We start from the raw sequence: 56,262 nt of genomic DNA on the forward strand, positions 1-56,262 counted from the left end.
GAGTCAACCAAGAACTCGTCTCCGGGGAGATCACGGCATAAGCCGTAAAGCCATTGCGCAGGGAAGGCCGGGTGTTCACCGCTGCCCTGTATGCTCGTGTGCAGCCTACTTAGTGCAAACCGCACACGAGACCGCGGGTGCAGCGCGCACCCGGTCTTCCCTGCGCCCTCTCAACGAGAGGGCGGCAAGTTTCTGGCAAAGCTCGGGTTATCAGGCCGCGAGAACGCGAAGCCGCATCATCCCGGCTCAAACGCGCCATTGCACATAGCGAGCCGGTACCTGATAGCCGCTGATGCGCAAGTTATATCGGGCGATGCCGAGGTTGGATCAGGCTGGAGCCGCAATCCCCTTCACAATCAAAATGGGTGGTTATGGGGTGCCGTTCACAATTGCGCCCCAGGCCGGGACGACAAGGCTGAAACGACGTCGTTGACGCCTGATTGCCTTGCCAGGACGAACGCTTGGCCTGGCTGGAACCGCCCTACACAAGTTTGCAACGCGGCATCTAGATCGCGCCGTTTGGTTGCGCTATCACTGATCCAACCGGGTTGGAAAACCCGGCATATCCAGGGAGAACAATGTGAGATTCAAGGGAATTGGTGCAGTTTCACTCGCGGTCGCGGCTGTCGGGCTGTTTTACGCCACAGCGCCTGCGATGGCCCAACAAAAAACCATTACCGTCTGGTTCGGCAAGGGCTTCTACAAGTCCGAGGACGACGCGCTGCTCGAGGCGATCAAGAAGTTCGAGGCCAAGACCGGCATCAAGGTCGAACTGTCGCAATACGCCATTCAGGACATGATTCCGAAGACGGTGGCGGCGATGGATTCGGGCACCGTGCCTGACGTCGCCTATTCCGACAGCTACGACGTGCAGGCGCAGGGCAAATGGGCCTATGAAGGCAAGCTCGAGGACCTCGGCGACATCCTGCTGCCGATGAAGTCGGCGTTCGCGCCGAACACGCTGGAGACCGCGCTGCTCTACAACGATGTCGCCAAGAAGAAGGCCTATTACGGCTATCCGCTGAAGCAGCAGAGCATGCACGTCCAGATCTGGAGCGACATGCTGGGGCAGGCCGGCTTCAAGCAAAGCGACATTCCAACCAAGTGGGAAGATTACTGGTCGTTCTGGTGCGACAAGGTGCAGCCCGCCATTCGCAAGGCCACCGGCCAGCGCATCTATGCCGTCGGCCAGCCGATGGGCGTGGAATCGACCGACTCGTTCCAGTCGTTCTACACCTTCATGGACGCCTACAACGTCAAGCTCGTCGATGACGACGGCAAGCTGCTGGTCGACGACCCGAAGGTGCGCGAAAACCTGATCAAGGCGCTGAAGGACTACACAGACACCTACACCAGGGGCTGCGCGCCGCCCTCCTCCACCACCTGGAAGGATCCGGACAACAACGTCGCGTTCCACAACAAGACCATCGTGATGACGCACAACTTCACGATCTCGATCGCCGCGAAATGGCTCGACGACGCCAACAACCCGGCGCTGACGCCGGAACAGCGCGCGCTCGGCAAGAAGAACTACGACGAGACCATCATCACGGCCTCGTTCCCCAACAAGCCGGACGGCACGCCGATCAAGTACCGCTCCGACGTCAAGACCGGGCTGATGTTCACCGCGGCCAAGAACAAGGCCGAAGGCAAGGAGTTCATCAAGTTCCTGCTGCAGGAAGAAAACCTGCGGCCCTATATCGAAGGCGCGCTCGGCCGCTGGTTCCCGGTGACGACGGCCAGTCAGCAGAGCCCGTTCTGGCAGGCTGACCGGCATCGCAAGGCCGTCTACACCCAGTTCACCGGCGGCACCACGCCTTTCGACTTCACCAAGAACTGGAAGTTCACGATCCTGAACAACGAGAACGTCTGGGCCAAGGCGATGAACCGGGTGGTGAGCGAGAAGGTTCCGGTCGATAAAGCCGTCGACGAACTGATCGCCCGCCTCAAGCAGATCGCGGGTTGATCTTGCTTCTCCCTCACCCCGCTCTTGCGGGGAGAGGGTCGGGGTGAGGGGCTCTCTCCGCGAGTAATGCTCGTTGAGAGTCCTGTACCCCCTCACCCGAAGCCTTCGGCTTCGACCTCTCCCCGCAAGCGGGGAGAGGTGTACCAACCAACACCGGCCGCGCATTGCGGCCGGCATGGCTGACAAGAGTAACTGAATATGGCGATTACGATCTCGGGCGATCAGGCGATGCCAGGCCCGCCGCTGTCTGCCCGGCTGACTACCCCGCAGGTCTGGGGCATCGTGCTGGTCGCGCCCTACCTCTTGGTGTTTCTGGCCTTCGTGGTCTACCCGGTCTGCTACGGGCTGTGGCTGGCGCGTCATCCGGCGAGCTATGTCGCGCTCTGGCATGATCCGATCTTCGCGCGCGCCGCGGTCAATACGCTGATCTTCCTCCTGGTCGGCATCAACCTCAAAATGATGATCGCGCTGTTCCTGTCCGGCTTCTTCGCCCAGCAGCGCCCGTGGATCAAATGGCTCTCGGTGCTGTTCATCCTGCCCTGGGCGGTGCCGTCGATCCCGACCATTCTCTCCGTGCGTTTCATGTTCAACCCCGAATGGGGCATGGTCAACACGCTGATCTTCAAACTCACCGGCGATGACGGCCCGAACTGGCTCAATGACCCGACCGTAGCGCTCGGCATGGCGATCGGCGTGCACATCTGGAAATCGCTGCCGTTCTGGACGCTGATCCTGATGACCGGGCGGCTTGCGATCTCGCACGATCTTTACGAAGCGGCCGAAGTCGACGGCGCGAGCTGGACGCAGAAGTTCCGCTTCATCACCTGGCCGTCGATGCAGGCGCTGTATCTGACCTGCACCCTGCTCTCGATGATCTGGACGCTGGGTGACTTCAACAGCGTCTATCTGTTGACCGGCGGCGGCCCCGCCGATCTCACCCATGTGCTCGCGACCCTCGGGATTCGCTATCTGCGGCTCGATCAGCTCAGCCTGGCGATGGCGTCCATCGTCTGCGCGCTGCCGTTCGTGCTGCCGCTGATCTATTTCATGATGAAACGGTTGTCGCGATGAAACTGCCCACGCTACGCGAAGTCGGCGTCGAAGCCCGCCTTCTCTTGATCGGGATTCCCGTGTTCCTCTGGACCATGATCCCGATCTACCACATGTTCCTGTTCGCGATTTCGCCGAAGGAAGATGCGTTCTCCGGAAAGCTCTGGCCGGCGCATCCGACGCTGAACAATTTCCGCATCGTGTTCCATCAGGAGCATTACTTCCTGCGGGATTTCTGGATCCAGTTCTGGAATTCGATCGTGATCGCGCTGGCCGCCGGCGCGCTGACGCTGCTGATCGCGACCGCGGCGGCGTTTGCGATCTCGCGGCTCAAGGTGCCCGGCGGGCGGTGGGTGATGAATCTCGCGCTGTTCACCTATTTCATCCCGGCGGCGTTCCTCGCCGTGCCGATGTACCGGACCATGGGTAATTACGGCCTGCTCAACAATCACTGGTCGCTGATCCTGGCGATGGTGACGATCGCCTCGCCCTACGCGATCTGGGTGCTGAAGCAGGCCTCCGACAAGCTGCCGGTCGAACTCGACGAAGCCGCCATCATGGACGGCGCGACCATTCCGCAGCTGTTCAGGCTGGTCTATGTGCCGCTGATGATGCCCTCGCTGGTGGCGATCGGCACCTACGCTATCCTGCTCGCCTGGAACGAATATCTCTACGCGTTCCTGCTGCTCTCCAAGGACACCGAAATCACGCTGCCCGTGGCGCTCGGCAACTTCCTTGCCGCGGATGATTCGCCCTGGGAATTGCTGATGACCACCGGCTTCATCTACGCCCTGCCGCCGGCCGCGATCTATTACGCGTTCAAGCGGTATATGGTGGGCGGGCTGACGGCGGGCGCGGTGAAGTCATAATGGCGCCGCGCTCTCGCCTTGCGAGCTCGACAGCTTCGAGGCGAAGGACGCAATCACGATCACGACCGCAATCAGCGCGATCACCATCGTGCAGATCGCGTTGATCTGCGGCTTCACTCCTAACCGCACCTCGGAATAGATCCGGATCGGCAAGGTCGCCGAGCCCGGGCCCGTCGTAAAACTCGCGATCACGACGTCGTCGAGCGACAGCGTGAAGGCCAGCATCCAGCCGGCAACGATCGCCGGGACGATCAGCGGCAGCGTCACGGACAGAAACGCCCGCACCGGATCGCAGCCGAGATCCATCGCGGCTTCCTCGAGGCTGCGGTCGATGGAGGCGAGGCGCGACTGCACGACGACGGTGACGAAGCACATCGTCAGCGTCGTATGCGCAAGCGTCACGGTCCAGAAGCCGCGCTCGGCGCTCAGCGCCACGAACAGCAAAAGCAGCGACAGGCCCGAAATCACCTCCGGCATCACCAGCGGCGCATAGAGCATGCCCGAGAACAGCGAGCGGCCCTTGAAGCGCTCGCCGCGCGCCAGACCAATCGCCGCGAGCGTGCCGAGCAGGGTTGCGACCGTCGCCGACACCGCGGCGACGCGCAGGCTCATCCAGGCTGCGTCCAGCATGGCGCGGTCGTTGAAGAACTCGGTGTACCAGCGCAGCGACCAGCCGCCCCACACCGTCACCAGCCGCGAGGCGTTGAACGAGTAGATGACGAGAATGACGATCGGCAGATAGAGAAACGCCAGCCCCAGCGCCAGCGAGGTGATGTTGAACGGCGAAATCCGGTTCACCCGGCGCGTCATCAGCCCCCTCCCCGCAGCGTGCGGCGCTGCAGCCGGTCATAGAGCAGCAGCGGCGGTATCAGCAAAAGCAGCAGCGCGACCGCGGCTGCGGAAGCAACCGGCCAGTCCTTGTTGGTGAAGAATTCGAGCCATAGCGTCTGCCCGATCATCATCGAACCGGAACCCGCCAAGAGATCGGGGATCACGAACTCGCCGACGATCGGAATGAAGCACAGCAGCGCGCCGGCACCGACGCCCGGCAGCGACAGCGGAAACGTCACCAGCCAGAACGCGCGTCCCGGCGAGGCGCCGAGATCGGAGGCTGCTTCGATCAGCGCGCCGTCCATTTTCGCGAGCGTGGCGTACAGCGGCAGAATCATAAACGGCAGATAGGAATAGACGATGCCGATGTACATCGCGGTGTCGGTCGACAGCCACACCACAGGCGTTGACACGATATGCAGCGCCAGCAGCATTTTGTTGAGCAGACCGTCATGCTGCAGGATGTTGATCCAGGCATAGATCCGGATCAGGAACGAGGTCCAGAACGGCACAATGACCAGCATCATCGCGATTGGTTGCCAGCGCTGCGGCAGCCGCGCCATGCCATAGGCGATCGGGTAGCCGATCAGCAGCAGGATCGCCGTCGAGGTCACCGCGACGAAGATGCTGCGCAAGTACGAGGAGATGTAGAGACTGTCCGAGACCAGCAGTTTGAAATTGTCCAGCGACAGTTCCGACAACGCCGCCTTGATCGCAGCCCAGCCCGCGGTGAGGTCGAACAGCGGCACGTAGGGCGGCTGCGCGATCGCGGTCTGCGACAGGCTTATTTTGAGCACGAAACCGAACGGCACCAGGAAGAACAGCACCATCCACAGATAGGGCGCGATCGCAGCCAGCCGCGCCGGACGGGCGAAGATGCTGCGCGCGCTCATTGTTCCAGCACCATGCAGTCGTCAGGCGCGAACCAGGCCATCACGCGCTGGCCCGCGAGATAGGCATCGATGTCGAGCCGCGCGGTATTGGCCACCGATGCGCGCACCACGGCGCCGGATTCCAGCTTGACCTTGTACGCGGTGAGCCCGCCGAGATAGCTGACATCTGTCACCACGCCCTCGAGCCGGTTGATCGCATGCGTATTGGCCGCATCCGACACCGGGGCGCGGCGCGACAGCTTGACCTTCTCGGGGCGGATCGCGACACAGACCGTGGCCTTGGTAACCCGCTGGCGCGGCTCGGTGACCGCAAGCGTGACGCCCTCCCTGGTCGTGACCAGCAGCCGGTTATTTTCGCGCCAGCCAACTTCGCCATCGAACAGGTTGACGTCGCCGATGAATTCCGCGACCCAGCGCGAATGCGGTGCCTCGTAGAGCTCGCGCGGGGTGGCGACCTGTTCGAGGCGGCCGGCATCCATCACCCCGATCCGGCTCGCCATCGTCATCGCCTCTTCCTGGTCGTGGGTGACGATGATGAAGGTCATGCCGAGCCGGCGCTGCAGGTCCATCAATTCGAGCTGCGTGCTCTCGCGCAGCTTTTTGTCCAGCGCAGCCAGCGGCTCGTCGAGCAACAGCACCTGCGGGCGGCGGGCCAGCGAGCGCGCCAGCGCCACGCGCTGCTTCTGGCCGCCGGAGAGCTGATCGGGCTTGCGCTTCTCCATGCCTTCGAGCTTGACCAGCGCGACCATCTCGGCGACGCGGGTGGCGATCTCGTCGCGCGCCATGCCGGCGCGCTTGAGGCCGAACGCGATGTTGTCCCGCACCGACAGATGCGGAAACAGCGCGTAGTTCTGAAACATCATGTTGACCGGGCGCAGATGCGGCGGCACCTGCGCGATGTCCTTGGCGCCGAGCAGGATGCGACCCTCGTCCGGCGTCTCGAAACCGGCGAGCATGCGCAGCAGCGTGGTCTTGCCGCAGCCGCTCGGACCCAGCAGCGCAAAAAACTCCCCGGCGCGGATATCGAGCGACAGCCGGTCCACCGCGCGGAAACTGCCGAACGTCTTGCCGACCCCCTCGATGCGCAGCAGCGGCATGTCGGCAGCCAATTCGAACTGCGGCGCCGGGCTTACGGGCGCTTGAGGTGGCGGCTCCGGCTTTGCGGGGTCGGCGATCCCATCGGCCTTCGGCGTAATTTCCGGCGATTCCTCGGTCATGTCCCCTGCCAGCCCTCGCTGCCGCACGCTAGCGGCGGATCGGCATCGGCTCAACCGCTTCGCGGCGCACAGTCACAATATTATCGCTGTCAGCGGTCATGTCTCTGCTAGGCTTGGCACTCACCGCGCACATCACGGAACAAGAAAATGAACCGGGACCGATATGATCTGCCACTGACGACGACCTCCGACCGCGCCGCCGCGCATTATCGCGACGGCATGGACTGCATGTTGTCAGCCTGGCACGGCGCCGAGGACGCCTTTGACCGCGCGATCCGGGAAGATAGTGATTTCGCGCTGGCACATATCGCGCGGGCCCGCCTGCATCAGCTCAATATGAAGGGCAATGAAGCGCGCAGCATGGCCGCGCGAGCACGGCAACTGGCCGCCGGCGCCGACGCCCGTGAGCGCCAGCATATCGAGGTGATGGCTGCCGTGATCGAAGGCAAGCCGAAAGTGGCCGTCGGCGGCGCCGAAGCGCATCTCGAGGAATATCCCCGCGATGCGCTGGTGCTGTCGATGCTGCTCGGCGCCTTCGGGCTCTACGCGTTTTCGGGCCGTGCCGACCACGACGCCGCCAAGCTTGCGGTATGCGAGCGTGTCGCCAGGCATTACGGCGAGGATTGGTGGCTGTTGAGTTATCTCGGCTGGTCGCATACCGAAGCCGGCAACCTCGCCACCGGCCGCACTTTAAGCGAACGCGCGATGGGGTTGCGGGCTGAAAACGCCAATGCCGCACACGGCCTGTCGCACGCGATGTTCGAGCAAGGCGACCTGGCGGCGGGCCGCCAGTTCCTTTCCGCGTGGCTGCCCGCGCACGACCGCAAGAGCTTCCTGCACGGGCATTTGTGGTGGCACATCTCGCTGACCGCGCTCGACGAAGGCGATCTCGAAGGCGCGCTTGCGATCTACGAACAGCAAATCAAGCCGGCCGACCGCCCCTACCCGCCGCTGAATATTTTCACCGACGGCGCTTCGCTGCTGTGGCGGCTGTCGCTCGCCGGCAAATCCGGGCTGGAGCCGCATTGGCGCGACGTCGCCGCCTATGGCGAAAAATATTTCCCGCAAGCCGGGGCGCATTTCGCCGACGTCCACCACGCGCTATCAGGGGCGGCCATCGGCGGCGAGGCGCTGGACACGCGACTGGCGCAACTGGAGGCCCGTGCCGCCGACGGTAAACTGGCGCCGGGGCGCGCGGCGATCGACCTCTGCCGCGGCATGCGCGCCTTCGTCGACGGAGATAATGACGGTGCGATCCGCCTGCTTGAACCCGCGATGGCCGATTTGGTGAAGATCGGCGGCAGCCACGCCCAGCGCGAATTGTGGGAGGACACGCTGATCGTGGCGTATTTGCGCGGAGGACACCGCGAGAAGGCCGCCGGGCTGATCTCCACCCGGCTCGAGCGCAGGCCATCCGCACGTGACGCGGCCTGGTCGCGCGAAGTTCAGGCGCGGCGCTGAACTGCGAACACGTCGATCGCCGCCGCGCCGTGGCAATGACAATCGTCGGATTTATTGAGCGCCGCATGCCAGCTCCGAGGACACCGCCGCCATGAACGCGGCCAGCGCCTCGCGATCCGCCGGCGGCATGGTCAGGCCAAGCTTCGAGCGTCGCCACAAAATGTCGTCCGGGAAGCGTGCCCATTCGTGCTTCATGAGATAGCGCACTTCCGCGCCCGTCAGCTCAGGCCCAAACGCCGGGCCGAGATCGCCGCGATCCCTGGCCTCGCCAAGGATCGCCTTGACGTTCGACCCATAGGCGCCGACCAGGCGGCGGGCATGATCCTCGCTGAGAAACCGCCAGCGCGCGCGCACCTCATCGACCTCGTTCTCGAAGCGGTTCCAGGTAAAATCGCCGCCGGGCAGCGGCGCCGTCGCAGTCCAGCGCGGCGACATCGGATAAAACGGCGTCAGCCTGGAGACGGCCCTTTCGGCACGCAGCCGCGAGGTGGTGACGTCGCCGCCGAAGATCGTGATCAGCGGCGCCTTGCGGCGAGCGTGGTCGAAGCTCATCGCGCCATCCCACGCTGCCCGGTTGTTCGCGGGGTTCATCACCAGGTTGGCGCCGGAAACCGTCCGCACCACGTCGAACGGCTCGATCCGTTCGCGAAAATACCGGTTGGCAGCATCGCAAAGATAAGCCACGTCACTGGCCGCCATCGCGACAATGGCGGGATCGCCCTTGAACGCATGGCCAACGGTGCCGATCAGGGTGAAATCGCGCTCATAGGGGCTGGCGAAAATCAGCCGGCGGTCGCTGTTCTGGAATACGTAGACGTTGTCGGTGTCGAACAGGCGGCGGACGACGATCTGGCTCATCTGGATCGTGGCAAGCCTTGGCGGCGGCTGGCGCAGCACCGTCTCGGCGACGGTCGCGGTCCAGGCTCCGGTGGCGTTGACCAGCGCCCGCGCGCTCACGACCTGACGATGGCCGCGATCGATCGTCACCAGCCGCCAGGTCTCGCCCCGCTCGGCGCGGGTGCAGCGGGCGCCGGTGCGGATCGCAGCCCCCCGCGCCGCGGCATCGACGGCGGTGAGCACAACCAGGCGGGAATCGTCGACGACGCAGTCGGAATATTCGAAGGCCGTTCCGAACGGCCGCTTCAGCGGATTGCCGACCGGATGGTGGGTGACGTCGACGGTGGCAGAGCGCGGCAACGGCGCGCGCGAGGCCAGCCGGTCATACAGCAACAGCCATGACCGCAGCTGCCAGGCTGGGCGTTCGTCAGTGTGGGCCGGGATGGCAAAGCGCATCGGGCGCACCAGATGTGGCGCGATCCGGAGCCAAATGTCGCGCTCGGCCAATGCCGCACGGACGCGAAGGAAGCGGCGCCGCTCCAGCCCCGCCAGATCGCCATGAACGAGCCGGGGCGAGGCCGAGGAGGCGCCCGCAGCGAGATCGCCCTGCTCCAGCAGGATCACGCGCAGGCCGCGGCCGGCGGCATCGCGCGCGATGCCAACGCCGTTCAATCCGCCGCCGATGATCGCAAGATCGTAATCCGCCATGCAACGCTTACAGTCGAGAACCGAGTTGCACGACAACATAGCGTTTTCGCGCGAAGTGGATACCGGTTCGCATCGCAATCAAGTAGATCGCGTAGACTTATCTGCGGCAAAAACGCGTCAAACAAACGGGTAGAGCCTGCGCAGGCTCTAGCCGGTCTTGCGCGTGGACTCGATACTGTTGATGACGTTGCGCCCGACCAGCGCGGCGTATTGGCCGATCGGCAGGGGTTTGCCGATGAAATAGCCCTGCACCGCGTCGCAGCCCTCTTCCGACAGGAAACCGAGCTGTTCCTGGGTTTCGACACCCTCGGCGACGATCGACATTTCGAGGCCGTGGCCGAGGTCGATGACGGCGCGCACGATCGCGGCCGATTGCGGATTGCGCCCGAGATGCATGACGAAGGCGCGGTCGATCTTGATCTTGTCGAACGGGAACGCCTGCAGGTAGCTCAGCGAGGAGTAGCCGCTGCCGAAATCGTCCATCGAGATGCGCACGCCGAGCGCCTTGAGCCGCCGCAGCAGCGCCAGGCCGCGATCGAAATCCTCGATCAGCACGCCTTCGGTGATTTCGAGCTCGAGCCGATCCGGCGCCAGCCCGGTTTCGAGCAGGATCGAATGCACCAGACTGACCACATCGCCATGCATGAACTGCGCCGGCGACAAATTGACCGCGATCTGCATCGGCACCGGCCAGGAGGCCGCCTCCCGGCAGGCTTCGCGCAGGATCCATTCGCCCATTTCGACGATCAGGCCGCTTTCTTCCGCCAGCGGAATGAAATCGCCTGGTGACACGAAGCCGCGTACCGGATGCATCCAGCGCGCCAGCGCCTCGAAGCCGATCACGTCGCTGGTGGCAACCGTCGGACCCGAAGTGGCCTGCGGCTGGTAGTACAGCGACAATTCGCCGTTCTTGATCGCGACCGAGAGGTCCTGATGCAGCACGCGGCGGTCGCGGATCTGCTGGTCCATCTCGGGCTCGAAGACGCTGATCGAGCCGCGCGATTTTGCTTTCGCCCGGAACAACGCCGCGCCGGAATTGGCGAGCAGGGCTGCCGCGTCCGACCCGTTGTGCGGAAATACCGAGATGCCCGTGGTGGCACCGGCCCGAACCGGCTTGCCGTCAATCTGGAATTCCTTCGCCAGCGCGATCGCGACCTGCTCGGCCAGCGCGATGCCCGCGGAGGGCTGTTTGCCGTCGATGATCAACCCGAATTCGTCGCCGCCGAGCCGGGCCACCACGCCGCCGCGGGCGCAGTCCTGCAGGCGCTGGGCGACCTCGGTCAGCACCTTGTCGCCCATCGCGTGACCGAACACGTCGTTCACTTCCTTCAGCCCGTCGAGGTCGATGCAGAGCACCGCGAATTCCTCTTCGGTGCCCTCGCAGGCCTCGATCATCTGGGCCAGCGCCTGCAGGAAGGCGGCGCGGTTCGGCAGATCGGTCAGGCCGTCATGATAGGCCATGTGCGCCATCCGCGACTCGGTCTGGCGGCGGTCGGTGACGTCCTCATGGGTCTTGATCAGATATTGCGGCTCGCCGGCATCATCGAGCACCGTCATCCGGCGGGTCAGGAACAGCCGCAGCCCGTCCTTGGTCGAAATCGGGTGTTCCTCGGTCAGAAGGCCGCGCTTCTTGATCGCCGCCTCGTCGCGCGCGATGATCAGCTTGGCTTCGCGCGGATTGAAGATATCGGCAGCCGTCAGTCCGGTGGCGTCCTCGCGACGGCGGTTGAGGATGGTTTCGGCGCTGCGGTTGGCGAGCAGGTATTTTCCGTCCGAGACGCGCTCGACGATCAGCGAGACCGGAATGTTGTCGACCACGAGTTCGAGGAACTTCTTGGTACTCTCCAGCTCGCGCGACAACGAGCGGCGGTCGGTGACGTCGTCGAACAGCGCGATCAGGAATTCGGGCTGGTTGTTCTCATCGCGCGCGATCACGCGGTTGGAGGCGAGGACGCGCTTCTCGGAGCCGCGCTCGACTTCGAACTCAGTGCGGTGGTAGCCTTCCGGTGCCTTCAGCGCCGACTGATCCGCGGTGTCGATCGTGCGTGCGGTTTCGGGTTGGAATATCTCGTCGGCGCGCTTGCCGACGATATGGTCGCGCGAGAAGCGCGAGAAACGCTCGAACGCGCGGTTGGCGAAAATATAGCGGCCGTCCTCGATGTTCTTGGCGGCGACGCAGACCGGAACGTTGTCGAGCACCGATTCCAGGAACTGCGTGGTCGACGCCAGCTTGCGCGAAAGTTTGCGCTGCTCCGTACAATCCTCATGGGTCGCGACCGACCCGCCATTCGGCAGGCGGAAATACTTGACCAGCACCGATTTGCCGTTTGGCAGTTCGGTGATCAGGCCCTCCGCGGTGGAGGCCTGGGCATAGAATTCGTCGGCGCTGACGCCCAGTGCGCCGCGCTTGCGCCGCACTTCCAGCAGTTCCGGCCCGGTCATGTTGCGGGGAATGTCCGAGCGGACCAGGCCATAGATTTCGAGATAGCGGTCGTTGCTGAAGATGATGCGCTGACGGGCGTCGGTCATCACCACGCCCTGGCTGAGATTGTTCAGGGCTGAGCTGACGAACGCACTGCGCCGGAGTTGCGAGCGCTTGACCCGGCGCAGCGCCGACAGCACCCACAGCGCGGCCGCTACCAGAAACGATACGGCCACGATGCCGCCGATCAGCATCTCCCAGATCATGCTGGAGTCGAGCTCACCGAAATAGCCCGACGGCGCCAAGCTGCCGGAAACGGGCGGCGCGGCCCATGCCAATCCGCACGACGCAGCGGTGGCGAGCAGACACACGAGGGCCAGCGCCGGAACTGAATCCCTCCCGCCTGCCTGCCAATTCTTGCCAGCCATCATTCACCCGCGGATTTCCCGGTGGAGTGTCTGGCTTGACGGGTTTGGATCGGGTAAACGCCTACCCTTGCAACCGGAAAATGCGACTCAAATTGCGGCAATTGCCCTGACATGATTAATGCTTCACTAACAGGATCGGACCTCAGGGCATATGTCGAGACAATCCAACGGGTTGTTGGGGCTTACTTCTGAACGAAACGATAATAAAACAAGCGCGCGACGGGCGTGATCCCGCGCCAAATTTCCGGGCCTGAAGCGTACATGGACAAGGTTGATTGCGTCGTCATCGGAGCGGGAGTGATCGGGCTCGCGATCGCGCGGCGGCTCGCCCAGCAGGGCCGCGAAGTCATCGTGCTGGAGGCGGCCGAGGGCATCGGCACCATCACCTCATCGCGCAACAGCGAAGTGATCCACGCCGGTATCTATTACCGCGCCGGCAGCCTGATGGCGCAGATGTGCGTCAGTGGCAAACGGGCGCTCTACGAATATTGCCGCGACCACGGCATCCCGCATCGCAATTGCGGCAAGCTGATCGTCGCGACGACGCCTGCGGAAACCGAAAAACTGCAATCGATCCGCGCCCATGCCGAAGCCAATGGCGTCGACGACATGCAGCTTCTGACCGGCGAAGCGGCGCGTGCATTGGAGCCGGCACTCAATTGCGATGCGGCCCTGCTCTCGCCGTCGACCGGCATCATCGACAGCCACGCCTACATGCTGGCGCTGCGCGGCGATGCCGAGGAAGCTGGTGCCGCCTACGCGTTTTACACGCCGCTGCTGCGCGCCCGGGCAAACGCGGGCAGGATCGAAATCGAGACGGGCGGCGATGTGCCGATGGTTCTGGAATGCAACCTGCTGGTCAACGCGGCGGGATTGGGCGCGCCTTCGGTCGCGCGCAGCATCGAGGGCATGCCGATCGAGTTGATACCGCCGGCGTATCTCGCCAAGGGCAATTATTTCAGCTGCAGCGCGCGGGCGCCGTTTTCACGGCTGATCTATCCGGTGCCGGAGCCCGGCGGGCTTGGCGTGCACCTCACCCTCGACATGGCCGGACAGGCGCGCTTCGGTCCGGACGTGGAGTGGGTCGAAAGCATCGACTACGCCGTCGACCCGGCCCGTGCCGACAGGTTCTATCCCGCGATCCGGCGCTATTGGCCGACGCTGCCGGACGGGGCGCTGATGCCGAGCTATTCCGGAATCCGGCCCAAGATCGTGCCACCTGCGGTTGCCACGCAGGACTTCCTGATCCAGGGACCGCGCGCGCACGGCGTCACTGGACTGATCAACCTGTTCGGCATCGAATCGCCGGGACTGACGTCGTCCCTGGCGATCGCTGATCATGTTAGTGAACTGGCAGAGCAGTAAGCGATAAATACAAGATAATTTCGCAATACAACCTATACGGATGAGCGCAAAAGCGCCCATCCGACGGTGAATTACGTTTCGCCATTCTGCTGGAGACCGGTTTAGTGGACCGTATCGCTGGCGGTTTGCTTCAATCGCTCGATCTCGTCCTTGACCATCAACTTGCGGCGCTTCAACTCGACAATGTGGAGGTCGTCTGTGGAAAGGTGCACGAGCGCTTCGTGCAATTCGTTTTCGAGGATCTTGTGTTTACGTTCAAGTTCAACAAGATGCGCCTGTAGAGCCATACGAAATCTCCTCGGTGGGTGAAACCTCAGATTCGATCCGGACGAATGAGTGTACACCAGCCGCCGAATCTGTCGATGGCTATCCAGAATCGGGGCTCTCATTTTTTCGGATTTATCTGTAACCAATCGTGACTATGGAACCGGGTCGGCTTGCGGACCGGGCCCGCAGGGACGATATTTCGCTGGCGGCTTCGCAAGCCGTCTACAACCTCATCGTGCTTTTGCAGTTAGCGTACGCCATGACCGACGAAGATGAGCGCGAGCTCGTAAACGAGCTTGCCCGGCTGCAGCAGGAGCATCGCGATCTCGATGCGGCGATCGACGCGCTGCATCAGTCGCCGGCGCCGGATCTGCTGCGGCTGCAGCGGCTGAAGAAGCGCAAACTGCAATTGCGCGACCGCATCGCCTTCATCGAAGATCAGATCACGCCTGATATCATTGCCTGATCGCAGGCTGATCGCGCTGGCGCCGGATGCCGCGCAGGACAAGCCGCACCACGATGAACAGCCGCAACCTGGCTGCCGCCGATCGGCTCGCCCGGCAGGTGCGATTTTTTTTCGGAACGGTGCGGCTATAGCCAGAAGACCGCCCGCCTGCGCGCAAATCCCTTTTCCCCGACATCCACAAGCGCCGCGGTTGCGACGAACTTTCAGGGCCGCGATCGCGTCGCCGGCAGCCTTTGAGCGCGGGAAAATGAACTTTCGCGCACGCTCTTTGCTTGACTCCAATAGAACAAAAGAGGAACATATCTCCCTGCCGCCAGCAAAGGGAGTTCTGTCATGTCCGCACCACCGTCCCTGTCCGACAACAGCCGCTACGAGCAAGCCTGCGATCAGGCGATCGCGATGTGCGACGGCAATCTGCGCTCGACCATCAAGGCGCTGATCATGGCCAACGAATATCTGGAAGCCGAGCTGGAGGAATTGCAGGCGGCGATATCCGCCGGCTGCGTGCCGACCCAACCCTTGCGCACCAGCAGCACCGCTGCCTGAGCAGCAAAACCGGAGCGACGATGATGGCCGATGTCACCTATTACGTTGCATTGCCATTCCTGCAGGACGATGACGGCTCGCCGGTCGCTGGCGCTGCCGAGGAGTGCCAGAGTCCGACCACCGCGCTGCGCCGGGCCGAGATCCTGTCGCGAGCCCCCGGCAGCATCGGCGCAGTCGCGTTCAGCCGCAGTGGCGATCCGATGATCGGCGAATTCGGCGACGCGCAATTGCTGCGGAAGTTCGGCAACGTGCCGGAAGATTTGAGCGGGCTGTAGTCGTCACTGCGAACGTTCGCAGCAAGCATTCGCAGGGTGGGCAAAGGCACACTTGTGCGTGCCCACCAAATCAATTCACGAAGCAAGATGCGGAGCCTGTCATCGGGCGCGCATTCGCGCGACCCGTTGGCTTTTGCTCACCTGACGAATGCAGTTCACGCCTCATGCCGCCGCTGCGCCTTGCGGATGTACATCGCGCTGTCGGCCTCTTCCAGCGCGCGGCCCGATTCCGCGTGAGGACCGAGGATCGCGACGCCGGCGGAGGCGCCCGCAGTGACGGTGCGGCCACCAAACACAAAGGTGAGGCGATCAATCGTCGCCTCCAGCAACGCCGCCTTGGCCCTGGCATCGGTTTCGCTGAGATTCCACAACAGCAGCGCGAACTCGTCGCCGCCGAGCCGGCCGATCACGTCAGATGCGCGCACATGGGCCATCAGCGTCTTCACAATGGCCTTGAGCACCTCGTCGCCGGCGGCATGACCGAAAGCGTCGTTGATCGGCTTCAGGCGATCGACGTCGAGCACGATCAGGGCGCCGCTCGCGTGGTAGCGCTTGATGAAGGCGATCGCGCGGTGCAATTCGCGCTCAAAACCGCGCCGGTTCGGAATATCCAGCAGGAAGTCGGTATCGGCCGAGGCCTGCAGTTCCTCGATTCGGGCCCGAGCCCGCGCCAATTGCGTCTTGAGCCGGCGAATCGTCGATTTGGGGTCAACGGACGGAGCCGGGGCCGGGCTTGCCGACTTGCGGATCCCGCGCGGCGCGGCTTTTCGTCCTGCCGGGGCCGTTTTCGGGCGTTTTCCGGTTCCCGAAGCCGCTGCCCTGGTTTTCTTCTTCATGACCTTCCCTGTGCAGGCATGCGTATGAAGGCTTGCCCGGATTCACCAAGACAGGATAGTCCATTCCTAATCCCTTGCCATGCCTTGGATGACGCCCGGGCCGCCCCTATAATCGGCCTATGTTTCTGGATTCCCCAATAGAATTGACGAAATGACCGCACCGATCGCCATCATTATGGGAAGCCAGTCGGACTGGGAGACCATGCACCACGCCGCCGACACGCTGGCGGCGCTCGGGGTCGGCTGCGAAAAACGCATTGTCTCGGCCCATCGCACCCCCGACCGGCTGTTTGCTTTCGCCAAGGGCGCCAAGGCGGCCGGCTTCAAGATCATTATCGCCGGTGCCGGGGGTGCGGCGCATCTGCCGGGCATGGCGGCGGCGCTGACCGAGCTTCCGGTGTTCGGCGTTCCCGTCGAATCCAAGGCGCTGTCCGGCCTCGATTCGCTCTATTCGATCGTGCAGATGCCCGCGGGCGTCCCCGTTGGCACCCTTGCGATCGGCAAGGCCGGCGCGATCAACGCCGCGCTGCTCGCCGCCAGCGTATTGGCGCTGCAGGATCCGGCGCTGGCGACGCGCCTGGCTGCCTGGCGCAAGCAACAGACCGATGCGGTCAAAGAGCGGCCGGAGGGCTTGGCGTGACGGCTTCCAACAATGTGAAGCTGAAGCCCGGCGACACCATCGGAATTCTCGGCGGCGGGCAATTGGGCCGGATGCTGGCGATGGCTGCGGCGCGCCTCGGCCTCCGCTGCCAGGTGTTTTCGCCGGACCCGGATTCGCCGGCCTTTGACGTGGTGCTGAACGCCACCTGCGCGGAATATGCCGATGTCGAGGCGCTCGAACTGTTCGCCAACGACGTCAACGTCATCACCTATGAATTCGAGAATGTGCCGGCCGCCACCGCCATGGTGCTGGCGGCGCGCCGTCCGGTGCTCCCGGCCCAGAAGATCCTGGAGACCACGCAGGACCGGCTGGTCGAAAAGGATTTTGTGAAGCGGCTCGGTATCGGCACCGCCGACTATGCCGACGTCTCGTCGGTGGAAACCCTGCGGGCGGCGATCAAGAAGATCGGCCTGCCCGCCGTGATCAAGACCCGCCGCTTCGGCTATGACGGCAAGGGCCAGGCGATCATCCGCGACGGCGACGATCTCACCAGGGTCTGGGAAGACCTCGGCACCAAATCGGCGATCCTCGAGGCCTTCATTCCGTTCGAACGCGAGATCTCGGTGATCGCTGCGCGCTCGGTCGACGGCCAGGTCGAGAGTTTCGACGTCACTGAAAACGAGCACCGCGACCACATCCTGAAAATCTCGCGCGCGCCGGCGCAGATATCGGATGCGCTGGCGGCGCAGGCACGCGGCATCGCCGAGCAGATCGCAACCGCGCTGAACTATGTCGGCGTGCTCGCGGTCGAAATGTTCGTGGTAGCGGAAAATGGCGGGCCGAAAGTGCTGGTCAACGAGATCGCGCCGCGGGTGCATAATTCCGGACACTGGACGCTGGACGGCGCCTCGATCTCGCAGTTCGAGCAGCACATCCGCGCCATCGCCGGCTGGCCGCTCGGCAAACCGGTCCGTCATGGCGAGGTCACCATGACGAACCTGATTGGCGACGACATCCTCGGCTACGAGCAGTGGCTGACGGTTCCCGGCGCCACCGTTCACCTTTACGGCAAAGGCGCGCCGAAGCCGGGCCGCAAGATGGGTCACGTCACCGAAGTGTCGCCGCGCAAGAAATAGCGGCAAGCCCGCATCACGCGGGCTTGCGGCCCTCGACGACGCCGGAGGGCTCCTCGCTGAGCCAGCGGTAGATCACCCCGCCCAGCACGCCGCCGATCAGCGGCGCTACCCAGAACAGCCAGAGCTGCGCCAGCGCCCATCCGCCGACGAACAGCGCAGGCCCGGTGCTGCGCGCCGGATTCACCGAGGTGTTGGTGACGGGAATGCTGACGAGGTGGATCATGACGAGCGCCAATCCGATCGCCAGCGGTGCAAAGCCCGCCGGCGCCTTGCCATGGGTCGCGCCCATGATGATGAAGAGGAACATCATGGTCATCACAACCTCGGTGATGAAGCAGGCAACCATGCTGTACTTGCCGGGCGAATGCGCGTCGTAGCCATTCGACGCAAAACCCTTGGTGACGTCGAAACCGGCAGCGCCGCTTGCGATCACATAAAGCAGCGCCGCCGCCGCAACGGCGCCGATCACCTGCGCGATGATGTAGGGCGCGATTTGCCCGGTTGGAAAGCGCCCGCCGGCGGCAAGCCCCACCGTGACGGCCGGATTGAGATGGCAACCGGATACATGGCCGATCGCATAGGCCATGGTGACGACGCTCAGTCCGAACGCAAAGGACACCCCGACCAGTCCGATACCCACCTGCGGAAAGGCGGCGGCGATGACGGCGCTGCCGCATCCCGCAAATGTCAGCCAGAACGTACCGATGGCCTCGGCGGCATATTTCTTCGTATCCATGGTTGTCTCCCCAGATTGTTGTTGCCGGGTTGCTCAAAACGCCGGGAACGGCCTCGATCTGGGCACACAACTTCCCAAATCAGGGCCGAACAGCGACAGATTTGCCGCATTTCATGGCTTAACTTGGTCCGGCTTTTCGCTTCACAGGTGGACATCGCAGGTTTTGTCTGGTAAATGCCCGCCTTCAGGTTAAGGGCCAGGCCTTTCGCCAGCTCTTCGCTTTACCAGAATTCCTATCCGATCAATTGAAAGAGGATGCCGCGTGCAGGTTCTCGTCCGCGATAACAATGTCGATCAAGCCCTCAAGGCGCTGAAGAAGAAGATGCAGCGCGAGGGTATTTTCCGCGAGATGAAACTCCGCGGCCATTACGAAAAGCCCTCCGAGAAGAAGGCCCGTGAAAAGGCCGAAGCCGTGCGCCGCGCGCGCAAGCTGGCTCGCAAGAAGCTGCAGCGCGAAGGCCTGCTGCCGATGAAGCCGAAGCCGGTGTTCGGTGCTGGCCCCGGTGGCGACCGCGGTGGTCCCGGTGGCGGTCGTGGCGGCCCGGGTGCAGGTCCGCGCGGACCGCGCTGAACGACCGAGCAGATTTGAATTGGAAAGCGCGGGCCTTGGCCTGCGCTTTTTTCTTTGGGTTTTTCTTTGGTTTTTTGTTTGTCGGTCCCTGGGCCTGACGGGTTCGGTCCGCCGGTTGCGGCTATTTTGACCGATGCATTTTGCGGCGTGCCGGGCTACCTATGCGCCATGAACGCGCGAGCATTCCGCCATAAGGCCATTCCGGCCTCCTGTTCGTTTTCTCGTGGCGTGCGCCATACGGCCGTACTTGTCGCGCTGCTGACGATACCGCTTGGCGGCTGCTCGTTCGATCTGGGATCGTGGGGTGCGGACAGCCCAAAGCCGCAGCCCGTGGCGCAAAAACCGACCGACAATATCAGCGCGCGTAGCGTCAGCGACTCGCAGGGCTATGCCACCCGCGGCCAGGTGCTCGCCAGGTCCGGCAAGAACGAAGAGGCGCTGGCGGAATTCGATCGCGCCCTCGCACTCGATCCGTACAACGTCCAGGCGCTCTACGGCCGCGGGCTGATCTATCAAGGCGAGAAACAATACCAGCAGGCGATCGAGGATTTCACCGCCGCCAATGGCCTGACGCCGCAAAAGGTCGAACCGTTGCTCGGCCGCGCAACAAGCTATCTCGCGATAGACAAGGCCAAGGAAGCGGCCGCCGACCTGGATGAAGCGGTGCAGGCCGATCCCAACAGCGCACCGGCCTGGTCAGCCCGCGGGCAGGCCTATGAGCGGCTTGGCGACAAGGCCAAGGCGGCCGCCTCTTATGGCCGCGCCATCGCAATCCGCCCCAAGGACGAAGCCGCACGCAGCGGCCTGGCCCGCACCGGCGGGTAGCGCCGTTTTCCAGCGAAGCATGCCCGCCATCCCTCGGACTTGATCGCGGGTGGCTACCGGTTGCGCCAGAAGCAAAATCGCGAAAACAACCCCATGCAAAGTAGAAGCCCCGGTCGCGGCCTGCGTCCGGGGGCACGAGAAGACACGATGTTATGGATTATTTCGGCAGGACGGCGTGAAACACCGACTTCGCCGCCGACAGCACGTCCTCGGCAACCGAGGTCCGCTCGCGCCCGGACGGCTCCGCCATATCGGCCCGCAAATCGAGCGGACGCGACACCGGAATTTCGGCCGGCGGCGTCGGACGGCGCGGATCGACAGACGCATTGGCTGCGTAAGGCGGCCTGCCCTGATCGAAAGTCTCCCCTCCTGAAGGCGTCGAGACCGAGATCGGCGGCGGCAGCGGGCGAAGCGCCGGCGCGGTTGCGACCCGCGGCAACTCGCTTCGCGGCGTCTCGATCCGCGAGGGCTCGATACGCGGTGTCTCGACTCGCTGAGCTTCGGGGGCGCGCACCACTTCGGCTGCACGCGGCGAACCATCATTGTTGACCCGCAGACGCTCGATCGCAGCGCGCGCGAGGTCGTTGGCGTCGCGGCGGTCATCCGGCACAACAGCGGTTTCGACCGGCGGCGCGGCGACAGGCGCCGGCGGCGCGGCGGCGACGGCCGGCGCCACGGGCTGCACCGGAGACGGCAGCACGACCCTGATCTTTTCCTTCTCGCGTTCGCGCGGCGCGGCGCGGGTGGCGCGCGGCTCGGCCGGAACGCTCGCGGTCTCGGCAGGCGCGTCGGCGGGCTTCGTGTCAGCCTTTACGTCAGCCTTCGCGTCCGCCTTCACATCCGCTTTGGCTTCAACCTTCTCGACCACCGCCGGCCGTTCGGCCGCGGTCTTCTCGAGGAGGGCTTTTTCGGAAATCCCCTTGGCCCTGACGCCCGCCGTCGGCGGGTTGCCGGTTTCCGCGGCCTTGGTGTCCTGGGTCTTGGCTGCAGCTTTGGGGTCGGCAGCCGATACGGCGGCGGCGACAGGGGCGTCCGTGCCCGGCCTGGTGACGATGTAATGATTGACGATGTAAGCCCCGATGACGGTCGCTGCCACCGAAGGCAGGATGTCGATCGTGAATTTCGAAATATACTTCTTCAGCATGCCGGCCACTCCCCGCGGCAAGTTTGATGCTGGAACTTCTGGGCATATTGAGGGATCAACTAAGACGGATCGGTGGCAATTGTGCAGATCCTCATGAGGTTCCGTTTCTGCGTCTCTAAGGCGACCCCGCCGCCCCTCCTTGTTGCGGGACGTTCCGGGAACCACACCATTAACGGCTTGTCAGGACCTGCGGCCGAAATGAGTCGGTTGCGGCGCTGCCGATAACCGACAATCAGGGCTTCAGTTCGACCTCCAGGAACACGATCTCGGTTGCCGTTTCGTTGAGCACGTCGTGCTCGACGCCCGCCTTGCGGAAATAGGACTTGCCGACGGCGAGCTGCGCCTTCGAGCGTTCGCCATTCGGCGCCACGATGGTCATTTCGCCCGCGGTCACCGGCACGATGACGTAGTCCATCCCGTGGGTGTGGTGGCCGGTGGCACTGCCCGGCGCCAGCCGCCATTCGGTGACGCGAACTTCCGGGGTGTCGACCTGAACGTCTGACTGGGCGCTGAGCATTTTGGATGAACTCCAGGGAACGACAAGGGAACTACGGCACGAATACCATGAACAGGAATACGGCGAACACCACCATGTGGACCAGCCCGAACAGGATGTTGGTGCGTCCGGTTCCGAAGGTGAGCATGCTGAGGACGAAGGTCAGCACCAGCAGCACCATCTCCTGCGTGTTGAGCCCAAGCACCAATTGCTTGTCGAGCGCGTAGGCGGCGACGGCGACGGCGGGGATCGTCAGCCCGATGGTCGCCAGCGACGAGCCGAGCGCCAGATTGATGCTCTTCTGCAGGTCGTTCTTGCGGGCGGCAGAAATGGCGGCGACGCTTTCCGGCAGCAGGATCAACAGCGCCACCAGCACGCCCGCGAAAGCCGGCGGCGCGCCGATGCTGGCAATCGCGATATCGACCACCAGCGAGAATTTCTTAGCCAGCAGCACCACCGCCAGCAGCGACACCAGCAGCAGCGCGATGCTCAGCGCCAGCATTCGGTTCGACAGCAGCGATCCGTCCGCCGCCTCGCCCGCGGCATTCTTGATGAAATAATCGCGATGCCGGATGGTCTGGGTATAGAGAAACACGCAATAGAGAACGAGCGTGACGACGCTGACAAAGCCGAGTTGGGCCGCCGAATAGAACGGCCCCGGCGCCGTCAGCGTGTAGTTGGGCATGATCAGCGTGATGGTCGCCATCACGAACAGCACGCTGAGATACAGGTTGGCCCCGGAGACCTGAAAATCCTGCTCGCGATAGCGCAGCCCGCCGATGAAGATGCAGATGCCGACGAGGCCGTTGCACACGATCATGACCACCGCGAACACAGTGTCGCGCGCCAGCGCCGGCACCGGCTTTTCGCCGAGCATGATGGTCGCAATCAGCGCGACCTCGATGATGGTGACCGCCAGCGTCAACAACAGCGTGCCGTAAGGCTCGCCGATCCGCTCCGCGATCATTTCGGCGTGATGCACGGCGGCAAACACCGTTCCGAACAGGATCGCCAGCAGCAGCCCCGCGAACAGCAAACCGCCGGCCGTCGGTGTGAAGGTCAGCCCGAGCGCGGTGGCGACCACGAACAGCGCCACCGCCAAGGCAGGGAAAATCCACGACGATTTCGGCATCGGGCCGTGCGCGCTCATGCGGTCAAAATCCTTGAAATCATTGCCGTCCGACTATGCAGTAAACAATCGCCGCCGTCAGCCTTTTGCGGCGTTGATGAATTGCCGCGCTGCTGCCGTTGCACCATAAGCATCGAGATCGTTGTGGCCGCCGTCAGGGAACCTGACGAACGTCTTGGGATCGTGCGCAAGCGCAAACAGGCGCTCGCCAAATGCGATCGGGATCGTGGCATCGCGCGCGCCATGCAGGACCAGGAGCGGCGCGTTCACCCGCGCGATGCGGTGGTCGGAATGGAATGGATCTTTGATCGCCCAACGAACCGGGAAGATCGGAAATGCGGCAGCGCCAACGTCGGCAAGCGATGTATAGGGCGCCTCCAGAATGATCTTGCCGATCGGCTGCTCCGCCGCCAGCGCCACCGCGACGCCGGTGCCGAGCGAAAAACCCCAGGCCACGATCTTGTCCGCGCTGTATCGCGCCGTCGTGAAGGCATAGGCCGCGGCCGCATCCTGCAGCAAGCCGCGCTCGCTCGGGTGTCCGCTCGAGCCCGCATAGCCGCGATAGGACATCGCGACGATGCCAGTGCCGTCGGCGATCAGTTCGCGAAAACGCCCGAAGAAGCCGGCGAGGAAATCGCCATTGCCGTGGAAATAGAGAATGACGGGACGGCCGGGCCTGGCCGGAACGTGCCAGACAATGACCTTCTCACCGTCCGCGGTGGTCAGCACATGCTCTTCGGCTTCCGGAAAACCGGCCGCCTGCGGCGTCGTTCGTGTGGCCGTTGGAATCGGAAACAGGAACGAGCGCTGCGCGAAGAACAGCCCGGCAAGCCCGCAAGCATAACCGACCGAAACGACAATCAGCAGCCATTTCAGGACGGTCATGACTTCCCGTGTCCGGGGCTACATCCCCTTGACGATGTTCTCGGTGACTTTCTTGGCGTCGCCGAGCAGCATCATGGTGTTGTCGCGATAGAACAAGGGATTGTCGATGCCGGCATAGCCCGAGGCGAGCGACCGCTTGATGAACATCACGGTGCCGGCCTTCCAGACCTGCAGCACCGGCATGCCGTAGATCGGCGAGGTCTTGTCGTCCTCGGCCGCCGGATTGGTGACGTCGTTGGCGCCGATCACGAAGGCGATGTCGGCCTGCGCGAATTCGGAGTTGATGTCCTCGAGTTCGAACACCTCGTCATAGGGCACGTTGGCCTCGGCCAGCAGCACGTTCATGTGGCCGGGCATGCGGCCGGCCACCGGGTGGATGGCGTACTTGACCTCGACGCCTTCCTTCTTCAGCAGATCGCCCATTTCGCGCAGCGCATGCTGGGCTTGCGCCACCGCCATGCCGTAGCCAGGCACGATGATCACCTTCTGCGCGTTCTTCATGATGAAGGCCGCGTCGTCGGCGGAGCCGAGTTTGGCGGGCTTCTGCTCGCCGCCACCACCGCCGGCCGCCGCGGTCTCGCCGCCGAAGCCGCCGAGGATGACCGAGATGAAGGAACGGTTCATCGCGTGGCACATGATGTAGGACAGGATCGCGCCCGACGAGCCGACCAGCGCGCCGGTGATGATCAGCGCGGAATTGCCGAGCGTGAAGCCGATGCCGGCCGCGGCCCAGCCGGAATAGGAGTTCAGCATCGAGATCACGACCGGCATGTCGGCGCCGCCGATCGGAATGATCATGAGGACGCCGAGCACCAGCGCGATGATCGTGATCAGCCAGAAGTCGAGCGCGCTGCCGGACCGCACCAGACCGAAGATGAAGAATACCAGCGCCAGAGCCAGCGCGATGTTGATGATGTGGCGCGCCGGCAGGATGATCGGCGCGCCACTCATGCGGCCGGACAGCTTCAGGAACGCGATCACGGAGCCGGTGAAGGTCAGCGCGCCGATCGCGACGCCGAGCGACATTTCGATCAGGCTCGCGGCGTGGATCTGCCCGGGCTTGCCGATGTCGAACGCTTCGGGCGCGTAGAACGCGCCGGCGGCCACCAACACCGCGGCCATACCGACCAGCGAGTGGAAGGCGGCGACCAGTTCCGGCATCGAGGTCATCGGCACCCGCCGCGCGATCACGGCACCGATGCCGCCGCCGATGGCGATGCCTAATATCACCAGCACCCAGGCGACGCCGTCCGCCGGCGGATGGCTGGCGAGCGTGGTCGCGACCGCGATCGCCATGCCGACCATGCCGAACAGATTGCCCTGGCGGGACGATGCCGGACTGGACAAGCCGCGCAGCGACAGGATGAACAGCACACCTGCCACGAGATACAATAATGCAGCCAGATTGGCGTTCATCTCAGGTCCCCTATTGTCTTCGCCACCCCGAGGTGCACGCCGCTCACTTTGCCTTCTTCTTGTACATCGCCAGCATGCGCTGGGTGACAAGGAAGCCGCCGAAGATATTCACGCAGGCGAAAATCAGCGCGATGAAGCCGAAGCCGCGCGCCCAGCCTGAGCCGCTCGAGATCATGGGAACGCCGACCGCGAGCAGCGCGCCGACCACGATCACCGACGAGATCGCGTTCGTCACCGACATCAGCGGTGTATGCAGCGCGGGGGTCACCGACCAGACCACGAAGTAGCCGACGAAAACGGCAAGGACGAAGATCGACAGCCGGAACACGAAGGGATCGACGGCCTGTGCAATATGATCCATGGCGGCTCTCCTGGGCTGGCTATTTAGGCTGGAAGTTCGGATGGATGACGGCGCCGTCTTTGGTCAGCGCCGTGGCCTTGACCAGTTCGTCTTCCCAATTGACCGCGAGCGCCTTGTTCGGCTTGTCGATCATGGTCTCGATGAAGGAAAACAGGTTGCGGGCGTACAGGCTCGAGGCGGACTGCGCGACACGGCCCGCGACATTGGTGTAGCCGACGATCTTGACGCCATCGGCATCGACGACTTCGCCCGCCCTGGCGCCCTCGACATTGCCGCCGCGCTCAATCGCCAGATCGATCAGGACCGAGCCGGGCTTCATCGACTTGACCATGTCGGCGCTGACAAGCCTCGGCGCCGGACGGCCCGGGATCAGCGCGGTCGTGATGATAATGTCCTGCTTCTTGATGTGTTCGGCGGTGAGGGCGGCCTGCTTGGCCTGATACTCTTTCGACATTTCCTTGGCATAGCCGCCGGCGGTCTGGGCGTTCTTGAACTCCTCATCCTCGACCGCGAGGAATTTGGCGCCGAGACTTTCGACCTGCTCCTTGGTGGCCGGCCGCACGTCGGTCGCGGTGACGACGGCGCCAAGCCGGCGCGCGGTCGCGATCGCCTGCAGGCCGGCGACGCCGACGCCCATCACGAACACTTTTGCCGCGGGAACCGTGCCCGCTGCGGTCATCATCATGGGGAAAGCGCGGCCGAACGCCTCGGCGGCCTCGATCACCGCGCGGTAGCCGGCGAGGTTGGCCTGCGACGACAACACGTCCATCACCTGCGCGCGGGTGATGCGCGGCATCAATTCCATCGCGAAGGCCGACACGCCGGAGTCGGCGATGGTCTTGAGCGCCGCCTCGTTGCCGTAGGGGTCCATGATGGCGATGACCAGGGCGCCGCGCTTGTATTGGCCGAGTTCAGAGGCCTCCGGCCGCTTCACCTTGATGATGATGTCGGCATCCTTCAACGCGTCCGCGCTGATGGTGGCACCGGCCGCGGTATATTCGGAATCCGGCAGGCCCGACTTGATGCCCGCTCCCGGCTCCACCACCACTTCGGCACCGATCGCCTTGAACTTCTTCACGGTATCGGGGGAAGCAGCCACCCGTGGTTCGGACGGATCGATTTCCTTGGCAACGGCAATCTTCATGGGGCCTCCGGCGGCGCGAGGGCGCGCGCGCAAGCAAACTAGCGTTATTTCCGCTTAGTTGGATACCGGTTTCATAACCGGGCAACGTGCAAATTTTTCTGGTCACCGCCGCCCGGGCGGTGCAGCCGGCGACGCATCAGGTCAGGAAGTAGCCCATCAGAGCGACGATCACGACAACGGCGATGGTGCCGTACTTGACCAGCATGATGAACCCTTCATAGGTCTGCTCATGGGCCGGATAATCGTTGCCGTCAGCGGTCGTGTAGGCCACTTCGCTATGGTCTGCCATCGGTATCCCCAGTAATCATCGATCTCGCGTGCAATTACCGCAAAGCCGCCAGCAGGGCAACGGGACAAAGCCTATCGGGTCATTCGGAAGGCCAATTGTCCCGGATCCAGCGGGTCAGGCTTTCCTCGCTGACCTCGCCCGCGGCCAGGGACAGGATGATGGCGGTGGCGTGCGCCGGATCGGGCGCGAACGGGATGTCGTTGGCCCGCAGAAACACCATCATGGCGTGGAACGCGGTGCGCTTGTTGCCGTCCACAAAGGCGCGGTTGCGGGCAAGACCGAACGCATAGGCTGCGGCGAGCGCGGCCATATCGGTCTGTCCATAAGCCCATTGATTGACCGGCCGCATAACCGCCGACTCCAGAAGGCCGTGATCCCGGAGGCCCTCTGGTCCGCCAAATATCGCCAGTTGCTCGGCATGCATGTCGATGACTTCGTCGACATCGAGCCAGATTGGCTCGCTCATTTTGCAAGCGCGGCAAACGTATCGCGATATTCGTGCATGATCTGGCGGGCGATTTCCATCGTCCGCGCGTGCTTGGGGTTGAACGGCGAAAGACGCAGGCTGCCATCCGGTTGCTCGACCGGATAGAACTTGTCGCCCTCCTTGAGATTCAGCCGGGCAAGGAGTTCTTTCGGCAGGATCACGCCGACCGAATTGCCAATCTTCCGAATTTGAAGCGCGGTATCCTCGATCTTGTACTCACGAGGGGCTTCGTTCATGCCGCGAGGGGTCTTGGTCATAGCACCGGCTCCGTTGTACGGAACGTATAACACGGCCCCCCACCTGTTCAACAAATGTTTTACAAACATCCGGAAATGCCGGCGCGGCGCGAAAGCGCCTAGCCGACCACGAAATCGAACCGTCCGGCGAGCCATCCGGCGTTCTTGGCGGTGCGCACCAGCAACGCCTTGCGGAACAGGCCGTCGGAGCCGTTCTGCGATTCGCCCGGAAAATAGAGCTGGGTCGTCAGCACGCGGCCGCCGCGCGGCTGTACCTTCACATGGATGTGGCGGGTGCGGCCGGGATAGACGCCAGGCACGACGGTGCGCAACCGATATCGCCCTTCCGCATCGGTGAACTGATGACCGCGCAGCCGGAAGCCGGAATTGTCATATTGCCCCCTGCCGTCGGCCTGCCAGAAATCCAGCAAAGCGCCAGAGACCGGCTTGCAGGCACGGGTAAGCACGAACCCAACGAGTTCGATCGGCTGCCCCGCCATCCCCTCTTCAAACAGTTCGACCCGCTCGGGCGAGGACGGCTTGAAGTAAGGCCCTTCGGTCTGCGCCAAGGTTGCCGCCTCGCCGTCTTGGCAGGCGGGCGTGGGCCGAAGCGGCGCCTGCGCAACAGCGCTTTCGATCCCGAACAGCGAACCGGCCACGAGGGCGCCCGCTCCAAGCACTGCGCGGCGTGTCGGCGTGTCGACCATGAGCACTGCACTCCTGACGTCGCCGTCATGATGGGGTGCGACGACGGCCGAAGTTTGTCGCCGCGGCGCGTGCGTCAGCCCATCGTTTCCAGTTCGTCGATCATGCCGGCTATGACCGACAGCCCGCCGTCCCAGAACTTCGGATCCTTGGCATCGAGCCCGAACGGCTTCAGCAGTTCGGAATAATGCTTGGTGCCGCCGGCCGCCAGCATCGCAAGGTAGCGCTCGGCAAAGCCGTCGGAGGCATTCTCGTAGACCGCATAGAGCGAGTTCACCAGGCAATCGCCGAACGCATAGGCGTAGACGTAGAACGGCGAGTGGATGAAGTGCGGGATGTACATCCAGAAATTTTCGTAGCCCGGGCGAATGTCGATGGCCGGCCCGAGGCTTTCGCCCTGCACGCTGAGCCAGATCTCGCCGATGCGCTGGGCGGTCAGTTCGCCGTTCTTGCGCTCGGTGTGGATGGCGCGCTCGAACGAATAGAACGCGACCTGCCGCACCACGGTGTTGATCATGTCCTCGACCTTGCCGGCGAGCAGCGCCTGACGCTGTTTCGCATTCTTGGTCTGCCCGAGCAGCCGCTTGAAGGTCAGCATTTCGCCGAACACGCTGGCGGTTTCGGCGAGCGTCAGCGGCGTCGGCGCCATCAGCGCACCGTTTTTGGCCGCCAGCACCTGGTGCACGCCATGGCCGAGCTCATGCGCCAGCGTCATCACGTCGCGCGGCTTGCCCTGATAGTTCATCAGCACATAGGGATGCGCCGACGGCGTGGTCGGATGCGAGAACGCACCGGGCGCCTTGCCCGGCCGCACCGGCGCGTCGATCCAGCGGTCGGTGAAGAAACGCTCGGCGATATCGGCCATCTCGACCGAGAAGCCGCGATAGGCCGTCAGCACCATGTTGCGGGCCTCGGGCCAGGCGATCGTGCCGGTCGCCGCGAACGGCAGCGGCGCGTTGCGATCCCAATGCGCCAGCTTCTTCTTTTTGAACCAGCCGGCCTTGAGCGCGTAATAACGATGCGACAGCCGCGGATAGGCCGACCTGACCGATCCGACCAGCGCATCGACCACCTCGCGCTCGACACGGTTGTTGAGATGCCGGGAATCCGCGACATCCGCAAAGCCGCGCCAGCGATCGGAAATCTCCTTGTCCTTGGCGAGGGTGTTGGTGACGAGCGCAAAGGTCCGCTCGTTCTCCTTGAAGGTTTTCGCCAGCGCCTGCCCCGCGGCCTTGCGCTTTTCGGGCGCGCGGTCCTGCAGGAAATTCAGCGTCGGCTCGATCGCCAGTTCTTTTCCACCGACCTTGAAGCGCAGGCCGGAGATGGTCTGGTCGAACAGCCGGTTCCAGGCGGCATAGCCGCTCTGGGATTTTTCGTGAAACAACTGCTCGACGCGATCCTCGAGCTGATACGGCTTGTCCTTGCGCAGATCCTCGATCCACGGGCGATAGTAGGCGAGGTCGGGCGTCTGCAGCGCGCGCTCAATCACGGCGTCGTCCACGCGGTTGAGTTCGAGCCCGAAGAACAGCAGATGCACCGATGCGGCGGTGAGCCGCTCCGAAACGTCGCCGTAGAATTTCGTGATTGCGGGATCGACGCTGTCGCCGGCGTGGATCAGGCCGGCATAGGAGCCAAGGCGGCCGGCGAGATCGTCGATCGCCTCGTAGCGCTTGACCGCTGCGGCGAGCCACTGCCCGCCATCATCCTTTGCAACGTTGTCGGCCAGTTTGCCTTTGTAGTCGGTCTCGAACGCGATGCATGCGGCATCCATCTCCTGCAAGTCACGCGCGACTTCGGGGGCGTCGATGCCGGAATAGAGGTCGGCCAGATTCCATTCCGGCAATTTGCCGGTTTTCGATTTGGCTGCGGCGGCCTTGCTGACGGCAGTTCCCTTGCTGATTGCGGTTTTGCGGGACTTCTTGCTGGCGCGGGATGTCGCAGATTTCGCGTTCATGAACACTTTCAGATTGGCGTGATGATTTTTGACGAGGCGATCAGGCGAACGCTGCCAGCTGCGGCGCGAGCTGCACCAGCAGCTCTTCGGTCTCCGCGATCATCGGCTCGAGTTTTTCGTGGAAGACGCTCCGAATCGCACACCACAGCGTGATCGCCCGAACCATCAGCCACGACGTGCAAGGGACCGCGGCCCTCGCGTGCAGCGCGACGAGATCGAGGTTTCGATGCTCGAACAGCAGCCGGCCCAACCCGTCTTCCAGAATATAGCGCCCCCCGACCCGGGACACACACAGCTCGCAGGCCTGATCCGGAAGCGGGCCCAACAGATAGAACTGGGCATCGCCTTTTTCCGTCGTGCCGGTTTCCCATTCACGGCCGGTCGATGGCGCGAGCGCAGCCTGCAATGCCGCGGAGATTGTATTGAGCTCCCGTTCGCTCCAGACGCCGGTTTCATGTCTGCGCTCGAACGCAACCACGCTCATTTGCTTTCCGCTCCGAACAGCAGCCGGTGCAGTTCCGGCTCGTAGTACAATAATAGATGCCTAGCGAACGCCGCCTGTTCAAGACCCAATTCGCTGGCCCACGCGCCCATAATTTCGGTCGGGACACGGCTGAACCCGTTCTCGACCTGTGAGATGAACGTATAATACTTGAGACCGAGCCGCGCGGCGAGATCGGCCTGCGACAATTCGGCATCCGCCCGGCGCTGCTTTAGCCAATCCCCCGCCAGTTTCCGCAATTGCTTGGCTTCCGGCACAGCCTTGCCCGGCAGCCGTTCAGCGGAAACGTCTTGATGTTTTACTCGTTTCATGATTACTAAACTAGCCAAATTGAATACCGGGATCAGTCAAGTTCCCTACCACAATCTCAGCTCGCGAATAAGATTTCGATGGCCTTCTTGGACCGCAATCAGATTGTCCGAACGAGCGACCGAGCACCTTCGGCTCGCGGCAAGGAGCTGTTTGCCGGCATCCTGATCGTGGCACTGATCGCCACCCTCGGAATCCGGAGTGTGGTGCCGGCGGATGCGCTGGCGCCTGCGATCGTCACCCTGCTGTTTGCAATTGCCGCTGCGACGGCTGGCTTCGCGCTGCTTTGCCGGCGCGACCGCTTCCGCACCATGTGGTTCGACCTCGCCGGAAGCCTGACGTTCATCGGCGTCGTCCTCTCCGTTCTGATCGAGCCGGACCAAATGGTCAGGCTTTTCACCCTCGAACCAACCTGAGTAACGGAATCAGTTTCGCAGTTTTGACTGCGTCGTTTTTGTCTGCACGTCCAAGCCCGGGCCCCTCTGGCAGTTCAAGCGAACTGCGATGTCGGATTGGACCATTCACGGAGTGGCCCGCATGTTCGAACTAATCTCCTCAGAAGCCCTGACAGCGTTTTTCCAGGTCGTGATGATCGACCTGGTGCTCGCCGGCGACAACGCGATCGTCATCGGGCTTGCAGCCGCCGGGCTACCGGAGGGTCAGCGCAAGAAAGCGATTTTGATCGGCATATTGGCCGCCACGATCCTGCGCATCGGTTTCGCTTCCGTCACGGTTCAGTTGCTGCAAATCATTGGACTGCTGCTCGCGGGCGGCATTCTGCTGCTTTGGGTATGCTGGAAAATGTGGCGTGAGTTGCGCACGTCGCATCATCATGAACCGAAATTGCAGGATCTTTCGGCAGCAAGAACGATCGATCCATCAGCCGCTGCGCCCAACCAGAAGACGCTTGGCCAGGCCGTCTGGCAGATCACGCTCGCCGACGTGTCGATGTCGCTCGACAATGTGCTCGCCGTCGCAGGTGCGGCGCGCGAGCATCCAATGATCCTGATATTCGGTCTGGGACTTTCCATTGCGCTGATGGGGCTCGCCGCCAACTTCATCGCGCGCCTTCTGGAAAAGCATCGCTGGATCGCCTATGTCGGCCTCGCGATCATCCTCTATGTGGCTTTCGACATGTGCTATCGCGGCGTTCTGGAGGTGTGGCCACATCTCAACACTTAGCCGCTCACGCACAGCCGCAGCTCCAACAATTAAGTGTGCGTTAATCGCCATAGGCGAGAGTGCCCCGATTCGATACAGTTGGCGTAACGTGCGGGGTAAACCATGGCTGCCACCATTCTGATTGCTGATGACGACGCGGTGCAGCGCCGTCTGGTAGAAAACATGGTGCAGAAATGCGGTTATGAGTCGCTGGTCGTCGACAGCGGCGACGCCGCCGTGGCCTTGCTGACCGCCCCCGACGCTCAAGCGATCGATGCCGTCGTTCTCGATCTCGTGATGCCCGGCCTCGACGGGCTCGGTGTGCTCGCAAAAATTCGTGATGCCGGTTTGACCGTTCCCGTCATCGTGCAGACCGCCCATGGCGGCATCGACAATGTGGTTTCGGCAATGCGCGCCGGCGCGCAGGATTTCGTCGTCAAGCCGGTCGGCTTCGAACGGCTGCAGGTCAGCTTGCGCAACGCGCTCAACACGCAGGCCTTGAAGGGCGAATTGCAGCGCATCCGTCACAGTCGCGAAGGCCGGCTGACCTTTGCCGATATCATCACCCGCAGCGAAACCATGGCAGGCGTGCTGCGCACCGCGCAGAAGGCCGCCTCATCGGGCATTCCGGTGCTGATCGAAGGCGAGTCCGGCGTCGGCAAGGAATTGTTTGCCCGCGCCATCCACGGCAGCAGCGAGCGCAAGGCCAAGCCGTTCGTGGCCGTCAACTGCGGCGCGATCCCCGACAATCTGGTGGAGTCGATCCTGTTCGGTCACGAGAAGGGCGCGTTCACCGGCGCCACCGAACGCCACATGGGTAAGTTCGTCGAAGCTTCCGGCGGCACGCTGTTCCTCGACGAAGTCGGCGAACTGCCGCTTGCAGCCCAGGTAAAACTGCTTCGTGCATTGCAGGAAGGCACGGTGGAGGCCGTCGGCGGCCGCAAGCCGGTGAAGGTCGATGTCCGCATCATTTCGGCGACCAACCGCAAACTGCTCGACCTCGTGAAGAACGGCGCCTTCCGCGAGGACCTGTTCTATCGCCTGCACGTGCTGCCGCTGACCATTCCTCCGCTTCGCATGCGCCGCGAAGACATCCCGCATCTGTTGCGGCACTTCCTGGCGCGGTTCAGCGCCGAAGAGAACCGCACCATCACCGGCATCAGCGGGGAAGCCATGACGCATCTGGCGCAGCTCGATTGGCCCGGCAATATCCGCCAGCTCGAAAACACCGTGTATCGCGCCGTGGTGTTGAGCGAGAGCGACCAGCTTGGCCTGTCGGACTTCCCGCATGCCGCCGCCCACCATATCGTCCCGGACACGGATACCCAGGCTCTGCACGGCGAACCGCTGATCGTGGGTCCGTCGACGGCGCCTGCGATGGTGTCAGGTAATGAGATACCGATTGCACCGCTGAGCAACACCGGCAGCCTCGCGATGCTGACTCCCGCGGGCGAGGTGCGGCCGCTCGAGGAAATGGAAAACGAGATCATCCGTTTCGCGATTTCGCACTATCGCGGGCAAATGTCGGAAGTGGCGCGCCGGCTGAAGATCGGCCGCTCCACGCTCTATCGCAAACTCGACGAGGCCGCCGCCAACGATCCGGCTGAGGGCGCGCAAGATACCAATTGAGCAATTGAGCTCGACGGACGATTGTGGCGCTCCGGTGGCAAGGGCTTGAGCGCCATCGGCGCTTCGGGAACCTTCGAACCGTGGCTTGCCGGTGACAGACAAATCTCAGGGGGCATGGCAAAACCACGCCACCCGAATTGCAACTGGTGGTTTGAGGTCAGTTTGTCGTGAGTTGCCCCCCATGGCGCTGGCTGCATGAAAGGGGCGCATGTATCGTCTGCGTTTGAATCGTTGCGTGCAGGCGTACCGACTTAAAGCGATCGAGGCCGGCGCTTTCGCGCAAGCTGTGACGAGCGATACCTGAAGGACTGCTCCATGCCGGGGCGGTTCCGCCCAAGGGGGTGTGACGATGCGTGACTGTTCGACCAACCGTGCTGGATTTGACCGCGTGCTGATCGCTGTCGCGGCAACCTTCCTCGCGGTGTCCGCGACTTCTGCATTGGCGGGTCAGAGCGATACGCCCCGGACCAGTGCTGCAGAGCTCGCAATCGATGCAGCGGTCCCGCGCCCCGAACCGGCCAACGTTCCACCGCCGACCATCGGCGATTTCAAGATCGAGAGCACCGCGTCAGTGCCCGATCCGGCCAAGACGACAGCGCCCGCACCGAGCACGACCGCAACCGTTCCCGATCCGAGGCCGGCCGAAACCGTCGCCGTGCCCGCGGCCGCGCCCCCCAAGAGCGACGCTCCCAAGAGCGACACCGCGACCACGACGCCCGCAACGCCCGCGCCCGCAACGGCTGCGGCGCCTGCCGCGGAGCCGGTGAAAGCCGCGAGCAGTGTCGCGCCGGCGGATCAGCCGGTCGCCGACAAATTGCGCGACATGCTGGCCAGCAAGGCGCTGCGGACCTTCGACCGCAAGGGCGAGCGCGCCGCGGTCGAAAAATTCTACAGCGCCCGCGAATACGCGCCGCAGTGGACGCAGGCCGGCAAACTGACCGCCAGCGCCAAAGGCGTCGTCGCGCGCCTGAAGGACGCCGCCTCTGACGGCCTCAATCCCTCCGACTATCCGGTGCCGGATTTCGCGGCCGCCACCTCGCCCGATCAACTCGCCGACGCCGAACTGAAGTTGACCGCCAGCATGCTCGATTATGCACGCCAGGCGCAGAGCAGCCGGATGCACTGGTCGCAGGTCGCTGCCGACATCCTCTATCCCGAGCATCCGACCGATCCGGCCGAAGTGCTGGCCAACATCTCGACCGCCAAGGATGCTTCCGCAGCCCTCGAGGGCTACAATCCGCAGTTCAAGCTGTACAAGGATTTGAAGGCCAAGCTCGCCGAACTGCGCGGCCAGGGCGAAGGCCCGGTGGTGCAGATCGCCGAAGGCGCTCCGCTCGCATTCAAGGCCGCCACCAAGAAACAGCCGGAGGTCGCCCCCGAAGATCCGCGTGTGCCGCAACTGCGCGCCAAGCTCGGCGTCACCGAAAACCCTGATGACACCAAATACGATGCCAAGGTCGCCGCAGCGGTGCGCAAATTCCAGGAAAGCGCCGACCTCAAGCCGACCGGCGTGCTCGACGACAAGACCGTCAAGGCCATCAACAGCCCGAAGCGTGACCGCCAGATCGACACCGTGATCGTCAACATGGAGCGCTTGCGCTGGCTGCCGCGCCAGCTCGGCGTGCCGTCGCTCAACAATGCCTACGTTATCCTCAACGTGCCCGACTTCACGCTCAAGGTGATGCAGGGCGGTGCCCCGGTCTGGACCACCCGCGTCGTGACCGGAAAGCCGGGAAACCACGCCACGCCGATGCTGACCGAGACGATGAAGTTCATCACCGTCAATCCGACCTGGAACGTGCCGCCGTCGATCATCTACAACGAATATCTGCCGGCGCTGCAGCAGGATCCGACCGTACTGCAACGCATGGGACTGAGGCTCGAACGCAACCGCGACGGCTCGATCCACATCTCGCAGCCGCCGGGTGAAGCCAATGCGCTCGGCCGGATCCGCTTCAACTTCCCGAACAAGTTCCTGGTCTATCAGCACGACACCCCGGACAAGCACCTGTTCGCCAAGGATGAGCGCGCCTTCAGCCATGGCTGCATGCGGGTGCAAAATCCGGATCAGTACGCCTCGACGCTGCTCAACATCGTCATGCCGAACGACAAATACACGCCGGAAAAAATCCGCAGCATGTATGGCCGCAGCGAGGTCGACCTGCGCTTCCCGACGCCGATCCCGGTTCACATTACCTATCAGACCGCGTTCGTGGATGAATCCGGCAAGCTCCAGATGCGCCGGGACGTCTATGGCCGCGACGCAAGGATGCTGCCGCTGCTGAAGAATTCCGGCAGCAGGGATCTGGAAAACGTAGTGGCCCATGCCAACCCGAGCTACGTCCGGCCGAGCGGCGCGTCCCTGCCCTCCAACGTCGCCTTCAACAACGATTACGGCAGCTCTGGTCCTTCGTTCTTCGAGCGGCTGTTCGGCGGCGGACCATCTGTTACGCCTCCCGCGCCGGTCGGCCGCCGGCCGCAAGCGCAGCCCCAGCAGCAGCGGCGGGTGATCACCCGTTAATCCCCGGGGGTCTCAATCCCCGGGTCCCCGCCGCCCGTCGAAATTTTTAAGTAAAATCAACGATCTCGCCGCTTTGGCGAGATCGTTTACGTTAACCATTATCCATCTCGGTTTTGGCACAGGGCACTTTTTCGCCACAGTCGACGGGTTAGGTTAAGCCTAACTTGGGGGCGGGTCGGTAAACTTCGGTTAACCCTCCCGCTTTAATAAAGCGTTCACCCTCTTTCGCAGGTCCTAGGGAGGCCTGGTTTGCGAAAGAGATCGGTGATCGCTGGTCGACTGGGTGGGCTCATACGTGCTGACTGGTTTCGCGCGCCAATTCAATTCGCTTCGTCTGCCGAAGGCCGGATATCAAATCGGCCTGACGTCCCTGTTGCTCCTTGCCGGAGCCGGGTCGGTGCATGACGCGACCGCGCGGAACGAGACCAGGACGCTTTCTTTCCACCACACCCACTCCAACGAAGACCTCACCGTCACCTTCAAGCGCGACGGGCGTTACGACGAAGAAGCGCTGAAGAAACTCAATCACTTCCTCCGCGACTGGCGCAGCCAGGACCAGACCACGATGGATCGTCACCTCTTCGACATCCTCTGGGAAGTCTACCGCGACGTCGACGGCAAGCAGCCGATCCAGATCATCTCCGCCTACCGCTCCCCCGCCACCAATGCCATGCTCCGCCGCCGCTCGTCCGGCGTGGCCCGCCACAGCCAGCATACGCTCGGCCACGCGATGGATTTCTTCATCCCGGGCATTCCGCTCGAGCAGATCCGCGCCGCCGGACTTCGCCTGCAGCGCGGTGGCGTCGGCTTCTACCCGACCTCGGGATCGCCGTTCGTTCATCTCGATACCGGCAGCGTCCGTCACTGGCCGCGCATGACCCATGACCAGCTGGCCAGGGTGTTCCCCAACGGTCGTACCGTCCACCTGCCCTCGAATGGTGGTCCGCTGAAGGGTTATGAACTGGCCCGCGCCGACATCGAGAGGCGCGGCAGTGGCGACGACGCTGCAACGGTCGGCAAGAAGCCCAGCCTGTTCGCGTCGCTGTTCAAGAGCGGCAAATCCAATGACGAGGAGGATGAGGGCGGCGCCCCCGCCACCGTCAGGAACGAAAAGCCTGCTCCTTCTGTGGTGGCCGCCGCCGCGGCCCCGAAGGCCGCCGAGATCGTGCCGACGCCGCGCGCAAAGCCGGTCGCGGCAACGATCCAGCTGGCCTCGGCTGATGCGCAGATCGTTCCGGCGCCCAAATCCAAGCCGGAGGCATCCAAACCGGAGCCATCCAAACCGGACGCCAAGCCGGCCGCGCAGGCTTCCGCCGACAAGCCGGCCGAGCCGAAACCGCAGACACCTGCCGACATCATCAACGCCCGCGGCTTCTGGGGCGATGCGCCGACGACGGCCAATCAGCCCACCCCCGTGCAGCTTGCGGCCCTCCGGGCCCGTCAGGCCGTCGGCGCCGCCGATCCGCAACCGACTGCCAGCGTCGCCGAGGCTTTCAACAAGGCGCTGGCCTACGCGCCGGCCGCCTCCTCGCCGGTCGACCGCGCCAACGTGGTTGCTGCCTCCGCGCCGATCCCGCGCACCGTGCGGCCGGCGCGCAACGCTGCCGCCGCCGCCACCGAAATCAACACCGTCGTCGCCAAGGGAGCGCAGGGGGCATCGCAGGGCCAGGGCAGCGTGATTTCGACCTCGACGCGCCTTGCCGCCGCCAAGGGCAACGATGTCTGGATGCGGGTCGTGATGCTGGCGCCGAGCGCGAGCAACGCGATGTCAACGACCGTGCTCGGCGATACCGACATGACGCTGATGCGCAGCTATTTCATCAAGCCGCCGTTCGCGATCACGATGGGCTTCTCGGAAGATCCGATGCTGGGCATGACCACCGACCGGTTCACCGGATCGGCGACCGCCAAGCTCACCACGCAGTCTTTCGTCGTGCGCACGGCGTCGCTGCGCTAAGCGCGCACAACTTCCATTGGTCTCGAAATCATCCTCGCGAGCGCGCGGCCCCTCTACGCCGTGATCACCGTGTTCGTGCTCGGCTGCGTCAGGCCGGCAAGCCTGCCTTGAGCAGGCCAGCCTCGTGACGCTGGCGGTCGATGGCGTGCTTGTAGTGCTGGGTGGCGAGGTAAACGGCCACCGAGAATGTCGGCTCTGACTTTAGAACCTCGGCCGCGTGCGCAGCGGCCGCGACCGCGTTGCCCATTTGCGCAAACGTGGCTGCGAGGAAGGCATGATGGGTGTAGTCGGGCCGCGTGATCCGCGAAAAGGCCTCGATGGCGTCGGCATATTTCTCGGCGCAATAGCAGGCGCGCCCGAGATGACTCCAGAAGCGCTCCGGATGGTACGGGTTGAGGCGCATCGCCTTCTTGATCCAGTCGATGCCTTCCTCCGGCCGCCCGAGCCAGGTTAGAAGCTCGCCCTGCTGCACCACGACAAGGTCGTAGTTGGGGTTGAGCGCGAGGCCTCGCTCCTGGTGATACGCGGCCTTGTCATGGTCGTTGCGGTTCAGGTTCAGCGCGGCGAGAATCCGGTGTACGTCGCTGTCATTGTCGTCGAGCGCCAGCGTGACCTCCAGCTCCGCGGCCACCTGATCGAAGGTGGCATCGCGATCGGCACACCAGCCATAGACCCACGTCTGGCCGAGGACACATGCTTTCCAGGCGTGGGCATGTGCATAGTTCGGGTCGAGCGCGAGGGCGCGGTCGAGCAGGCGCTGCGCTTCGGCGTTGTCCTCGCGCGTCGAGCGGTGGTGCCGCACCTTGGCAGCCAGCACGCACTCATAAGCCGCCATGCTTTCGGTCGGTTTGCGTTTTGCGCGGTCGTGCCGGGCGGCCTCGACCCTGCCGGGGAGCGTCGCGACGATCGCATGAGTGATCTCGTCCTGGATGGCGAAGATGTCCTCAAGCTCGCGGTCGTAGCGTTCGGCCCAGACGTGCTGGTCGGTTTCTGCGTCGATCAGCTGCACGGTGACGCGGACGCGATCGCGCGCCTTGCGCACGCTCCCCTCGAGGACGTAATCGACGCCGAATTCGCGCGCGATCTCGCGCACGTTGACCGCCTTGCCCTTGTGCACGAACGTCGAGTTGCGCGAGATGACGAGCAAATCGCGGAAGCGTGACAGCTCGGTAATGATGTCCTCGGTGAGGCCGTCCGCGAAGAATTCCTGCTCCGGATCGCCGCTCATGTTGGCGAGCGGCAGCACGGCAATCGACGGCTTCTTGGAGGCCGGCGCCGCCACCGCAGCGTCCTTTGCGCCCTCTGGCGCGGCTTCTGGATCGGCATCGAGCCGAACCCGGAAGACGCGGATCGGACGGACGATGTTCTTGACGCTCTGCTCGCCGAGATCCTCGAACGCGACGTCATCCAGCCGTTGGCCGACCTGATCGCGCACCGCGCCCGAGACACAGATGCCGCCAGGCTCGGCGAGCATTTCGAGGCGCGCCGCCACGTTGACGCCGTCGCCAAAGATGTCGTTGTCCTCGACGATTACGTCGCCAAGATTGATGCCGATCCGGAACTGTATCCAGCGCGCCGGCGAGACGTCGGCGTTGCGCCGCGCCATCCGGCGCTGAATCTCGGCGGCACACAGCACAGCGTCGGCGACGCTGCGGAATTCGACCAGCATGCCATCGCCGGTGGTCTTGATGATGCGGCCATGGTTCTTCGCGATGGCCGGATCGATGAGTTCGATCCGGTGGGTCTTGAGACGGGCAAGCGTCCCCGTCTCGTCAACCTCCATGAGCCGGCTGTAACCGACCATGTCGGCGGCAAGGACCGCTGCGAGCCTCCGCTCTGGTCCAGGCACGTCCATTTCCAGGTTCCCTTGCGGGCAGCCTAACAGAGGCGAGGCCGCGGCCCAAGCTGGTTTGCGCCGGAAATGCCTGCTGGAGCGTTTTCCAGCGAAGTGGACGCCGGTTCGCGTCAGGAAAACGCGTCAACCCCAGAGTCCCGTTCCGATTCCATCGGAACAGGACTCTGGCTGGCGGCTCACAGCATCCCGAGCGCCTGCATGTAGGTTTCCAGAATCGTCTCCTGCTCGGCGCGCTCATTGGCGTCCTGCTTGCGCAGGCGAACGATGGTGCGCAGTGCCTTGACGTCGTAACCGTTGCCCTTGGCTTCGGCATAGACGTCGCGGATATCGTCGGAGATCGTCTTCTTTTCCTCTTCCAGCCGTTCGATGCGCTCGACGATGGCCTTGAGCTGGTCTTTTGCGAATTTCGTCGCGGGTTCTTCCTGGACGGCGGCGGCAGAGGTGGCCATCGGGTACTCCTGAGTGGAACTGAATGGGTGGGCTGAAAGATCAAGCGCCGCACGCTTCACCGCGCGGCGCTTTCTGAGATTGACCCTCAAGAGTGCGGCGCCTTGCGTCAAGGCACCATCGCGCTCATCCACAGCGCGCCCACAGGAAGGTAGGAGTGGTGCCGGCGCACTTTCCCTTCTCCCCTTGTGGGAGAAGGTGGCGCGAAGCGCCGGATGAGGGGTCTCTATCCTCAAACTCGAATCTTACCGTGAGGAGAGAACCCCTCACCCGTCTTCGTTTCGCGAAGCCACCCTCTCCCACAAGGGGAGAGGGGAAGGGCAGCGCGCGCCGACGCTCTAATGCCCGCTATGGGTCTTCTTCATCGCCTCCAGCTGCTCGGGACTGGCGCTGCCCTGAAACTTCGACTTCCAGGTCTCATAGGGCATGCCGTAGACCGCCTCGCGGCTCTCATCCTTGCTGATCGCCACGCCCTTGCCGTCGGCCTCTTCCTTCATCCAGTTCGACAGGCAGTTGCGGCAGAAGCCGGCCAGGTTCATCAGGTCGATGTTCTGGACGTCGGTCCGGGTGCGGAGGTGCTCGACCAGGCGGCGGAAAACGGCGGCTTCCAGTTCTGTTCTGGTTTTGTCGTCAATTGTCATGGTTTAGTCCCGCGGGGTTGTTCCTGAGCATATTGATATCAGGTGGGAATTGTCACAGATTTTGCCATATCGGCGCGCAAACCAGCACCGGACCGGTTAATCCGGACGTCCCGCATCGTGGGAAACGCGCCTGCCGGGCGTTGACAGCTCCCGCCGGGCAAGCGAAATCGTCAATGATTTGATATAGCTTCGCATATGATCGGAACAGATTCTCTGCCTTCACGCCCCTTCCCCGCTCGCCTGACCACCGGCCTCCTGCCGGCGCTGGCGTTGGCGGTGATGGGCCTGTGGAACAGTTCGGCGGCCGCTGACTTTCGCCTCTGCAACAACACCTCGAGCCGGGTCGGCATCGCGCTCGGCTACAAGGACGCCGAGGGCTGGACCACCGAGGGCTGGTGGAACGTCTCCTCGCGCAGTTGCGAGACGCTGCTGCGCGGAACGCTTGTCGCACGGTTCTATTATATTTACGCGCTCGACTATGACCGCGGCGGCGAATGGTCGGGGCAGGCCTTCATGTGTTCGCGAGACAAGGAATTCACCATCAAGGGTACCGAGAATTGCCTGGCGCGCGGTTTTGACCGCACCGGGTTCTTCGAGGTCGACACCGGCGAACAGAGAGCATGGACCGTGCAATTGACCGAAGCCAATGAACAACCCGCGCAGCAGCGCGTGCCGGGGATTCCGGGAACGGTCGGTCCCGGTGGTGTGCCGGGTCTGTCGCCTGGCGGACCGCCTCAAGGCGGATCCGGGCAGCCGCCAGCTTCGGCGCCCAAGCAATGAGGCGTCTCCGTCGGATCAAGATCCTCGCCACCCTCGGCCCGGCATCGTCGGACAGCGCGATGATTCGCAAGCTGTTCGAGGCCGGTGCCGATGTGTTCCGCATCAATATGAGCCACACCTCGCACGACAAGATGCGCGAACTGGTCACGACCATTCGCAATGTCGAGTCCAGCTACGGCCGGCCGATCGGCATCCTGGTCGACCTGCAAGGACCGAAGCTGCGTCTTGGCTCGTTCAATGAAGGCGCCACCCAGCTCAAGAACGGCCAGAACTTTGTTCTGGATTCCGACAAGGCGCCGGGCGACAACAGCCGCGTCCAGCTTCCGCATCCGGAAATCCTGGCGGCGTTGCGGCCGGGTCACGCCTTGCTGCTCGACGACGGCAAGGTGCGGCTGATTGCCGAGGAAACCTCGCCCGATCGCGCCGTGACGCGGGTGGTGATCGGCGGCAAGATGTCGGACCGCAAGGGCGTCAGCCTGCCCGACACCGACCTGCCGGTCTCGGCGATGACGCCGAAGGATCGCGCCGATCTCGAAGCCGCGGTGACGACCGGGATCGACTGGGTCGCGCTCTCCTTTGTGCAGCGCGCCGAGGACGTCAATGAGGCCAAGCGGCTGATCCGCGGCCGCGCCGCTGTGATGGCCAAGATCGAAAAGCCGCAGGCGATCGACCGGCTCGGCGAAATCCTCGAGGTCTCCGACGCGCTGATGGTGGCGCGCGGCGATCTCGGCGTCGAATTGCCGCTGGAGCGGGTGCCCAGTCTTCAAAAGCAAATGACGCGGATGGCACGGCGCGCCGGCAAGCCGGTGGTGATCGCAACGCAAATGCTGGAATCGATGATCCAGGCGCCGGTGCCGACGCGCGCCGAAGTCTCCGACGTCGCGACCGCGGTCTATGAAGGCGCCGACGCCATCATGCTGTCGGCGGAATCCGCCGCCGGCAAATTCCCGGTCGAGGCGGTCTCGACCATGAACCGCATCGGCGAGGAAGTGGAGCGCGATCCGACCTATCGCTCGGTGCTGACGGCGCAGCGGCCCGAGCCGGAGCAGACGGTCGGCGACGCCATCGCGGACGCCGCACGGCAGATCGCCGAGACGCTGGAATTGTCCGCGATCATCTGCTGGACCAGTTCGGGCTCGACCGCGATCCGCGTGGCGCGCGAACGGCCGAAGCCGCCGGTGGTGGCGATTACGCCGAACCTGGTGACGGGGCGCAAATTGTCCGTCGTGTGGGGCGTGCATTGCGTGGTCGCGGAAGACGCGCACGACCAGGACGACATGGTCGATCGCGCCGGCTCGATTGCGTTCCGCGACGGCTTCGCCAAGGCGGGCCAGCGCGTGATCATCGTCGCCGGCGTGCCGCTCGGCATCGCCGGCACCACCAACATGGTGCGCATCGCCTATGTCGGCCCGGATGGCAAAGCGGATAAGTGACGGCGTGCCGTCATTCCGGGATGGTCCGAAGGACCAGCCTCAGGGGCGCAATTGCGCCCCGGGGAATCTCGAGATTCCCCGATGTGCAATTGCACATCTGAGATTCGCGCTTTCGCGCGCCCCGGAATGACAGCTAAGCAAGCGTCGCGTCCAGCGTGATTTTCGTGTTCAGCAATTTCGACACCGGACAGCCGGCTTTTGCCTTGCCCGCGAGTTCCTCGAACTTCGCCTTGTCGGCGCCAGGAATTTTCGCATTCAATGTCAGGTGCACCGAGGTGATGGCAAAGCCATCGCCCTGCTTTTCCAGCGTCACGTCGGCTTGGTTTCCATCTGCTCGGCGGTGAGCTTGGCTTCGCCGAGGATCAGCGACAGCGCCATGGTAAAGCAGGCGGCGTGCGCGGCGCCGATCAATTCTTCCGGGTTCGAGCCCGGCTTGCCCTCGAAGCGGCTGGCGAAACCGTAGGGATAGTCGTTCAGCGCGCCGCTCTTGGTCGAGATTGCGCCCTTGCCGTCCTTGATGCCGCCCTGCCATTTGGCCGAGCCTGATGTCGTCGTCATGGAATGCTCCTTCACCGGTGAATAACCGATCACGCGCAATCTGGCGGATGGTTGCGTCAGAGCGATGTCAATTGCCGGTGATATCCGCGCAAAACGCGTTCCGCGTTTGTCGCGAGGGATCATGCCCTACGCGCCGACCAGCGCCTTGGCCGGCAGCACCGCCTGCACCACGAGGCCGCGGGCGCGGGCGTCCATAACGCCGACCGCGCGTAGCGCCAATAGCGTCACGGTCTGCACGGCGTCGCGCAGTTTTGCGGAATCGTCCATATTGTCAGGGGCCAGCGGGCCGACCAGCGCCTCGTGCAATGCGCCGAGCAGTGCGGTGGCGGCGAGCGCGGTATCCTGCGCCGGCAGATGTCCGGCACGCACGGCCGCCTCGATCCTTGCTGCGATCTCGCCGGAGATTTCGCGGCGGCTGGCGAGCCGCGAAGCCGACACGTCGACATCGACCGGCTCCGCCAGAATCCCCCAGGCGAGCTTGCGCTGCGACAGCACATGGACGGCGACCGTCGTGACCGCCGCGGCCAGTGCCGAGGACGGCCCGGGCGCCGCCTCCGCCGCGCGGCGGATCGCGGCCAGTTCGTCGCGCGAAACTTCGGCGATCAATTCGGAAATCAGTTCGGCCTTGGAGGGGAAATAGCGATAGACGGTTCCGGCCGCGACATTGGCGCGGACCGCCACGGGGGCGATCTGCACCGCCGCCATGCCGCCGTCCGCCGCAGCGTCCCGCGCCGCCGCCAGAATGGCGCTGCGCCGCGCCGCCAGCCGTTTCACCACTTGCTGGGTTCGCCGATAGACCATGGCGCGCTTCCCCATCCCCGGCGCGTCCGCACCCGGGAGGGGTTGCAAGATCGCGCTGCGTCTTCAATGTTTTGAACGATTGTCCCCAATCGCTTTGAAGAACTGAACAACTATTCAGGCCTGTTGACAAGAAGCAAATATGACGGCCTCGGGGGCAAATGGCCGCTGAACGCAGGGTCCAATTGGTGGGCCGATAACCATAGCCGTTTCCCGAATATTAAGCCTTCCCGCGCAACTGTGCCGCTACAACCTCGCAGGGTGCGGCATGGTCAATTCGAACGCTTTCACGGCCTGGCGGCTGTTTCAGCTGAACTGGATTCCGATTGCCGCCATGGGCGCCGTGGTGCTGCTCGGGGGCGCGCTCTGCGGTTTCACGATGAAACCGCTCGCGCTTGCCGTTACTCTTGGAATCGTCGCGGCATTGGCGCTGATCGCCTACCTCTATGCCTTCGCCAAGGGCGATCAGGCGGATCCCAAGCTGATCTTTCCGCTGGGGGCGATTTCCCAGCTGCTGTTGATCGCGACGATCATGGGGCCGCTGACCTACGTCGCTGCTGTGACCAACTGGCCGCTGCAGGACCGCGCCTTGCTCGCGATCGATCGCGCCATGGGCATGGATCCGGAAATGATCGCGCGATACGTCAACGATCGTGAATGGCTGGGCGCTTTGCTGGTGCGCAGCTACACCCTGATCAAGATCATCCTGGTCGCGATCCCGCTGGTCCTTGCCCTGACATCGCGTTTTGTGCGGCTGCAGGTGTTCGTGCTTGCGTTCAGCCTGACACTGATCATGACGCTCGTGATTTCGACGTTCACGCCGGCGGTCGGAACCTACTACGGCCTCAACATCGACCCTGCGCAATTCTCGTCGCTCGATGCCTCGATGTATCAGGCGCAGCTGCGCGACATCCTGGCGCTGCGCGATGGCTCGCTGCGGCATCTCGAATTGCTCAAGATCACCGGCATCGTATCCTTCCCGAGCTTCCACGCGGCTTCCGCCGTGCTCTACATCTGGGCGCTTTGGCCAGTGCGCTATGTTGGAGGGGCCGCGGTCGTCCTCAATATCCTGATGATGGCTTCGACGCCGGTGATCGGCGCCCACTACATGATCGACGTGTTCGGCGGTGTCGCGCTGGCCGTGATCGGCATCTGCCTTGCCAAGTATCTCGTAAACATCGTGGCGCCCTCGTCGTCGACCGCGCAGGCTGCGCCGCAGATAGCCCTGGTGCCGGCATTGGATTAGGCCGCCATCGCCGTGCCTTGCGATGGTAAATTCTGACTAAAACGCGTGTCCGCCCGGTTAACGGCTTCTTCGCCAAAGAACATCATTGTCAGGCTCGTGAGCCTGCAATTCACGCAAAAATAGCGCGGCTATGGTCAGCTCGCGAAAATTCCTGCGGCACGCCGTGACTGTCACACCAACGCAAGAAGCCGGCCCAAAATCCGATGTCCATTTCCTTCGCCAATCCGACTGTTAATGACGCCAGCGTCCGCAGCCTCGGGCGCGTGCTGATTCCGCTGTTGACCGGGCTCGTCGCCTATCTGATCTTCCTGTCGCTCGGGGAAATCCTGCTGCGGGATTCCGACACGCTCTGGCAGATCAGGATCGGGCAGTGGATCGTCGAGCATGGCGCCGTGCCCTACACCGACGTTCATACCTTCACCCGGTTCGGCGAACCCTGGATGTCGAGCTCCTGGCTGTCCCAGGTGCTCTATGCCGTTTCCTATGAATCTTTGGGCTGGGCCGGCCCGGTCATCCTGACCTCGCTCGCGATCGGGGCGACGGTCACGATCTTCATGTACCTGTTTGCCGACTATCTCGACCCAACCCGCGCGATCCTGCTGGTCACGCTTGCGGTGCTGGAGTCGGCGACCCACTTCCTGGCACGCCCCCATATGCTGGCGTTCCCGTTCATGGTCGCGTTCCTCGGCGGGCTGCTGGCAGCCGCGGATCGCCGGAGCGCGCCGTCATGGTGGCTGCTGCCGGTGCTTGCGATCTGGGCCAATCTGCACGGCGGTTTTGTTCTCGGACTGGCACTGATCGGACCGATCGGCCTGGAAGCGCTTTGGACCTGCGAACGCAAGGACCGCATCAGGCTGATGATTCAATGGGCGATGTTCGGTGTTGCCGCCGTCGCGGCGTGCTGCTGCACCCCCTATGGCTGGAACACGCTGATCGGCGCGGCAAAAATCCTCAGCCTCGGCAAGCTGCTGTCCATGATCTGGGAATGGATGCCGGCCAACTTCGCCACCTGGAGCTTCTTCGAATTCACGCTGCTCGGCCTGATCGGTCTCGGCTTCTATCGAGGCCTCTCATTGTCGGTGCCGCGAATCATCCTGCTGCTCGGCCTGCTCTGGATGGCGCTGTCGCATTCCCGGAACATCGAAATCTTCGCCTTTATCGTGCCACTGGTCGTGGCCAAGCCGTTTGCCGAGCAGTTGGGAACGCTGCGCGCGGCGATGGTGCCCGCTCGGGAAGGACAGTCGCGGGCGCCTGTGATGCTTGCCGCGCTCGCGGTGGCAGTGGCCGGATGGGCATCGACGCAAGTGTTCATCGCGCACCACCCGTTCGCGTTCCTGTCGTCCCAGACCCCGGTCGCAGCGGTGGACGTCCTGCAGAAGCGGCAAGCTCAGCGCATCTTCAGCACGTCGCCGTTTGGCGGCTATCTGCTGTCGCGCGACATCAAGGCCTTCATCGACGGCCGCGCCGAACTCTACGGCGAACAGTTCGTCCTGGACTATTTCGACGCGGTCACCGCCAAGGACGTCAACATACTGCTCGCCACGCTCGACAAGTATCAGATCGACGCCACCTTGCTGGGGCCGGATTTGCCGGCCACCAGGGTGCTGGATCATATCGCGGGGTGGAAGCGGGTGTATGCGGACGACGTCGCCGTGATCCACGTCCGCGACGATCAGCGCAAGGCCGCTCCACCTTCCGCGCCGAGCTCGTCAAACTGACGCCCGGCTTTCACTCCCAGGTCAGCGCGCCACCGTTCTGATATTCAATGACGCGGGTCTCGAAGAAGTTCTTTTCCTTCTTCAGGTCCATCGCTTCGGACATCCACGGGAACGGGTTCTCGGTCTCGTCGAACACCCGCGCCAGCCCGAGCTGCGCGCAGCGGCGGTTGGCGATGAAGTGCATGTAAGTTTCGCACAAAGCCGCGTTCAGCCCGAGAAAGCCGCGCGGCATGGTATCCCGGCCATAGGCGGCTTCGAGTTCGGCCGCGGTGCGCACCATATCACGAACCTCGTCCTGGAACGCCTTGGTCCACAGATGCGGGTTCTCGATCTTGATCTGGTTGATGACGTCGATGCCGAAATTCAGGTGGATGGATTCGTCGCGCAGGATGTATTGGTACTGCTCGGCAATCCCCACCATCTTGTTGCGGCGGCCGAGCGACAGGATCTGGGCAAAGCCGGTGTAGAACCACATGCCCTCGAAGATCACATAGAAGGCGACGAGGTCGCGCAGGAACGCCTGGTCGGCCTCCGGCGTGCCGGTCTTGAAGTCGGGATCGTCGAGATGCTGGGTGTGCTTCAGCGCCCACGCCGCCTTGTCGGTAATCGACGGCACCTCGCGGTACATGTTGAACAGCTCGCCCTCGTCCAGGCCGAGGCTCTCCACGATGTACTGGAAGGTGTGGGTATGCACCGCTTCCTCGAAGGATTGCCGAAGCAGATATTGCCGGCATTCCGGATTGGTCAGATGGCGGTAGATCGCCAGCACGATGTTGTTGGCGACCAGGCTCTCGGATGCCGCGAAGAAGCCGAGATTGCGCTTGATGGCGCGGCGCTCGTCCTCGGTGAGGCCGTCGCGCGACTTCCATAACGCGATATCGGCCTGCATCGAGACTTCGGTCGGCATCCAGTGATTGTTGCAGCCGGCGAGATATTTCTCCCACGCCCACTTGTATTTCAGCGGCAGCAATTGATTGACGTCGGCGCGGCAATTGATCATCCGCTTGTCGTCGACCGACACACGGCCACCGCGGCGGTCGATGGTGCCGAGCCCGGTTTGATCGGCCTCGGCAGCGGATTGCGTCACGAAAGGCGGCGGCGCCTGACGCGGGGCTGATGGTTCGGACCAGTCGAGCATTGTCATTTCCTTTTCTTCTTGCTGCTTACTGGCAGGCTTCGCATTCGGGATTATCGATGGAGCACGCCACCGCACCGGACAGGTCCGGCGCGGTGGCGGCCAGCGGGACGATGATTGGGGCTGGAGCCATCATCGTCACGGAGGCGACACTGTTGAGCTTGCCGTCGGTGCCCTTGAGCGTGGACTTCTCGACATGCGTCGCGCTGCGCGAGCGCAAATAGTAAGTGGTCTTCAAGCCGCGGCTCCACGCCAGGCGATAGAGCGCGTCGAGCTTCTTGCCGGACGGGTTGGCGATGTAGAGGTTGAGCGACTGCGACTGGTCGATCCATTTCTGTCGCCGCGCCGCCGCCTCGATCAGCCAGGCGCTGTCGATCTCGAAGGAGGTGGCATAGAGCGCCTTGAGATCATCAGGGATGCGGTCGATCGAGCCGACGCTGCCGTCGAAATATTTGAGATCGTTGACCATCACCTCGTCCCACAACCCGCGCGCCTTGAGGTCGCGCACCAGAAACTCGTTCACGACGGTGAAGTCGCCGGACATGTTGGATTTGACATAGAGGTTCTGGTAGGCGGGCTCGATCGACTGCGCGACGCCGCAGATGTTGGAGATGGTCGCCGTCGGCGCGATCGCCATCACGTTGGAATTGCGCATGCCGGTCGATCTGACGCGCTCGCGCAAGCTGCCCCAATCGAGCGTCATGGAGCGGTCCATCGCGACGCCGCCGCGCGCTTCCGCCAACAGTTCGATCGAATCGATCGGCAGGATGCCCTGGCTCCACAGCGATCCGTCGAACGAGGGATAGCGGCCGCGCTCAGCGGCGAGATCGACCGAAGCCGAGATCGCGTAGTAGGAGATCGCCTCCATGCTGGTGTCGGCGAACGTCACGGCCGCATCGGAGGCGACAGCGATCCGCATCGCCTGCAGCGCATCCTGGAACCCCATCAACCCGAGGCCGACCGGACGGTGCCGCAGGTTGGAACGCCGCGCTTCCGGAATGGTGTAGAAATTGATGTCGATGACATCGTCGAGCATCCGCATCGCGATCGTCACGCTGTTCTTCAGCCGCGCCTCGTTCAGGCGGCCGCCCTGGATGTGATTGAGCAGGTTGATCGAGCCGAGATTGCAAACCGCGGTCTCGTCGTCCGAGGTGTTGAGCGTGATTTCGGTGCAGAGATTGGAGGAGTGGATGACGCCGGCATGGCGCTGCGGCGAACGGAGATTGCAAGGATCCTTGAACGTGATCCAGGGATGTCCGGTCTCGAACAGCATGGTCAGCATCTTGCGCCACAGGTCAGTGGCGCGGACCTGCTTGAAGACGCGGATTTCACCGCGCGCCGCCTTGGCCTCATAGGCGGCATAGCGTTCGGCGAATTTTGTGCCGTAGAGGTCGTGCAGGTCGGGCGTCTCGTCAGGCGAGAACAAGGTCCATTCGCCGTCGGTTTCGACGCGTTGCATGAACAGGTCAGGCACCCAGTTCGCGGTGTTCATGTCGTGGGTGCGGCGGCGGTCGTCGCCGGTGTTCTTGCGCAGATCGAGGAACTCCTCGATATCGATATGCCAGGTCTCGAGATAAGCGCAGACCGCGCCCTTGCGCTTGCCGCCCTGGTTGACCGCAATGGCCGTATCGTTGGCGACTTTCAGGAACGGCACCACGCCCTGGCTTTCACCATTGGTGCCCTTGATGTGGGCCCCAAGGCCGCGCACGCGGGTCCAGTCATTGCCGAGCCCGCCGGAATATTTCGCCAGCAGCGCGTTGTCCTTGACCGACTTGAAGATGCCGTCGAGATCATCCGCGATCGTGGTGAGGAAGCACGACGACAGTTGCGGCCGCAGCGTTCCCGAATTGAACAGCGTCGGCGTCGAAGCCATGAAGTCGAACGACGACAGCAGATCGTAAAACTCGATCGCGTGCGCCTCGCGATCGATCTCGCGGGTCGCAAGTCCCATCGCGACGCGCATGAAGAACGCCTGCGGCAGCTCGATGCGGTTGCCGCCTTCATGCAGGAAATAGCGGTCGTACAGCGTCTGCAGGCCGAGGAACTGAAACGCCAGATCGCGTTCCGGCTTCAGCGCCGCGGCGATTTTCTTCAGGTCGAAGCGCGCCAGATCCGGATCGAGCAACTCGGCCTTGATGCCGGTCTTGATATAGGCCGGGAAATATTCGCCGTAGCGCGTGGCCATGTCGGCCTGCGAGGCGTTGGTCGGCGCGCCATGCACGTAGGACAGCACTTCGGTGCGCAGCTTGTCGAGCAGCAGCCGCGCGCTCACGTACGCGTAGTTGGGCTCCTGCTCCACCAATGTCCGCGCGGCCATCACGGAAGCGAGCGCCAGTTCGTCCTGGCTGATGCCGTCGTAGATATTGCGCTGGGTTTCCGCGATGACAGGCACGGCGTCGACGCCATCAAGGCCGGCGCAGGCCTCGGCCACGATCAGCGCGAGCCGCGCGGTATCGAGCGGCGCTTTGGTGCCGTTCGCCAGCGTCACATGCAGCACGGGTCCTGCCGCAGACGTTGCCGATTTGGCGGCTTCCTGCTCGGCGCGCTGCCTGGTGCGCTCGTCGCGGTACAGCACATAGGCGCGCGCCACCTTGTGGTGCTCGCTGCGCATCAGCGCCAGTTCGACCTGGTCCTGCACGTCTTCGATGTGAAAGGTGCGGCCTTCGCTCATCCGGCGCGACAGCGCGCCGACGACCTCAGCGGTCAACTGTTCCACCACCTCGTGCACCCGGCGCGAGGCCGCCGCGGTGTGGCCCTCGACGGCGAGGAACGCCTTGGTCATCGCGACCGAGATCTTGCTGGAATCGAATTTCGAAACCGTGCCGTTGCGGCGGATCACCTGCATCGGAAGTTCGGCGTCCGGCGCGGCAAGCGTTTCGGGACGCAACTGGAACAAGGCAGCGGTTTTGGCTTCGAGAGAAATGAGACCGGAAGATTCGGACATCGGCAGACCCCGTGGTGTTGTTGAGGCCGGATGTCGTTGGGGACGCTGCATCGAATGCGCGGCGGCAAGCGCCGGCATGGATCTGCAAGCGACCGCCGGACACCCCGCCCGTGGACGTTTTTTCGGTGTCGCGGCAGGTCTCCTGGCTCGCAGGTCGTCGTTATTCCCTGTCTTCCCAATGCGAATCCGCATCAGTGACGTAAAGGCGGGAACAACTCACTGCTTACAGTTGCGGGGGCAGCGCCGGAATTTCGCGCCCTTTGGCGGTTCACCGGCTTCCCTCTTAGCCACCATGACTTGCGTCGTGATAGACCGTGACAACTACATCTGGTGCGATTTGGGCAATCGTGTCAATGGTGCGCTAGCCGAGCCTGCGAAAATTCTGGTTCACCCTGTTGAAGCTGTGAACAACCGCAACAAACGGCGATCGAGTTGACGGGCGCGCCGAGTTGCCAGTAAGTGGACGCGTCGTGGTTCTTCGGGATGGTTTTCCCGAAGCTAAGAGGGAAGCCGGTGTGAAGCCGGAGCTGCCCCCGCAACTGTAAGCGGCGAGCCGCTGTCCAACAAAGTCACTGAGACCCGCAACGGTTTTGGGAAGACCGGACAGCAGCATTGACCCGCGAGCCAGGAGACCTGCCTCGACAACATAAACGTCCTCGGGCGGGGTGTCCCGGTGGTGCGGTTGCGATTCCGCGCGCCTCCTGACGCCTGGAATCCAGACGTGTCACTTCGGCCTTTGCCCCCAACTTTTGGGGTTAAGCCAATGACTACTTCTACAGAATCGTCGTCCACAGCGACTGCTTCTACAAATTCCACCTCCTCACTTCCCGTCGCTTCGCTCGGCACGCCGCGCATCGGTCCGCGCCGCGAGCTGAAATTCGCGCTGGAGAGCTTCTGGTCGGGTACGACCGACGAGAAAGCCCTGATCGAGACCGGCATCGGGCTGCGCGCCGCCAACTGGGCGCGCCAGAAGAAGCTTGGTGTCAGCATCATCCCGTCCAACGACTTCTCGTTCTACGACCAGGTGCTCGACACCTGCGTGATGGTCGGCGCCATTCCGAAAAGCTACGGCTGGAACGGCGGCACGGTTCCACTCGCCACCTACTTCGCGATGGCGCGCGGCGCCCAAGGCGCGGCGCAGGATGCGGATTGCGGCCACGCCCACCACGACGCGGCCCACGGCGTGCCGGCGCTGGAGATGACAAAATGGTTCGACACCAATTACCACTACATGGTGCCGGAACTGGAGAAGGATCAGCAATTCATCCTCGCCTCGCGCAAGTCGATCGAGGAATATCTCGAAGCCAAAGCGCTCGGCTACCAGACCCGCCCGGTGCTGGTCGGCCCGGTGACGTTCCTCAAACTCGCCAAGTGCAAGGATGCGGGGTTCAACACGCTGTCGCTGCTAGACCGGTTGCTGCCGGTCTACATCGAGGTGCTGCGCGAACTCGCGAAAGCCGGCGCGGAATGGGTGCAGATCGACGAGCCGTGTCTGGTCCTCGACCTCGACGTCATCGCGCAGCAGGCGCTGCATTATGCCTATGCGGAAATCGCCAAGGCGGTGCCTGAGCTCAACATCATGCTGGCCACGTACTTTGGCGGGCTCGGCGCCAACCGCGACACAGCGATGGCACTGCCTGTCGCCGGCCTGCATCTCGATCTCGTGCGCGCGCCCGAGCAACTCGACGATCTCGCCGGTCTTCCAAAGGACCGCGTGCTGTCGCTCGGCATCATCGATGGCCGCAATATCTGGCGCACCGATCTGAGCCGGCTGCTCGACCAGCTGGAACCTGTGGTCAACAGGCTCGGCGGCGACCGCGTGCAGCTCGCGCCATCATGCTCGCTGCTGCACGTCCCGATCGACCTTGCGCTGGAAACCAGCCTCGATCCTGACGTGAAGAGCTGGCTGGCGTTTTCGGTGCAGAAGATCGAGGAACTGGCGGCGCTCGGAACGGCGTTGGCGTGCGGCCGCGTCCACGCCGACGCCATCCTGAAGGCCTCCGATGAAACCGCAGCCGCGCGCAAAGCTTCGCCGCGGATCCACGATGCCAAGGTGGCGGCGCGTGCCGCCGGCATCGATAGCGCGATGCGCCGCCGCATCAGCGCGTTTACCGATCGCGCCGGCGTGCAGCACAGCCGCTTCAACCTGCCGGCCTTCCCGACCACGACCATCGGCTCGTTCCCGCAGACCGCGGATGTCCGAAACGCCCGCGCCGCGCATGCCAAGGGCGCGCTGACCGACGACGCCTATAAACTCTATCTGCAGAACCAGACCGCGCGCGCGGTGCGCTGGCAGGAGAATATCGGGCTCGACGTGCTGGTTCATGGCGAGTTCGAGCGCAATGACATGGTGCAGTATTTCGGCGAGCAGCTCGCAGGCTTCGCCTTCACCGCGCATGGCTGGGTGCAATCCTATGGCTCGCGCTACGTCCGCCCGCCGGTGCTGTTCGGCGACGTGTCCCGCCCGAAACCGATGACGGTCGAATGGTGGCAATATGCGCAGTCGCTGACCAAGCGGCCGATGAAGGCGATGCTGACGGGGCCGGTGACGATTCTGAACTGGTCGTTCGTCCGCGACGACATCCCGCGTAGCGAAGCCTGCCGCCAGATCGCGCTGGCGATCCGCGACGAGGTCGCCGACCTCGAAGCCGCCGGTGCCGGGATGATACAGATCGACGAAGCGGCGCTGCGGGAGGGCCTGCCGCTGCGCCGGTCGGAGTGGAAGACTTACCTCGACTGGGCCGTGGACGCCTTCCGCATCTGTTCGTCGGGCGTACGCGACGACACCCAGATCCACACCCACATGTGTTATTCGGAGTTCAACGACATCATCGACGCGATCGGCGCGATGGATGCCGACGTGATCTCGATCGAGACCTCGCGCTCGAAGATGGAACTGCTCGACGCTTTCAGGAACTACCGCTATCCGAACGAAATCGGCCCCGGCGTCTACGACATCCATTCGCCGCGGGTGCCTGAAACCGCCGAGATAACCGACCTGCTCAAGCTGGCACGGCTGCGCCTTAGCGACGCCCAGCTCTGGATCAATCCGGATTGCGGATTGAAGACCCGGAAATGGGAAGAGGTGCGGCCCGCTCTGGTCAACATGGTCGCCGCCGCCCGCGAATTGCGAGCGCTCGCTTAAACGCCCGCCCCGTCTCTCATCCCGGCATCATTGAAAGGATACGCCATGCGCTTCTGGATCGAATGCACGAGGTGCGAGACGGGGCAGGCCACCCACATCAATATCGCGCTGGTCGGCAGCATGTGGCGCGACGGCGAGCGCACCGTGCTCGCCGTCGTCGGTGGCGACGGCCAGCGCATTGAGGTCACCGAGACGCCGGAACAGATCATGGCGCGGCATCTCGGACCGCTGGCAAAGGCGTAACGACGCGATGACGGTGAGGCCGGATAACGCCTGGTCGGAAGCTGCCGTCGATCTTCGCAAGGTCGGCGCGAATCCGGACCACTGGTATCCGGTCGCATGGTCGCGCGAGGTGAAGTCCGGCCAGACTTTCGCGGCGCGGTTCGCGGGCGAACCGATCGTGCTGGTGCGCCCGAGGGAGGGCGCGATCTTCGCGCTTGAGGACCGCTGTGCGCACCGCCAGGTGCCGCTGTCGAAGGGAACGGTCGATGGCTGCACCCTGCGCTGCGTCTATCACGGCTGGCGCTACGACGCGTCGGGCGACTGCGTCGACGTCCCCTATCTCGGCAAGGGCAAGCGGCCGAACGGCGTCCGCCGCTATCCCTGCTTCGAGCGCGACGGGTTGATCTTCATATGGCCCGGCACCGGGCCTGCCGCCGCCCCCTTGCCGCAGATCGGCGCAGCCGCTGATACCGCCTACAAGACCCGGCGGTTCGGCAAGCTCGTCGCCTGCCACTACACTTTCATGCATGAGAACTTGATGGACATGAACCATCAGTTCCTGCACCGGCGCACCACCGGAAAAGTCGTGCCGCGCTATCTCGGCAGCCGCGCCGGCGAACGCTGGATGGAGGTCGATTACAGCTTTGCCCGGCCTGGCGAGAAGCCGCCGATCGGCGAGGCCGTCATCGTCGGCCGCCTGCGCGGCCGT

52 protein-coding genes, 1 pseudogene and 2 riboswitches (1 of these 55 only partly in view) are annotated in these 56,262 nt (G+C 63.6%); of the genes and pseudogenes, 24 read left to right on the forward strand and 29 right to left on the reverse strand.

Going from position 1 to position 56,262, the window contains the following annotated elements; genetic code table 11:
- Positions 1-580: 580 nt before the first annotated feature.
- The 3 genes from JQ574_RS29260 (at position 581) to JQ574_RS29270 (ending at position 3,885) form a co-directional block, all read left to right on the forward strand.
- Positions 581-1,966: an ABC transporter substrate-binding protein gene (locus JQ574_RS29260; protein ID WP_212207669.1), complete on the forward strand. Its 1,386-nt coding sequence runs from the start codon at positions 581-583 to the stop codon at positions 1,964-1,966.
- 198 nt (positions 1,967-2,164) lie between these two features.
- Entirely contained in the window at positions 2,165-3,037 is an 873-nt protein-coding gene (locus tag JQ574_RS29265; protein WP_212207668.1) for a carbohydrate ABC transporter permease, read from the forward strand.
- A complete protein-coding gene (locus JQ574_RS29270; protein WP_212207667.1) occupies positions 3,034-3,885 on the forward strand; it encodes a carbohydrate ABC transporter permease in 852 nt (283 codons plus the stop codon). The genes JQ574_RS29265 and JQ574_RS29270 overlap by 4 nt, the downstream gene beginning before the upstream one ends.
- Here the strand turns inward: JQ574_RS29270 and JQ574_RS29275 are convergent.
- The 3 genes from JQ574_RS29275 to JQ574_RS29285 are packed head-to-tail and all read right to left on the reverse strand — an operon-like array spanning position 3,880 to position 6,826.
- On the reverse strand, positions 3,880-4,695 hold the full coding sequence (locus JQ574_RS29275; RefSeq protein ID WP_212207666.1) for an ABC transporter permease: 816 nt from the start codon (positions 4,693-4,695) through the stop codon (positions 3,880-3,882). The two genes, JQ574_RS29270 and JQ574_RS29275, sit on opposite strands and share 6 nt — an antisense overlap.
- Positions 4,695-5,609, reverse strand: a complete 915-nt coding sequence (locus JQ574_RS29280) for an ABC transporter permease (protein ID WP_212207665.1) — start codon at positions 5,607-5,609, stop codon at positions 4,695-4,697. Before JQ574_RS29280 ends, JQ574_RS29275 begins: the two co-directional genes overlap by 1 nt.
- Positions 5,606-6,826: an ABC transporter ATP-binding protein gene (locus JQ574_RS29285; RefSeq protein ID WP_212207664.1), complete on the reverse strand. Its 1,221-nt coding sequence runs from the start codon at positions 6,824-6,826 to the stop codon at positions 5,606-5,608. The genes JQ574_RS29280 and JQ574_RS29285 overlap by 4 nt, the downstream gene beginning before the upstream one ends.
- 147 nt (positions 6,827-6,973) lie before the next feature.
- On the opposite strand from JQ574_RS29285, the gene JQ574_RS29290 reads away from it, so the two are divergent.
- Complete coding sequence (locus JQ574_RS29290; RefSeq protein WP_249119678.1) at positions 6,974-8,287, forward strand: tetratricopeptide repeat protein; 1,314 nt, start codon at positions 6,974-6,976, stop codon at positions 8,285-8,287.
- 51 nt (positions 8,288-8,338) lie between these two features.
- Here the strand turns inward: JQ574_RS29290 and JQ574_RS29295 are convergent, their stop codons facing one another.
- Both JQ574_RS29295 and JQ574_RS29300 read right to left on the reverse strand, forming a co-directional pair.
- Complete coding sequence (locus tag JQ574_RS29295; protein WP_212207663.1) at positions 8,339-9,832, reverse strand: glycerol-3-phosphate dehydrogenase; 1,494 nt, start codon at positions 9,830-9,832, stop codon at positions 8,339-8,341.
- A 147-nt stretch (positions 9,833-9,979) separates the two neighbouring features.
- On the reverse strand, positions 9,980-12,682 hold the full coding sequence (locus JQ574_RS29300; protein WP_212207810.1) for an EAL domain-containing protein: 2,703 nt from the start codon (positions 12,680-12,682) through the stop codon (positions 9,980-9,982).
- Between the two features lie 261 nt (positions 12,683-12,943).
- On the opposite strand from JQ574_RS29300, the gene JQ574_RS29305 reads away from it, so the two are divergent.
- Entirely contained in the window at positions 12,944-14,047 is a 1,104-nt protein-coding gene (locus JQ574_RS29305) for an NAD(P)/FAD-dependent oxidoreductase (protein WP_212207662.1), read from the forward strand.
- 101 nt (positions 14,048-14,148) lie between these two features.
- On the opposite strand, the gene JQ574_RS29310 is transcribed toward JQ574_RS29305, so the two are convergent.
- Positions 14,149-14,334 (reverse strand): YdcH family protein, encoded by a 186-nt coding sequence (locus JQ574_RS29310; RefSeq protein WP_192736781.1) that lies wholly within the window; start codon positions 14,332-14,334, stop codon positions 14,149-14,151.
- Positions 14,335-14,573: 239 nt separating this feature from the next.
- On the opposite strand from JQ574_RS29310, the gene JQ574_RS29315 reads away from it, so the two are divergent.
- The 3 genes from JQ574_RS29315 (at position 14,574) to JQ574_RS29325 (ending at position 15,601) form a co-directional block, all read left to right on the forward strand.
- The gene (locus JQ574_RS29315; RefSeq protein WP_192736782.1) at positions 14,574-14,780 is read left to right on the forward strand and encodes a YdcH family protein; all 207 of its coding nucleotides are present in this window, start codon (positions 14,574-14,576) and stop codon (positions 14,778-14,780) included.
- Between the two features lie 333 nt (positions 14,781-15,113).
- Positions 15,114-15,326: a hypothetical protein gene (locus tag JQ574_RS29320; RefSeq protein WP_212207661.1), complete on the forward strand. Its 213-nt coding sequence runs from the start codon at positions 15,114-15,116 to the stop codon at positions 15,324-15,326.
- Between the two features lie 23 nt (positions 15,327-15,349).
- Positions 15,350-15,601 (forward strand): hypothetical protein, encoded by a 252-nt coding sequence (locus JQ574_RS29325; RefSeq protein ID WP_212032854.1) that lies wholly within the window; start codon positions 15,350-15,352, stop codon positions 15,599-15,601.
- A gap of 155 nt (positions 15,602-15,756) precedes the next feature.
- Here the strand turns inward: JQ574_RS29325 and JQ574_RS29330 are convergent, their stop codons facing one another.
- Positions 15,757-16,437: a GGDEF domain-containing protein gene (locus tag JQ574_RS29330; protein WP_212207660.1), complete on the reverse strand. Its 681-nt coding sequence runs from the start codon at positions 16,435-16,437 to the stop codon at positions 15,757-15,759.
- A 151-nt stretch (positions 16,438-16,588) separates the two neighbouring features.
- Between JQ574_RS29330 and purE the strand changes: the two genes are divergently transcribed.
- Together purE and JQ574_RS29340 are read left to right on the forward strand one after the other, a co-directional pair.
- A complete protein-coding gene (gene purE, locus JQ574_RS29335) occupies positions 16,589-17,077 on the forward strand; it encodes a 5-(carboxyamino)imidazole ribonucleotide mutase (RefSeq protein WP_212207659.1) in 489 nt (162 codons plus the stop codon).
- Positions 17,074-18,174 (forward strand): 5-(carboxyamino)imidazole ribonucleotide synthase, encoded by a 1,101-nt coding sequence (locus JQ574_RS29340; RefSeq protein ID WP_192736786.1) that lies wholly within the window; start codon positions 17,074-17,076, stop codon positions 18,172-18,174. Before purE ends, JQ574_RS29340 begins: the two co-directional genes overlap by 4 nt.
- 13 nt (positions 18,175-18,187) lie before the next feature.
- Here the strand turns inward: JQ574_RS29340 and aqpZ are convergent, their stop codons facing one another.
- Positions 18,188-18,910 (reverse strand): aquaporin Z, encoded by a 723-nt coding sequence (gene aqpZ / locus JQ574_RS29345; protein WP_212207658.1) that lies wholly within the window; start codon positions 18,908-18,910, stop codon positions 18,188-18,190.
- A 262-nt stretch (positions 18,911-19,172) separates the two neighbouring features.
- Here aqpZ and rpsU point away from each other — a divergent pair, with 262 nt between their 5' ends.
- Together rpsU and JQ574_RS29355 are read left to right on the forward strand one after the other, a co-directional pair.
- Positions 19,173-19,481: a 30S ribosomal protein S21 gene (gene rpsU, locus JQ574_RS29350; protein WP_192736788.1), complete on the forward strand. Its 309-nt coding sequence runs from the start codon at positions 19,173-19,175 to the stop codon at positions 19,479-19,481.
- Positions 19,482-19,649: 168 nt separating this feature from the next.
- Entirely contained in the window at positions 19,650-20,306 is a 657-nt protein-coding gene (locus tag JQ574_RS29355; protein WP_212207657.1) for a tetratricopeptide repeat protein, read from the forward strand.
- Between the two features lie 157 nt (positions 20,307-20,463).
- Here the strand turns inward: JQ574_RS29355 and JQ574_RS29360 are convergent, their stop codons facing one another.
- The 14 genes from JQ574_RS29360 to JQ574_RS29425 all read right to left on the reverse strand — a co-directional run bounded on the left by JQ574_RS29360 (position 20,464) and on the right by JQ574_RS29425 (position 31,311).
- Positions 20,464-21,450, reverse strand: a complete 987-nt coding sequence (locus JQ574_RS29360) for a hypothetical protein (RefSeq protein WP_312014759.1) — start codon at positions 21,448-21,450, stop codon at positions 20,464-20,466.
- Positions 21,451-21,682: 232 nt separating this feature from the next.
- Positions 21,683-21,967 (reverse strand): cupin domain-containing protein, encoded by a 285-nt coding sequence (locus JQ574_RS29365; RefSeq protein WP_212207656.1) that lies wholly within the window; start codon positions 21,965-21,967, stop codon positions 21,683-21,685.
- Positions 21,968-21,998: 31 nt separating this feature from the next.
- Positions 21,999-23,096 (reverse strand): calcium:proton antiporter, encoded by a 1,098-nt coding sequence (locus tag JQ574_RS29370; protein ID WP_212207655.1) that lies wholly within the window; start codon positions 23,094-23,096, stop codon positions 21,999-22,001.
- Positions 23,097-23,153: 57 nt separating this feature from the next.
- Positions 23,154-23,960 carry an alpha/beta hydrolase gene (locus JQ574_RS29375; protein WP_212207654.1) on the reverse strand — a complete coding sequence of 269 codons (807 nt, stop codon included), beginning with the start codon at positions 23,958-23,960 and terminating at the stop codon, positions 23,154-23,156.
- Positions 23,961-23,978: 18 nt separating this feature from the next.
- A complete protein-coding gene (locus tag JQ574_RS29380; protein ID WP_212207653.1) occupies positions 23,979-25,376 on the reverse strand; it encodes an NAD(P)(+) transhydrogenase (Re/Si-specific) subunit beta in 1,398 nt (465 codons plus the stop codon).
- A gap of 43 nt (positions 25,377-25,419) precedes the next feature.
- The gene (locus tag JQ574_RS29385; RefSeq protein WP_212207652.1) at positions 25,420-25,737 is read right to left on the reverse strand and encodes a proton-translocating transhydrogenase family protein; all 318 of its coding nucleotides are present in this window, start codon (positions 25,735-25,737) and stop codon (positions 25,420-25,422) included.
- Positions 25,738-25,756: 19 nt separating this feature from the next.
- A complete protein-coding gene (locus tag JQ574_RS29390; RefSeq protein ID WP_212207651.1) occupies positions 25,757-26,881 on the reverse strand; it encodes a Re/Si-specific NAD(P)(+) transhydrogenase subunit alpha in 1,125 nt (374 codons plus the stop codon).
- 136 nt (positions 26,882-27,017) lie between these two features.
- On the reverse strand, positions 27,018-27,170 hold the full coding sequence (locus tag JQ574_RS29395) for an aa3-type cytochrome c oxidase subunit IV (RefSeq protein WP_212207650.1): 153 nt from the start codon (positions 27,168-27,170) through the stop codon (positions 27,018-27,020).
- Positions 27,171-27,249: 79 nt separating this feature from the next.
- A complete protein-coding gene (locus JQ574_RS29400) occupies positions 27,250-27,636 on the reverse strand; it encodes a type II toxin-antitoxin system death-on-curing family toxin (protein ID WP_212207649.1) in 387 nt (128 codons plus the stop codon).
- Entirely contained in the window at positions 27,633-27,893 is a 261-nt protein-coding gene (locus JQ574_RS29405) for an AbrB/MazE/SpoVT family DNA-binding domain-containing protein (RefSeq protein WP_192736949.1), read from the reverse strand. Before JQ574_RS29405 ends, JQ574_RS29400 begins: the two co-directional genes overlap by 4 nt.
- Positions 27,894-28,012: 119 nt before the next feature.
- The gene (locus JQ574_RS29410) at positions 28,013-28,600 is read right to left on the reverse strand and encodes an intradiol ring-cleavage dioxygenase (protein ID WP_212207648.1); all 588 of its coding nucleotides are present in this window, start codon (positions 28,598-28,600) and stop codon (positions 28,013-28,015) included.
- 74 nt (positions 28,601-28,674) lie between these two features.
- Entirely contained in the window at positions 28,675-30,552 is a 1,878-nt protein-coding gene (locus JQ574_RS29415; RefSeq protein ID WP_212207647.1) for a M3 family oligoendopeptidase, read from the reverse strand.
- Positions 30,553-30,592: 40 nt separating this feature from the next.
- Complete coding sequence (locus tag JQ574_RS29420; protein ID WP_212207646.1) at positions 30,593-31,036, reverse strand: hypothetical protein; 444 nt, start codon at positions 31,034-31,036, stop codon at positions 30,593-30,595.
- Positions 31,033-31,311: a helix-turn-helix domain-containing protein gene (locus tag JQ574_RS29425; protein WP_212207645.1), complete on the reverse strand. Its 279-nt coding sequence runs from the start codon at positions 31,309-31,311 to the stop codon at positions 31,033-31,035. The genes JQ574_RS29420 and JQ574_RS29425 overlap by 4 nt, the downstream gene beginning before the upstream one ends.
- A 141-nt stretch (positions 31,312-31,452) precedes the next feature.
- On the opposite strand from JQ574_RS29425, the gene JQ574_RS29430 reads away from it, so the two are divergent.
- The 5 genes from JQ574_RS29430 (at position 31,453) to JQ574_RS29450 (ending at position 38,631) form a co-directional block, all read left to right on the forward strand.
- A complete protein-coding gene (locus JQ574_RS29430; protein ID WP_212207644.1) occupies positions 31,453-31,779 on the forward strand; it encodes a hypothetical protein in 327 nt (108 codons plus the stop codon).
- Positions 31,780-31,900: 121 nt separating this feature from the next.
- Complete coding sequence (locus JQ574_RS29435; RefSeq protein ID WP_212275059.1) at positions 31,901-32,545, forward strand: TerC family protein; 645 nt, start codon at positions 31,901-31,903, stop codon at positions 32,543-32,545.
- 102 nt (positions 32,546-32,647) lie between these two features.
- Positions 32,648-34,153, forward strand: a complete 1,506-nt coding sequence (locus JQ574_RS29440) for a sigma-54 dependent transcriptional regulator (RefSeq protein ID WP_212207642.1) — start codon at positions 32,648-32,650, stop codon at positions 34,151-34,153.
- A 349-nt stretch (positions 34,154-34,502) separates the two neighbouring features.
- Positions 34,503-36,674, forward strand: a complete 2,172-nt coding sequence (locus JQ574_RS29445) for a L,D-transpeptidase family protein (RefSeq protein WP_212275060.1) — start codon at positions 34,503-34,505, stop codon at positions 36,672-36,674.
- A 283-nt stretch (positions 36,675-36,957) separates the two neighbouring features.
- Entirely contained in the window at positions 36,958-38,631 is a 1,674-nt protein-coding gene (locus tag JQ574_RS29450) for a DUF882 domain-containing protein (RefSeq protein ID WP_212207640.1), read from the forward strand.
- 88 nt (positions 38,632-38,719) lie between these two features.
- On the opposite strand, the gene JQ574_RS29455 is transcribed toward JQ574_RS29450, so the two are convergent.
- From JQ574_RS29455 to JQ574_RS29465, 3 genes are all read right to left on the reverse strand, one after another.
- Entirely contained in the window at positions 38,720-40,486 is a 1,767-nt protein-coding gene (locus JQ574_RS29455; protein WP_212207639.1) for an adenylate/guanylate cyclase domain-containing protein, read from the reverse strand.
- A 176-nt stretch (positions 40,487-40,662) separates the two neighbouring features.
- Positions 40,663-40,935 carry a DUF2312 domain-containing protein gene (locus JQ574_RS29460; RefSeq protein WP_079600063.1) on the reverse strand — a complete coding sequence of 91 codons (273 nt, stop codon included), beginning with the start codon at positions 40,933-40,935 and terminating at the stop codon, positions 40,663-40,665.
- A 336-nt stretch (positions 40,936-41,271) separates the two neighbouring features.
- Positions 41,272-41,574 (reverse strand): DUF1244 domain-containing protein, encoded by a 303-nt coding sequence (locus tag JQ574_RS29465; RefSeq protein ID WP_212207638.1) that lies wholly within the window; start codon positions 41,572-41,574, stop codon positions 41,272-41,274.
- A 195-nt stretch (positions 41,575-41,769) separates the two neighbouring features.
- Here JQ574_RS29465 and JQ574_RS29470 point away from each other — a divergent pair, with 195 nt between their 5' ends.
- Both JQ574_RS29470 and pyk read left to right on the forward strand, forming a co-directional pair.
- Positions 41,770-42,354, forward strand: a complete 585-nt coding sequence (locus tag JQ574_RS29470) for a DUF1036 domain-containing protein (protein WP_212032877.1) — start codon at positions 41,770-41,772, stop codon at positions 42,352-42,354.
- Entirely contained in the window at positions 42,351-43,787 is a 1,437-nt protein-coding gene (pyk, locus tag JQ574_RS29475; protein WP_212207637.1) for a pyruvate kinase, read from the forward strand. The genes JQ574_RS29470 and pyk overlap by 4 nt, the downstream gene beginning before the upstream one ends.
- A gap of 133 nt (positions 43,788-43,920) precedes the next feature.
- On the opposite strand, the pseudogene JQ574_RS29480 reads toward pyk, so the two are convergent.
- Positions 43,921-44,345 (reverse strand): annotated as a pseudogene (locus JQ574_RS29480) (OsmC family protein).
- Between the two features lie 126 nt (positions 44,346-44,471).
- Positions 44,472-45,146, reverse strand: a complete 675-nt coding sequence (locus tag JQ574_RS29485; RefSeq protein WP_192736811.1) for a TetR/AcrR family transcriptional regulator — start codon at positions 45,144-45,146, stop codon at positions 44,472-44,474.
- A gap of 265 nt (positions 45,147-45,411) precedes the next feature.
- Here JQ574_RS29485 and JQ574_RS29490 point away from each other — a divergent pair, with 265 nt between their 5' ends.
- Together JQ574_RS29490 and JQ574_RS29495 are read left to right on the forward strand one after the other, a co-directional pair.
- Positions 45,412-46,389 (forward strand): phosphatase PAP2 family protein, encoded by a 978-nt coding sequence (locus JQ574_RS29490; RefSeq protein ID WP_212207636.1) that lies wholly within the window; start codon positions 45,412-45,414, stop codon positions 46,387-46,389.
- Between the two features lie 203 nt (positions 46,390-46,592).
- On the forward strand, positions 46,593-48,107 hold the full coding sequence (locus JQ574_RS29495; protein WP_212207635.1) for a hypothetical protein: 1,515 nt from the start codon (positions 46,593-46,595) through the stop codon (positions 48,105-48,107).
- A gap of 10 nt (positions 48,108-48,117) precedes the next feature.
- Here JQ574_RS29495 and JQ574_RS29500 read toward each other — a convergent pair whose 3' ends face one another.
- Both JQ574_RS29500 and JQ574_RS29505 read right to left on the reverse strand, forming a co-directional pair.
- A complete protein-coding gene (locus JQ574_RS29500; RefSeq protein ID WP_212207808.1) occupies positions 48,118-49,245 on the reverse strand; it encodes a ribonucleotide-diphosphate reductase subunit beta in 1,128 nt (375 codons plus the stop codon).
- Positions 49,246-49,270: 25 nt separating this feature from the next.
- Positions 49,271-52,186 carry a ribonucleoside-diphosphate reductase subunit alpha gene (locus JQ574_RS29505; RefSeq protein WP_212207634.1) on the reverse strand — a complete coding sequence of 972 codons (2,916 nt, stop codon included), beginning with the start codon at positions 52,184-52,186 and terminating at the stop codon, positions 49,271-49,273.
- A 114-nt stretch (positions 52,187-52,300) separates the two neighbouring features.
- A riboswitch (cobalamin riboswitch) is annotated at positions 52,301-52,518 on the reverse strand.
- Between the two features lie 122 nt (positions 52,519-52,640).
- A riboswitch (cobalamin riboswitch) is annotated at positions 52,641-52,842 on the forward strand.
- Positions 52,843-52,949: 107 nt separating this feature from the next.
- Between JQ574_RS29505 and metE the strand changes: the two genes are divergently transcribed.
- The 3 genes in view from metE to JQ574_RS29520 are tightly spaced (at most 45 nt apart) and all read left to right on the forward strand, a layout consistent with a single transcriptional unit that may run on beyond the window.
- The gene (metE, locus tag JQ574_RS29510) at positions 52,950-55,331 is read left to right on the forward strand and encodes a 5-methyltetrahydropteroyltriglutamate--homocysteine S-methyltransferase (RefSeq protein ID WP_212207633.1); all 2,382 of its coding nucleotides are present in this window, start codon (positions 52,950-52,952) and stop codon (positions 55,329-55,331) included.
- A 45-nt stretch (positions 55,332-55,376) separates the two neighbouring features.
- Entirely contained in the window at positions 55,377-55,574 is a 198-nt protein-coding gene (locus JQ574_RS29515) for a hypothetical protein (RefSeq protein ID WP_212207632.1), read from the forward strand.
- Positions 55,575-55,581: 7 nt separating this feature from the next.
- Positions 55,582-56,262, forward strand: the 5' portion of a protein-coding gene (locus tag JQ574_RS29520) for an aromatic ring-hydroxylating dioxygenase subunit alpha (protein ID WP_212207631.1). Its footprint extends 369 nt past the window's final position; only the first 681 of its 1,050 coding nucleotides appear in the window; its start codon is at positions 55,582-55,584; its stop codon lies beyond the right edge, outside the window.

Source organism: Bradyrhizobium sp. AUGA SZCCT0158, from assembly GCF_018130065.1.
Taxonomy (GTDB): Bacteria; Pseudomonadota; Alphaproteobacteria; order Rhizobiales; family Xanthobacteraceae; genus Bradyrhizobium.

What these genes read in the sequence shown, in the direction of transcription:
- JQ574_RS29435 (WP_212275059.1), top strand. Translation starts at nt 31,901, where the DNA reads ATGTTCGAACTAATCTCCTCAGAAGCCCTGACAGCGTTTTTCCAGGTC.
- JQ574_RS29375 (WP_212207654.1), bottom strand. Translation starts at nt 23,960, where the DNA reads ATGACCGTCCTGAAATGGCTGCTGATTGTCGTTTCGGTCGGTTATGCT.
- JQ574_RS29295 (WP_212207663.1), bottom strand. Translation starts at nt 9,832, where the DNA reads ATGGCGGATTACGATCTTGCGATCATCGGCGGCGGATTGAACGGCGTT.
- JQ574_RS29355 (WP_212207657.1), top strand. Translation starts at nt 19,650, where the DNA reads ATGAACGCGCGAGCATTCCGCCATAAGGCCATTCCGGCCTCCTGTTCG.
- JQ574_RS29445 (WP_212275060.1), top strand. Translation starts at nt 34,503, where the DNA reads ATGCGTGACTGTTCGACCAACCGTGCTGGATTTGACCGCGTGCTGATC.
- JQ574_RS29465 (WP_212207638.1), bottom strand. Translation starts at nt 41,574, where the DNA reads ATGACAATTGACGACAAAACCAGAACAGAACTGGAAGCCGCCGTTTTC.
- purE (WP_212207659.1), top strand. Translation starts at nt 16,589, where the DNA reads ATGACCGCACCGATCGCCATCATTATGGGAAGCCAGTCGGACTGGGAG.
- JQ574_RS29515 (WP_212207632.1), top strand. Translation starts at nt 55,377, where the DNA reads ATGCGCTTCTGGATCGAATGCACGAGGTGCGAGACGGGGCAGGCCACC.
- JQ574_RS29415 (WP_212207647.1), bottom strand. Translation starts at nt 30,552, where the DNA reads ATGAACGCGAAATCTGCGACATCCCGCGCCAGCAAGAAGTCCCGCAAA.
- JQ574_RS29265 (WP_212207668.1), top strand. Translation starts at nt 2,165, where the DNA reads ATGGCGATTACGATCTCGGGCGATCAGGCGATGCCAGGCCCGCCGCTG.
- aqpZ (WP_212207658.1), bottom strand. Translation starts at nt 18,910, where the DNA reads ATGGATACGAAGAAATATGCCGCCGAGGCCATCGGTACGTTCTGGCTG.
- JQ574_RS29320 (WP_212207661.1), top strand. Translation starts at nt 15,114, where the DNA reads ATGTCCGCACCACCGTCCCTGTCCGACAACAGCCGCTACGAGCAAGCC.
- JQ574_RS29370 (WP_212207655.1), bottom strand. Translation starts at nt 23,096, where the DNA reads ATGAGCGCGCACGGCCCGATGCCGAAATCGTCGTGGATTTTCCCTGCC.
- JQ574_RS29285 (WP_212207664.1), bottom strand. Translation starts at nt 6,826, where the DNA reads ATGACCGAGGAATCGCCGGAAATTACGCCGAAGGCCGATGGGATCGCC.
- JQ574_RS29270 (WP_212207667.1), top strand. Translation starts at nt 3,034, where the DNA reads ATGAAACTGCCCACGCTACGCGAAGTCGGCGTCGAAGCCCGCCTTCTC.
- JQ574_RS29380 (WP_212207653.1), bottom strand. Translation starts at nt 25,376, where the DNA reads ATGAACGCCAATCTGGCTGCATTATTGTATCTCGTGGCAGGTGTGCTG.
- JQ574_RS29490 (WP_212207636.1), top strand. Translation starts at nt 45,412, where the DNA reads ATGGTCAATTCGAACGCTTTCACGGCCTGGCGGCTGTTTCAGCTGAAC.
- metE (WP_212207633.1), top strand. Translation starts at nt 52,950, where the DNA reads ATGACTACTTCTACAGAATCGTCGTCCACAGCGACTGCTTCTACAAAT.
- JQ574_RS29330 (WP_212207660.1), bottom strand. Translation starts at nt 16,437, where the DNA reads ATGAAGAAGAAAACCAGGGCAGCGGCTTCGGGAACCGGAAAACGCCCG.
- JQ574_RS29455 (WP_212207639.1), bottom strand. Translation starts at nt 40,486, where the DNA reads ATGGACGTGCCTGGACCAGAGCGGAGGCTCGCAGCGGTCCTTGCCGCC.
- JQ574_RS29485 (WP_192736811.1), bottom strand. Translation starts at nt 45,146, where the DNA reads ATGGTCTATCGGCGAACCCAGCAAGTGGTGAAACGGCTGGCGGCGCGG.
- JQ574_RS29395 (WP_212207650.1), bottom strand. Translation starts at nt 27,170, where the DNA reads ATGGCAGACCATAGCGAAGTGGCCTACACGACCGCTGACGGCAACGAT.
- JQ574_RS29470 (WP_212032877.1), top strand. Translation starts at nt 41,770, where the DNA reads ATGATCGGAACAGATTCTCTGCCTTCACGCCCCTTCCCCGCTCGCCTG.
- JQ574_RS29400 (WP_212207649.1), bottom strand. Translation starts at nt 27,636, where the DNA reads ATGAGCGAGCCAATCTGGCTCGATGTCGACGAAGTCATCGACATGCAT.
- JQ574_RS29385 (WP_212207652.1), bottom strand. Translation starts at nt 25,737, where the DNA reads ATGGATCATATTGCACAGGCCGTCGATCCCTTCGTGTTCCGGCTGTCG.
- pyk (WP_212207637.1), top strand. Translation starts at nt 42,351, where the DNA reads ATGAGGCGTCTCCGTCGGATCAAGATCCTCGCCACCCTCGGCCCGGCA.
- JQ574_RS29275 (WP_212207666.1), bottom strand. Translation starts at nt 4,695, where the DNA reads ATGACGCGCCGGGTGAACCGGATTTCGCCGTTCAACATCACCTCGCTG.
- JQ574_RS29305 (WP_212207662.1), top strand. Translation starts at nt 12,944, where the DNA reads ATGGACAAGGTTGATTGCGTCGTCATCGGAGCGGGAGTGATCGGGCTC.
- JQ574_RS29440 (WP_212207642.1), top strand. Translation starts at nt 32,648, where the DNA reads ATGGCTGCCACCATTCTGATTGCTGATGACGACGCGGTGCAGCGCCGT.
- JQ574_RS29280 (WP_212207665.1), bottom strand. Translation starts at nt 5,609, where the DNA reads ATGAGCGCGCGCAGCATCTTCGCCCGTCCGGCGCGGCTGGCTGCGATC.
- JQ574_RS29410 (WP_212207648.1), bottom strand. Translation starts at nt 28,600, where the DNA reads ATGGTCGACACGCCGACACGCCGCGCAGTGCTTGGAGCGGGCGCCCTC.
- JQ574_RS29390 (WP_212207651.1), bottom strand. Translation starts at nt 26,881, where the DNA reads ATGAAGATTGCCGTTGCCAAGGAAATCGATCCGTCCGAACCACGGGTG.
- JQ574_RS29310 (WP_192736781.1), bottom strand. Translation starts at nt 14,334, where the DNA reads ATGGCTCTACAGGCGCATCTTGTTGAACTTGAACGTAAACACAAGATC.
- JQ574_RS29315 (WP_192736782.1), top strand. Translation starts at nt 14,574, where the DNA reads ATGACCGACGAAGATGAGCGCGAGCTCGTAAACGAGCTTGCCCGGCTG.
- JQ574_RS29505 (WP_212207634.1), bottom strand. Translation starts at nt 52,186, where the DNA reads ATGTCCGAATCTTCCGGTCTCATTTCTCTCGAAGCCAAAACCGCTGCC.
- JQ574_RS29325 (WP_212032854.1), top strand. Translation starts at nt 15,350, where the DNA reads ATGGCCGATGTCACCTATTACGTTGCATTGCCATTCCTGCAGGACGAT.
- JQ574_RS29365 (WP_212207656.1), bottom strand. Translation starts at nt 21,967, where the DNA reads ATGCTCAGCGCCCAGTCAGACGTTCAGGTCGACACCCCGGAAGTTCGC.
- JQ574_RS29405 (WP_192736949.1), bottom strand. Translation starts at nt 27,893, where the DNA reads ATGAACGAAGCCCCTCGTGAGTACAAGATCGAGGATACCGCGCTTCAA.
- JQ574_RS29420 (WP_212207646.1), bottom strand. Translation starts at nt 31,036, where the DNA reads ATGAGCGTGGTTGCGTTCGAGCGCAGACATGAAACCGGCGTCTGGAGC.
- JQ574_RS29495 (WP_212207635.1), top strand. Translation starts at nt 46,593, where the DNA reads ATGTCCATTTCCTTCGCCAATCCGACTGTTAATGACGCCAGCGTCCGC.
- JQ574_RS29360 (WP_312014759.1), bottom strand. Translation starts at nt 21,450, where the DNA reads ATGCTGAAGAAGTATATTTCGAAATTCACGATCGACATCCTGCCTTCG.
- JQ574_RS29500 (WP_212207808.1), bottom strand. Translation starts at nt 49,245, where the DNA reads ATGCTCGACTGGTCCGAACCATCAGCCCCGCGTCAGGCGCCGCCGCCT.
- JQ574_RS29300 (WP_212207810.1), bottom strand. Translation starts at nt 12,682, where the DNA reads ATGGCTGGCAAGAATTGGCAGGCAGGCGGGAGGGATTCAGTTCCGGCG.
- JQ574_RS29290 (WP_249119678.1), top strand. Translation starts at nt 6,974, where the DNA reads ATGAACCGGGACCGATATGATCTGCCACTGACGACGACCTCCGACCGC.
- JQ574_RS29460 (WP_079600063.1), bottom strand. Translation starts at nt 40,935, where the DNA reads ATGGCCACCTCTGCCGCCGCCGTCCAGGAAGAACCCGCGACGAAATTC.